The organism is Vreelandella sp. DA03-1M (assembly GCF_055725665.1).
The window spans coordinates 1-56,017 of the sequence record NZ_JBTHGQ010000002.1 but is presented as its reverse complement, the minus strand read 5'-3'; the positions used below and the strand labels follow the sequence as shown (position 1 = coordinate 56,017).

61 protein-coding genes, 3 pseudogenes and 1 other annotated feature are annotated in these 56,017 nt (G+C 54.5%); of the genes and pseudogenes, 13 read left to right on the top strand and 51 right to left on the bottom strand.

The window, feature by feature from the left end; all coding sequences use genetic code 11:
• Positions 1-769 precede the first annotated feature (769 nt).
• Entirely contained in the window at positions 770-1,801 is a 1,032-nt protein-coding gene (locus tag ACXUPB_RS22285) for a hypothetical protein (protein ID WP_035561720.1), read from the bottom strand.
• 33 nt (positions 1,802-1,834) lie between these two features.
• On the bottom strand, positions 1,835-2,191 hold the full coding sequence (locus ACXUPB_RS22280; protein ID WP_035561723.1) for a histone-like nucleoid-structuring protein, MvaT/MvaU family: 357 nt from the start codon (positions 2,189-2,191) through the stop codon (positions 1,835-1,837).
• 601 nt (positions 2,192-2,792) lie between these two features.
• On the opposite strand from ACXUPB_RS22280, the gene ACXUPB_RS22275 reads away from it, so the two are divergent.
• The 4 genes from ACXUPB_RS22275 to ACXUPB_RS22260 are packed head-to-tail and all read left to right on the top strand — an operon-like array spanning position 2,793 to position 5,147.
• The gene (locus ACXUPB_RS22275) at positions 2,793-3,116 is read left to right on the top strand and encodes a hypothetical protein (RefSeq protein WP_113270569.1); all 324 of its coding nucleotides are present in this window, start codon (positions 2,793-2,795) and stop codon (positions 3,114-3,116) included.
• Positions 3,109-4,065, top strand: a complete 957-nt coding sequence (locus tag ACXUPB_RS22270) for a tyrosine-type recombinase/integrase (RefSeq protein ID WP_113270570.1) — start codon at positions 3,109-3,111, stop codon at positions 4,063-4,065. Before ACXUPB_RS22275 ends, ACXUPB_RS22270 begins: the two co-directional genes overlap by 8 nt.
• Positions 4,066-4,077: 12 nt before the next feature.
• Positions 4,078-4,419, top strand: coding sequence for a hypothetical protein (locus ACXUPB_RS22265; protein ID WP_113270571.1), 342 nt, complete (start codon positions 4,078-4,080; stop codon positions 4,417-4,419).
• Entirely contained in the window at positions 4,416-5,147 is a 732-nt protein-coding gene (locus tag ACXUPB_RS22260) for a hypothetical protein (protein ID WP_113270572.1), read from the top strand. The genes ACXUPB_RS22265 and ACXUPB_RS22260 overlap by 4 nt, the downstream gene beginning before the upstream one ends.
• Before the next feature lie 51 nt (positions 5,148-5,198).
• Here ACXUPB_RS22260 and ACXUPB_RS22255 read toward each other — a convergent pair whose 3' ends face one another.
• From ACXUPB_RS22255 to ACXUPB_RS22160, 20 genes and pseudogenes are all read right to left on the bottom strand, one after another.
• On the bottom strand, positions 5,199-6,260 hold the full coding sequence (locus ACXUPB_RS22255) for a YaaC family protein (RefSeq protein WP_113270573.1): 1,062 nt from the start codon (positions 6,258-6,260) through the stop codon (positions 5,199-5,201).
• 188 nt (positions 6,261-6,448) lie between these two features.
• Positions 6,449-7,665, bottom strand: a protein-coding gene (locus ACXUPB_RS22250) for an IS3 family transposase (RefSeq protein WP_159340751.1) whose coding sequence is annotated in 2 segments (ribosomal slippage) — positions 6,449-7,380 and positions 7,380-7,665 — 1,218 coding nt in all. Because the reading frame shifts where the segments join, the coding sequence is not laid out codon by codon here.
• Positions 7,274-7,390, bottom strand: a sequence feature (AL1L pseudoknot). Its footprint overlaps the gene before it by 117 nt.
• 12 nt (positions 7,666-7,677) lie before the next feature.
• Positions 7,678-8,691, bottom strand: a complete 1,014-nt coding sequence (locus ACXUPB_RS22245) for a hypothetical protein (RefSeq protein ID WP_472956787.1) — start codon at positions 8,689-8,691, stop codon at positions 7,678-7,680.
• Positions 8,692-8,779: 88 nt separating this feature from the next.
• Positions 8,780-9,061, bottom strand: a complete 282-nt coding sequence (locus tag ACXUPB_RS22240) for a helix-turn-helix domain-containing protein (protein ID WP_008958302.1) — start codon at positions 9,059-9,061, stop codon at positions 8,780-8,782.
• Between the two features lie 5 nt (positions 9,062-9,066).
• Positions 9,067-10,236, bottom strand: coding sequence for a ParB/RepB/Spo0J family partition protein (locus ACXUPB_RS22235; RefSeq protein WP_113270575.1), 1,170 nt, complete (start codon positions 10,234-10,236; stop codon positions 9,067-9,069).
• 1 nt (position 10,237) lies between these two features.
• Complete coding sequence (locus ACXUPB_RS22230) at positions 10,238-11,014, bottom strand: ParA family protein (protein ID WP_113270641.1); 777 nt, start codon at positions 11,012-11,014, stop codon at positions 10,238-10,240.
• Positions 11,015-11,209: 195 nt separating this feature from the next.
• Positions 11,210-11,917 (bottom strand): recombination-associated protein RdgC, encoded by a 708-nt coding sequence (locus ACXUPB_RS22225; protein WP_274542011.1) that lies wholly within the window; start codon positions 11,915-11,917, stop codon positions 11,210-11,212.
• Between the two features lie 981 nt (positions 11,918-12,898).
• Positions 12,899-13,393 (bottom strand): hypothetical protein, encoded by a 495-nt coding sequence (locus ACXUPB_RS22220; protein ID WP_290697980.1) that lies wholly within the window; start codon positions 13,391-13,393, stop codon positions 12,899-12,901.
• Positions 13,394-13,843: 450 nt separating this feature from the next.
• Positions 13,844-14,659, bottom strand: coding sequence for a DsbC family protein (locus ACXUPB_RS22215; RefSeq protein ID WP_035557923.1), 816 nt, complete (start codon positions 14,657-14,659; stop codon positions 13,844-13,846).
• Positions 14,660-14,753: 94 nt separating this feature from the next.
• The gene (locus ACXUPB_RS22210; protein ID WP_035557920.1) at positions 14,754-15,317 is read right to left on the bottom strand and encodes a hypothetical protein; all 564 of its coding nucleotides are present in this window, start codon (positions 15,315-15,317) and stop codon (positions 14,754-14,756) included.
• Between the two features lie 64 nt (positions 15,318-15,381).
• Positions 15,382-15,723 (bottom strand): single-stranded DNA-binding protein, encoded by a 342-nt coding sequence (locus ACXUPB_RS22205; RefSeq protein WP_179916740.1) that lies wholly within the window; start codon positions 15,721-15,723, stop codon positions 15,382-15,384.
• Positions 15,724-15,876: 153 nt separating this feature from the next.
• Positions 15,877-16,338 carry a hypothetical protein gene (locus tag ACXUPB_RS22200; RefSeq protein ID WP_035557913.1) on the bottom strand — a complete coding sequence of 154 codons (462 nt, stop codon included), beginning with the start codon at positions 16,336-16,338 and terminating at the stop codon, positions 15,877-15,879.
• Positions 16,339-16,510: 172 nt separating this feature from the next.
• A pseudogene (locus ACXUPB_RS22195) lies at positions 16,511-17,686 on the bottom strand (ISL3 family transposase).
• 190 nt (positions 17,687-17,876) lie between these two features.
• Positions 17,877-19,223: a dihydrolipoyl dehydrogenase family protein gene (locus ACXUPB_RS22190; RefSeq protein ID WP_035557901.1), complete on the bottom strand. Its 1,347-nt coding sequence runs from the start codon at positions 19,221-19,223 to the stop codon at positions 17,877-17,879.
• A 138-nt stretch (positions 19,224-19,361) separates the two neighbouring features.
• Entirely contained in the window at positions 19,362-19,619 is a 258-nt protein-coding gene (locus ACXUPB_RS22185; RefSeq protein WP_127059529.1) for a hypothetical protein, read from the bottom strand.
• Positions 19,620-19,946 (bottom strand): hypothetical protein, encoded by a 327-nt coding sequence (locus ACXUPB_RS22180; protein ID WP_127059530.1) that lies wholly within the window; start codon positions 19,944-19,946, stop codon positions 19,620-19,622.
• 431 nt (positions 19,947-20,377) lie between these two features.
• A complete protein-coding gene (locus tag ACXUPB_RS22175; protein WP_052703852.1) occupies positions 20,378-20,821 on the bottom strand; it encodes a glycoside hydrolase family 15 protein in 444 nt (147 codons plus the stop codon).
• 219 nt (positions 20,822-21,040) lie between these two features.
• Positions 21,041-22,675 carry a mercury(II) reductase gene (gene merA, locus ACXUPB_RS22170; RefSeq protein WP_035557898.1) on the bottom strand — a complete coding sequence of 545 codons (1,635 nt, stop codon included), beginning with the start codon at positions 22,673-22,675 and terminating at the stop codon, positions 21,041-21,043.
• 63 nt (positions 22,676-22,738) lie between these two features.
• A complete protein-coding gene (merP, locus tag ACXUPB_RS22165; protein ID WP_035557896.1) occupies positions 22,739-23,044 on the bottom strand; it encodes a mercury resistance system periplasmic binding protein MerP in 306 nt (101 codons plus the stop codon).
• A gap of 33 nt (positions 23,045-23,077) precedes the next feature.
• On the bottom strand, positions 23,078-23,497 hold the full coding sequence (locus ACXUPB_RS22160) for a mercuric transporter MerT family protein (protein WP_035557893.1): 420 nt from the start codon (positions 23,495-23,497) through the stop codon (positions 23,078-23,080).
• Positions 23,498-23,575: 78 nt separating this feature from the next.
• Between ACXUPB_RS22160 and ACXUPB_RS22155 the strand changes: the two genes are divergently transcribed.
• Entirely contained in the window at positions 23,576-23,974 is a 399-nt protein-coding gene (locus ACXUPB_RS22155; protein WP_035557890.1) for a MerR family transcriptional regulator, read from the top strand.
• 605 nt (positions 23,975-24,579) lie between these two features.
• Here the strand turns inward: ACXUPB_RS22155 and ACXUPB_RS22150 are convergent.
• The 5 genes from ACXUPB_RS22150 to ACXUPB_RS22130 form a co-directional block, all read right to left on the bottom strand.
• On the bottom strand, positions 24,580-25,362 hold the full coding sequence (locus tag ACXUPB_RS22150) for a hypothetical protein (protein WP_035557885.1): 783 nt from the start codon (positions 25,360-25,362) through the stop codon (positions 24,580-24,582).
• A 125-nt stretch (positions 25,363-25,487) separates the two neighbouring features.
• The gene (locus ACXUPB_RS22145; RefSeq protein ID WP_035557883.1) at positions 25,488-26,066 is read right to left on the bottom strand and encodes a hypothetical protein; all 579 of its coding nucleotides are present in this window, start codon (positions 26,064-26,066) and stop codon (positions 25,488-25,490) included.
• A 195-nt stretch (positions 26,067-26,261) separates the two neighbouring features.
• Positions 26,262-26,852, bottom strand: coding sequence for a DUF6927 domain-containing protein (locus tag ACXUPB_RS22140; RefSeq protein WP_052703853.1), 591 nt, complete (start codon positions 26,850-26,852; stop codon positions 26,262-26,264).
• 236 nt (positions 26,853-27,088) lie between these two features.
• Positions 27,089-27,499 (bottom strand): DUF6573 family protein, encoded by a 411-nt coding sequence (locus ACXUPB_RS22135; RefSeq protein ID WP_035557880.1) that lies wholly within the window; start codon positions 27,497-27,499, stop codon positions 27,089-27,091.
• Positions 27,492-27,848 carry a hypothetical protein gene (locus ACXUPB_RS22130; protein ID WP_035557876.1) on the bottom strand — a complete coding sequence of 119 codons (357 nt, stop codon included), beginning with the start codon at positions 27,846-27,848 and terminating at the stop codon, positions 27,492-27,494. The genes ACXUPB_RS22135 and ACXUPB_RS22130 overlap by 8 nt, the downstream gene beginning before the upstream one ends.
• 141 nt (positions 27,849-27,989) lie before the next feature.
• Here ACXUPB_RS22130 and ACXUPB_RS22125 point away from each other — a divergent pair, with 141 nt between their 5' ends.
• On the top strand, positions 27,990-28,832 hold the full coding sequence (locus ACXUPB_RS22125; protein WP_083024693.1) for a hypothetical protein: 843 nt from the start codon (positions 27,990-27,992) through the stop codon (positions 28,830-28,832).
• 243 nt (positions 28,833-29,075) lie between these two features.
• Here ACXUPB_RS22125 and ACXUPB_RS22120 read toward each other — a convergent pair whose 3' ends face one another.
• From ACXUPB_RS22120 to ACXUPB_RS22110, 3 genes are all read right to left on the bottom strand, one after another.
• Positions 29,076-29,351, bottom strand: a complete 276-nt coding sequence (locus tag ACXUPB_RS22120; RefSeq protein ID WP_035557873.1) for a hypothetical protein — start codon at positions 29,349-29,351, stop codon at positions 29,076-29,078.
• 192 nt (positions 29,352-29,543) lie between these two features.
• A complete protein-coding gene (locus ACXUPB_RS22115; protein WP_035557869.1) occupies positions 29,544-29,738 on the bottom strand; it encodes a hypothetical protein in 195 nt (64 codons plus the stop codon).
• 415 nt (positions 29,739-30,153) lie between these two features.
• On the bottom strand, positions 30,154-30,780 hold the full coding sequence (locus tag ACXUPB_RS22110) for a class I SAM-dependent methyltransferase (RefSeq protein ID WP_035557867.1): 627 nt from the start codon (positions 30,778-30,780) through the stop codon (positions 30,154-30,156).
• A 705-nt stretch (positions 30,781-31,485) separates the two neighbouring features.
• On the opposite strand from ACXUPB_RS22110, the gene ACXUPB_RS22105 reads away from it, so the two are divergent.
• From ACXUPB_RS22105 to ACXUPB_RS22080, 6 genes and pseudogenes are all read left to right on the top strand, one after another.
• Positions 31,486-31,758 carry a hypothetical protein gene (locus ACXUPB_RS22105; protein ID WP_035557864.1) on the top strand — a complete coding sequence of 91 codons (273 nt, stop codon included), beginning with the start codon at positions 31,486-31,488 and terminating at the stop codon, positions 31,756-31,758.
• A 716-nt stretch (positions 31,759-32,474) separates the two neighbouring features.
• On the top strand, positions 32,475-32,621 hold the full coding sequence (locus ACXUPB_RS22100; RefSeq protein ID WP_157826461.1) for a hypothetical protein: 147 nt from the start codon (positions 32,475-32,477) through the stop codon (positions 32,619-32,621).
• 287 nt (positions 32,622-32,908) lie between these two features.
• Positions 32,909-33,820: an MBL fold metallo-hydrolase gene (locus tag ACXUPB_RS22095; RefSeq protein ID WP_035558003.1), complete on the top strand. Its 912-nt coding sequence runs from the start codon at positions 32,909-32,911 to the stop codon at positions 33,818-33,820.
• 20 nt (positions 33,821-33,840) lie between these two features.
• A complete protein-coding gene (locus ACXUPB_RS22090; protein ID WP_035557861.1) occupies positions 33,841-34,269 on the top strand; it encodes a protein tyrosine phosphatase family protein in 429 nt (142 codons plus the stop codon).
• A 69-nt stretch (positions 34,270-34,338) separates the two neighbouring features.
• The gene (locus tag ACXUPB_RS22085; protein WP_176304696.1) at positions 34,339-34,512 is read left to right on the top strand and encodes a hypothetical protein; all 174 of its coding nucleotides are present in this window, start codon (positions 34,339-34,341) and stop codon (positions 34,510-34,512) included.
• 110 nt (positions 34,513-34,622) lie between these two features.
• Positions 34,623-34,988 (top strand): annotated as a pseudogene (locus ACXUPB_RS22080) (YeeE/YedE family protein); the annotation flags it as partial.
• Between the two features lie 612 nt (positions 34,989-35,600).
• Here ACXUPB_RS22080 and ACXUPB_RS22075 read toward each other — a convergent pair.
• Genes ACXUPB_RS22075 through ACXUPB_RS22065 form a run of 3 tightly spaced genes read right to left on the bottom strand, consistent with a single transcriptional unit; the run spans position 35,601 to position 37,925 of the window.
• A complete protein-coding gene (locus ACXUPB_RS22075) occupies positions 35,601-36,149 on the bottom strand; it encodes an EAL domain-containing protein (RefSeq protein WP_317507718.1) in 549 nt (182 codons plus the stop codon).
• A gap of 18 nt (positions 36,150-36,167) precedes the next feature.
• Positions 36,168-36,491, bottom strand: a complete 324-nt coding sequence (locus tag ACXUPB_RS22070) for an EAL domain-containing protein (RefSeq protein ID WP_101145389.1) — start codon at positions 36,489-36,491, stop codon at positions 36,168-36,170.
• 21 nt (positions 36,492-36,512) lie between these two features.
• Complete coding sequence (locus tag ACXUPB_RS22065) at positions 36,513-37,925, bottom strand: sensor domain-containing diguanylate cyclase (protein WP_101145388.1); 1,413 nt, start codon at positions 37,923-37,925, stop codon at positions 36,513-36,515.
• Positions 37,926-38,555: 630 nt separating this feature from the next.
• Between ACXUPB_RS22065 and ACXUPB_RS22060 the strand changes: the two are divergent.
• Positions 38,556-39,200: pseudogene (locus ACXUPB_RS22060) on the top strand (recombinase family protein).
• A gap of 445 nt (positions 39,201-39,645) precedes the next feature.
• Here the strand turns inward: ACXUPB_RS22060 and ACXUPB_RS22055 are convergent.
• The 18 genes from ACXUPB_RS22055 to ACXUPB_RS21970 form a co-directional block, all read right to left on the bottom strand.
• Positions 39,646-40,269, bottom strand: coding sequence for an RES family NAD+ phosphorylase (locus tag ACXUPB_RS22055; RefSeq protein WP_232774555.1), 624 nt, complete (start codon positions 40,267-40,269; stop codon positions 39,646-39,648).
• A 39-nt stretch (positions 40,270-40,308) separates the two neighbouring features.
• Positions 40,309-40,728 carry a hypothetical protein gene (locus ACXUPB_RS22050; RefSeq protein WP_035557849.1) on the bottom strand — a complete coding sequence of 140 codons (420 nt, stop codon included), beginning with the start codon at positions 40,726-40,728 and terminating at the stop codon, positions 40,309-40,311.
• 96 nt (positions 40,729-40,824) lie between these two features.
• Positions 40,825-43,806: a hypothetical protein gene (locus tag ACXUPB_RS22045; protein ID WP_035557846.1), complete on the bottom strand. Its 2,982-nt coding sequence runs from the start codon at positions 43,804-43,806 to the stop codon at positions 40,825-40,827.
• A complete protein-coding gene (locus tag ACXUPB_RS22040; protein ID WP_035557843.1) occupies positions 43,803-44,585 on the bottom strand; it encodes a M48 family metallopeptidase in 783 nt (260 codons plus the stop codon). The genes ACXUPB_RS22045 and ACXUPB_RS22040 overlap by 4 nt, the downstream gene beginning before the upstream one ends.
• 9 nt (positions 44,586-44,594) lie before the next feature.
• The gene (locus ACXUPB_RS22035; RefSeq protein WP_472956786.1) at positions 44,595-47,207 is read right to left on the bottom strand and encodes a TraG/VirB4 family ATPase; all 2,613 of its coding nucleotides are present in this window, start codon (positions 47,205-47,207) and stop codon (positions 44,595-44,597) included.
• Position 47,208: 1 nt separating this feature from the next.
• A complete protein-coding gene (locus ACXUPB_RS22030) occupies positions 47,209-47,706 on the bottom strand; it encodes a TraV family lipoprotein (RefSeq protein WP_035557838.1) in 498 nt (165 codons plus the stop codon).
• Positions 47,707-47,710: 4 nt separating this feature from the next.
• Positions 47,711-49,198 (bottom strand): TraB/TrbI/VirB10 family type IV secretion system protein, encoded by a 1,488-nt coding sequence (locus ACXUPB_RS22025; RefSeq protein WP_101145385.1) that lies wholly within the window; start codon positions 49,196-49,198, stop codon positions 47,711-47,713.
• Positions 49,191-49,883, bottom strand: a complete 693-nt coding sequence (locus ACXUPB_RS22020; protein ID WP_035557832.1) for a TraK domain-containing protein — start codon at positions 49,881-49,883, stop codon at positions 49,191-49,193. Before ACXUPB_RS22020 ends, ACXUPB_RS22025 begins: the two co-directional genes overlap by 8 nt.
• Positions 49,880-50,437 carry a TraE/TraK family type IV conjugative transfer system protein gene (locus ACXUPB_RS22015; RefSeq protein ID WP_035557829.1) on the bottom strand — a complete coding sequence of 186 codons (558 nt, stop codon included), beginning with the start codon at positions 50,435-50,437 and terminating at the stop codon, positions 49,880-49,882. The genes ACXUPB_RS22020 and ACXUPB_RS22015 overlap by 4 nt, the downstream gene beginning before the upstream one ends.
• The gene (traL, locus tag ACXUPB_RS22010; RefSeq protein WP_008958346.1) at positions 50,437-50,730 is read right to left on the bottom strand and encodes a type IV conjugative transfer system protein TraL; all 294 of its coding nucleotides are present in this window, start codon (positions 50,728-50,730) and stop codon (positions 50,437-50,439) included. The genes ACXUPB_RS22015 and traL overlap by 1 nt, the downstream gene beginning before the upstream one ends.
• Before the next feature lie 17 nt (positions 50,731-50,747).
• A complete protein-coding gene (locus tag ACXUPB_RS22005; RefSeq protein WP_035557825.1) occupies positions 50,748-51,110 on the bottom strand; it encodes a TrbC/VirB2 family protein in 363 nt (120 codons plus the stop codon).
• On the bottom strand, positions 51,107-51,520 hold the full coding sequence (locus ACXUPB_RS22000) for a lytic transglycosylase domain-containing protein (protein ID WP_045812323.1): 414 nt from the start codon (positions 51,518-51,520) through the stop codon (positions 51,107-51,109). The genes ACXUPB_RS22005 and ACXUPB_RS22000 overlap by 4 nt, the downstream gene beginning before the upstream one ends.
• Before the next feature lie 10 nt (positions 51,521-51,530).
• Complete coding sequence (locus ACXUPB_RS21995) at positions 51,531-52,310, bottom strand: hypothetical protein (RefSeq protein WP_035557823.1); 780 nt, start codon at positions 52,308-52,310, stop codon at positions 51,531-51,533.
• Positions 52,307-52,951 (bottom strand): OmpA family protein, encoded by a 645-nt coding sequence (locus ACXUPB_RS21990; RefSeq protein WP_052703858.1) that lies wholly within the window; start codon positions 52,949-52,951, stop codon positions 52,307-52,309. The genes ACXUPB_RS21995 and ACXUPB_RS21990 overlap by 4 nt, the downstream gene beginning before the upstream one ends.
• Positions 52,951-53,559 carry a thioredoxin domain-containing protein gene (locus ACXUPB_RS21985; protein ID WP_035557821.1) on the bottom strand — a complete coding sequence of 203 codons (609 nt, stop codon included), beginning with the start codon at positions 53,557-53,559 and terminating at the stop codon, positions 52,951-52,953. Before ACXUPB_RS21985 ends, ACXUPB_RS21990 begins: the two co-directional genes overlap by 1 nt.
• Positions 53,556-53,864, bottom strand: coding sequence for a hypothetical protein (locus ACXUPB_RS21980; RefSeq protein ID WP_035557818.1), 309 nt, complete (start codon positions 53,862-53,864; stop codon positions 53,556-53,558). The genes ACXUPB_RS21985 and ACXUPB_RS21980 overlap by 4 nt, the downstream gene beginning before the upstream one ends.
• 172 nt (positions 53,865-54,036) lie before the next feature.
• Complete coding sequence (locus tag ACXUPB_RS21975) at positions 54,037-54,255, bottom strand: hypothetical protein (RefSeq protein ID WP_035557817.1); 219 nt, start codon at positions 54,253-54,255, stop codon at positions 54,037-54,039.
• Between the two features lie 84 nt (positions 54,256-54,339).
• Positions 54,340-55,998: a DUF4942 domain-containing protein gene (locus tag ACXUPB_RS21970; RefSeq protein WP_035557814.1), complete on the bottom strand. Its 1,659-nt coding sequence runs from the start codon at positions 55,996-55,998 to the stop codon at positions 54,340-54,342.
• Positions 55,999-56,017: the final 19 nt, after the last annotated feature.

Genomic DNA, 56,017 nt, shown 5'->3' with positions numbered 1-56,017 from the left:
TGCAAGATTTAAGGCATGATAGGTTGACAGGATCGATTCGATTCGCTCTGCATCTCCTGTGCAATATACCCACCTACTATAGAGGGCTAAATTGCTGGTCAGAAAATAACCTGTGCAGTATCCCCACCGAAACGATGCAACATTCCCACCTATAAAACGCTACTTTTCCACAGGCTTACCCACAGTAAATGTGGATACGTTGATAGCTATCAGAGCACTTTTATACCGTTATCATTTGAAGCTGCTTAATATAGTGCCTTACCTTCTTTGTTGTCAAATTGTTACTGATCGACAATCCCCTGCCAGGGAGGAATGACACTTTTGAGCACGCTGGCCGTGCTTTAAAGACCTGTCGCGGGGGCTGATGGTGCAACGTTCCCACCTACGTTCTGTGAGCTACACTCTTGAATGCCTACTGTGATAGCAGTCTGCTTACAAGGGTGACTGGACGTTGGCTACGGTCATTGGCGCGGTGATTAAGGAGGTCTGGAAGCATCTATCTGTGCAACATTCCCCCTATTGAGCAAGGTGATCGAGAGGGTCTGGAATCGGCTATCTGTGCAACATTCCCCCCAATGATGGCACACGCTTGGACTGCAATGCGCGCCTCAATGGTTCCTGCAGCACAGCCCGTTAATTACGATCCTGGCTGGCTGGGGTTTGAAGGGCGACGAGTTGCCCGTGTGTACATTATCCCCCTAAGCAGTAAAGGCCATCTAAATGCATTCAATGATCCAGACTTCACAAAAGGAAATAAGATAATATTATTTTAAAGTGATGTTTCGCTAATAGTATGTAAGTCTTTCTTTAACCGTATTGAGTTACTTTTGTAATTTGCTCTTTTAACAGTTTTGACAAATTTATCTGTAGGAAAGATTGTGTAGTAAATATCAACAAGTTTTTTCCCTTCCGTTATTCTCTTCGCTTTATAACTAGCTATAACCTCATGCTCAACGAGTACGTCTAGGGCAATTTTCATAGCCCGAACATTACTGCCCATGCGATCAGAAAGCCCGCGAGGGCTACCTGACAGGTAAGGAATAAGACGAGGCGTATAGGGATCGTTGGCTGATGCCTGGCTCCAGTAGTGACTCATTCGCTTATGCATGTACCGGGCAAGAGGGCTCTTAATCGACATCGAAGTGCTATAGTCATATAAACGGAAAGTTTGTTTAAGAATGCTCTCAGTTACTAAAGGGTTAAACTGTACATAGCATTTAGTATCGCCTTCACGCATCTGAATATCTTTTCGCGTGGTTAGGCCGACCATAGGAAAAAAGCTTGAGGAAATAACAGTTTCATTATCATTGGTGACCGTTTCAAGCTGTGCGCCACGGCATACAAGTATCGCCTCCTTTATCTCGCTGAGTTTGAACTCATGTTTGTTCCGGCGTAACTCAGCACGCAACTCGTAGAAAGTAAAAAGAACACCAACTTTACCATCGATCATGACGCTTCCGCCATTAACAGCCAGTTTTCTTAAAGCGTCTTCTATAATCTCTTCACGCTCACCAGGATAAACTAGCTCATGTTTGCCTTTACTATTCTCGATAATAGCTGGCTTAACTTTAACCTTTATAACGCGGTCGCCTATACGGCACTCGCGCTCTCTTACCGCGCTGTTAAGGTCTGTGAATCGACGACGCTTCTCCAGAGAATATTTAGGCAATGCATCGTAAATGTCGATGCTATTACTATAATTTCTGTCCCGGCTATCGCTCAGGCTGAATAGGTCAAGCTGAGGCGGCTTATTAACCGCAACTGCTTGTATGTCCTTGTCTTTATTGCTATCGCTGGCCATATCTAACCTCTGTCAGCCTACAGTAATAACCTGCTATTTCTCTTCGACAAGCCAAGAATCAACGACCTCGGCACCGTACTGATCCTTCCAAGCCCTCAGGGTTTTATGATTGCCACCTCTTGTTTCGACAATCTCCCTTTCATAAGGATTGCGATATTCCTTTATCATTCGCTTCTTACGTATAGCCGGAGACTCGCTGACGCTTTTTTCAGTATTAACCAATTTAATAACGTCCAGGGCCGATTCATTATAATCAGCCATTAACGTTTTTAAGCGGTTAAAAAAAGCACTTTCACGCTTGAAATCTTCTCGATTCTCAAACGATATAAGTTGTTCTCGAAGAGACTTCGATTGCTCCTGCAGCTGTTGGTATTCACGCAATATAGGCATGTGTTTCCAGACAAGGCAATGTGAAAGTGTGCAAAGCACATTTTGTAGCTAACTCGGCTGTATGTCAACGATATGAGACCGTTGGCAGTGGTCTAAAAGCTAGCGCAAAAATATCTCTCCAAGGATGTGTTTTTCCATTAAAAAATACCCTTATTTCGCAAAATCTACGGGTGATGGCCCTGCCAAAAGCCTAGATTTTGCGTACAGGCTTTCAGGAAATGGCTTTTACCTTGAGAAATAGAATATAGAACAATAACTTAGGGTGATATTTTCCGTTTTTGAGTGATCCTGTGTACACAGTTAAAAAGGCCGTAGTGCTGGCGCTTAGGTTCTCTACTTATTAAAATAGTTATTTAAGAAAGTAGAGAAGGGCAGCGAACCCGAGTAGGCTGTATCAGAGTCACATGAATAAGGCTGTGCTGAATGACTTGGAAGGCAATCTACAAAATTGCGGTAGTTACTTCATATGCTCAGATGGTCGTCAATAGCATTGCAGCTGATTTAGGTGGTCTTCACATATTGGTGCCAGGACGCTGCCCAGTCTGAAGCCAGGCACTAACCCTGATCAGGGGGAAAATCACAACCAAAAGGGAGCAATTGGATGTTTGATCACTTGATTATGCCACCCCGCGCAGGATATGCGGTCATCACTACCAACGATTTCATGGTCATTGTCCGTGATACGGGCGATATTGTTAGTGTCCTAGAGGACGCCGATGCAGTTCTTGAGCACTTGAGCTTAACGATCCCGGGCGGGCTGCGTCGCAAGCGAGTCTATGTCGAGTCCGCACCAAGCGCATCAGATTTTTACGAGGTGATGCATGAAAGCGGGGATTTGCTCGATATTGTTATGTGCTCTGCAGACCAGGCTGATTATTTGCAGCAACACATTGCCAGCTTAGAGGGGGGCCCCGGAAATGGCTGATTCACTAGCGATGATTCCTTATAACGTCACTGGGGGCCTTGCTGAAGCATCGAATTCTTTGACAGAGGCCAAGGGAAACCCCGCGCTCTCTTACCTTATGGGGCTTGGCTCCCGCCGTAGCCGGGTCACGATGCGATCTCACCTCCAGCAAGTTGCCTACCTTAGCGGCGGTCATGACATTAAGAGTTGTCCGTGGCATATGATCCGGCGCGAACATGTGCGCTCAATCATCGAGATGATGAGTGAACTGGGCAAGGCTCCATCCACTATTAATACTGCATTGTCTGCTATGAAAGGTGTGGCGCGTGAGGCTTGGGTTGCGGGTCGCATGGATAGTGAGAGCCACCATCAGATCAGCGATCTCAAGTCTGTCAGGGGCTCAAGGTTGCCGAAGGGCGTACACCTTGATGATGTAGCTATCCAAGCCCTTTGTTCCGCATGCGAAACAGACGAGACCCCCAAAGGGGAGAGAGATGCCGTGTTACTCCACTTACTGGTCAACACGGGGCTGCGTCGATCGGAGAGTGTATCCATAGACATCGAGATGATTGACCGCGGCCGGCAGTCGATCAGGATTCTGGGCAAAGGTAACAAGGAACGCCTCGTCTTTCTGCCCAATGAAACGTTCCTGAAAGTCATGGCATGGCAATCCCGGTTGGGGCGGGATGTCGGGCCTCTTTTCCCTAGAGTGCGCCGACATGGTGTGATTACTGATCTTCGTATTACTGACCAAGCTGTGTACTTCATCATAAAAGAAAGGGCCGTTCAGGCGGGCATTAAGGAGTGCGCGCCTCACGATTTTCGCCGCACCTTCGCTACGAATATGCTAGATCGAGGTGTCGACGTTCTCACGGTGCAATACGCTCTAGGCCATACCAACCTAGTCACCACACAACGCTATGACCGAAGTGCGGAAAGGCGCCTGGAGGAGGCGATGAAAAGAATATGAAACAACAGAGCAGTGCTTCACCCCAAGCTATGGGTGTCATCTAACAGTGACATAACGTTCAACACCAGCCACGATGGCCTAGCTGGCAAGATAACCGTGACGCTAACGCCAGGTCAGCTCGAGGTGTTCTGGAGCGATCCGGCTGCAGCTTTTGCCAGTGTCTATGGTATTACCCGGGGAGACTGCCTCGCCTGGCAAGCAGCCGGGTACATGGCGCAGTGTGCCGAGCTGACCACGAAGGGGTGGCAATGCCGGAACCCAGTCCATGGTGGCCATCCTGTAGCAACCCCAGATCGATGGGTAGCCATGCGCGGCAAATACAGCCTAATTCATCAGGAAGGGGTCAGCAAATGACTGGTCAGCGAGAAGTAAACGGTTTATGGAGCATCGGACCTCTCTACTCCCGTCACCCTGCGACCGACCCTCGAGATGTTTTCGTTGGTGGGAAGAACCCCAGCCAAGCGGAAAGTGATTTTGAGAATGGCATCGCTCGCATGGGTGGGTTTTGGCGCCAGCCATCTTATGTGGGGGCCTATCTGACTGCAGCCTCTTTGCTCGTTGAGCAAGGGCAGGCACGTGGTAGCTTCGATGAGATAGGATTACCAGCTTTTTATCTTCAGCGTCACGCTGCGGAGTTGATTCTTAAAAGGCTACTGCAGTGGTGTTTTGAGATTATTGAATGTCGGAACCAGATCAAACCTGGGCAGGCTATTATGATTACAAATCGGCATCGCCGTTCTCTAAATAATGAGCATGACCTGCGGAAAATTCTGAATAGTCTGAAAAAGGCAGCCAAGCTAGCCGATGAGAAAATTCCTCCAGAGTGCTTGGCACAGCTAGTTGAAACCATCAGCTCTGTGGAGGCTTCACCGCACTGGTCCCGCTACCGAGTTGATTCTCGCAGCACACAGAAGAAGCTATGGGAAACCACGGAGATAGTTATTCCAGTTGCAAGCCTTCAGACCCAATTGGATCTTGTCGCCAGTGACGTGCTGGCGCGTAGCCTTGAGCAGGAATGTTATGAAAACGAGCTGTATAGTACCTGGGCTGGATTGACGTCAGCCTTAGAGGGATCACAGTAGCCAGCTCAGTCAATCGGCTTGTCGGCTATTCATATCGTACATTGACAGTTCTCACGGGGTTCGTATGGCTGGTCGCCAAAACTGAAACCCTGTAATTTCCGACGCCATCTGATCAATGAATTGATCTGCTGAATTTGTCATGAATTCCGTAATTAACCAGTTCGATGTGCCGTAGAGATGTCTCTCTAGGCCATTAGGATCGTAACGGGCTAATTCGCTCAGCCGATGCATCGCAGCAAATATAATGGTAAGACCGTGGCGCTCAGATGGTGGGTTGCTGCTCAGATTTCGTTTGATGTACCACAAGTCGCGATTCCCAGAGATAGGAACTATGATCCGACGAGTCTTGCTGTGATATGTGCCTAGCCGCTTTTGGGCCAAGAGTTTTTCAGCCTGTGGGGCTTTACCTCGCCACCAATTGAAGCGCTTTTTTCGGCGAATATATGTTCTACCGTCTTCAGTGAACCATTCAAAAGAGTGAGGGATATTTCTGAGCATCCGACCATCTGCATATCTGGGCGACACTTCAGCCTGGAACCAGCATTCACGAGCCTTGGGGTCTGGATGTTTTACGTAGCAAGCACTTTCTAACGGTATGAAGAGCTCTGGGGCCGACCTGAAGGTATGCAAGAATGCTCTATGCACAAAAGGTACATTCCAGAGTAAGTCTTTGAGGTTGTACTTTTCGGCGGTGTGCGTGACGGTGCTTTCGCCGAGATACGTACACAAAGCTGGCAAGATACCGCCAGACTTAAAAGTTATGGCCTCATTAGCCAAGCTAGCCTTGGCTTTTGCTGGCCTATCTCCGGTTACACCATGATTCTCTGCATGTGTGGCGCCTCGAACCACCAGAAGAGCTTTGGTTGCGTTCAAAAAAGAGTAATAAAGGGACAGTGGCGACGCTTCAACATCCATATACTTAGCGGCTTCATGGAACCTTCGTGCCTGTGACCAGAAGGATAGTGCCTCACTCTTATTCTGTCGCTTAAGCCAAAGCTCTACGAAGCTCCATGGATCTCTTGTGAGTACGCTCTCAGATGCGAAGTCAGGGTGGTTGATAGCTTTGTGCATCCATACCCGACGATTGCCAATTTTAATATTTTCTCCAAGCACTTTCGCTCCTTAAGAGGCTGTACTGCGGGATATTAGGCTAAAATCTGTAGTATGTTTGGTCGTCATCAGCCTTAGCGAGCCTTTTAAGGTAGTTTCGTTCTCATTCATTTATGATTTTAGCTTTCGCGGGCCTGTGAACCTCGTCAGTTTGAACCGCCCCGGTTATTCCGGAGACCGGTTTGTTTGAGTCAAGCAGCTTCACCCGACTCTTCCAGTTGACGATAATACGTCCTTTCTCGTTCTGCTGGTGGAACGTTTCCGATGGGTTCCAGCAGTCGGCGGTTGTTGAACCAGTCAACCCACTCCAGCGTGGCATACTCAACGGCATCCAGTCCCCTCCATGGGCCACGATGATGGATCACCTCCGTTTTGAACAAGCCGATGATGGTTTCAGCCAGCGCATTGTCGTAGGAGTCGCCGGTGGTGCCGACTGAGGCATTGATACCCTCGTCAGCCATACGCTCGGTGTAGCGGATCGAGAGATATTGGCTTCCCCTATCACTATGATGGATCAACCCTTGTCTGTGTTTTCGTGCCCACAGAGCTTGCTCCAGAGCGTCCAGCACCAGTGCCGTTCTCATCGACGTCGCTACACGCCAACCCACGATACAGCGTGCATAAACATCGATAACGAACGCAACGTAAACGAAGCCAGACCAGGTAGCGACATAGGTAAAATCGGCTACCCAAAGCTGATTAGGACGCATAGCCGTAAAGTCACGTTTCACTAAATCAGGTGCCCGTTTCTGGCCGGGATCACTGAGGGTCGTGAAGGGGCGTTGGCCTCGCACCACGCCGCGAATTCCTAGGCGGCGCATGAGCCGTTCTACAGTGCAACGAGCAACATTAACGCCTTCACGGCGGAGTTGCCGCCAGACCTTACGGGCACCGTAGACGCAGAAGTTTTCTTCCCACACGCGCTGAATCTCAGCGGTAAGAAACGCATCCTGTCGATACCGGTCTGCCCGCCGTTCAGGATCAGCTTCAAGTGCCTTGTGGTGGTAATACGTCGATGGGGCGATTGGCAGTTGACTACAAATCGACTCGACCCCGAACTGAGCACGATGCTCGTCGATAAATGACACCATCAATTGGGTTTGCGGTCGAGCTCCGCCTGGGCGAAAAAAGCAGCCGCCTTACGGAGAATTTCATTAGCGCGCTTCAATTCGACGTTTTCACGCTCTAGCTGCTTGAGTCGTTCATTTTCAGGCAGGTTAACCGAGCTGTTTTCCTGCGTGAGTTCTGTGCGTTTGCACCAGGCTCTCAAAGTCTCTGGTGTACAGCCGAACTTGCTGGCAATGGAGCAGATCGCCGCCCACTTGGACGGGTATTCGCCTTGCTGTTCAAGGACTAATCGAACAGCTCGCTCCCGGACTTCTGGGGAATATCGTTTTGGTGAGTTCATAACTCCATCCTCTCAAGATATGGAGTCTCCGGTAAAGCCGGGGCGGTTCAGTTTCTGGCTAAGCATCATGCCAGATGTTACACCCACCAAGCCAATCCCTGTTCTGATCGACCAGTCATGATCAAACTTTACTAGCAATAAACCTGTAAATAGCAGGAGGCACATCACTACAATATTGCGATTCCAGTCAAGACGATATGGGCCGAGATCATGACAATGAAAATACTGCTCCTGACTGTCCTTGGCCATTCGAGCGAGATGAGCCTGCAGATCAAGAGTCCTATCGATTTCCTTCCGTGTTCTGGCTGGTCGATGAAGCCGGCGCTCGTAAATCGCCAATCGCACCATCTTTTCATCTGGTAGATGATCTATATTCTGCCAGCTCGTTGTCTTTACGCCGTAAGCATCAAGTATTTTCCTTGCAATGTTCGGACGCCGCAGTACCTGAATGTAGCGACCATCGAGCATTGCTAACCATTCGTCACGTTCATCGCTGGGCTCAATTATCGTAATTCGAGATGGAGCTGGATAATCAGCTTCCTGAACCCACGCTGCTATAGCCGGTTGATCATGCGATCGCATAAAAGCGACCCTGTGTTTTCCCTCATGAGCAATGAATATCCCAAGTGGCTTGTACCAGACATATAAGGCGTTATCCCTTGAGCCAAAGTAGGTCGCGTAGCGCTCGATCCTATTCACCACCTCCTCTGGTGGCACGTTCTCAGGATGCCCTTTGATGCTTGCCCCAATAACATGTTTTGGATCTACAAAGGCTCGATAAGCCTGTCCATTCTGGTCTTCCCAGTTTAAAAAAGGTATCAGCACAGCTATTAATGAATCTGGGTGTAGTGCGCAGGTTCCTCGATCATTGTCCACTATGTCATTAAGCAACGGTTGCCCAATTGTCTTACGTGCGTATCTATCCAGCTCGACCTTAAAAGTAGCAAGCTCTTTAACTACGTCTTCATGACCAATTGAAACAGGTTGCTTGATGAGATTCAGTGGGGGATGGTCGGGTTCAGGCACTGCTGATGACTCCGTGTTGACTGGCTCAGAAAGGTGGGGCTGGTTTGACATAATTCGGGGAGCTATTTGCTCCCCGGGTGTCAGCTGGCTAGGAAGTGCTGTCTCCAAAATGCACTCGAAAGGAGTTTGGGTCCAAGATTCCCCAGCCTTCAAGTGCGTAATAGCCCATTGCACCTTCAGGTGAGCTAGGGTCACGAATAAAGAGGATTTTTACCTTAAACTCTTCCCGGATCGAAGTCAGCTGCCGTTTAACCGTGCCAGCCGGGATGCCCGTAGCTTCAGAGATGTCCTGAAGGCTTGGGCGATCCATGTGGTCAATAGCACGGATAATGTCGTATTTTCGCTGTGTGTCACGCGATAGGCTCGGCATAGAGGTCAGTCCTCACCCTCGACACCAAGTAGCTGAACGTCAGAGACTCTTACCCTCAGTGTGTCTTTTTCATCATTATCTAGTCGAACCCAGCAATAGCCAGGCTCATGATCGATACGATCAGTCTGTAGCATGCCACTACGTTGTGCGCCCTTCACGGTAACGCCTACCACGACCCGAGCCCGGGTGGGCTCCTTTGCCATTACTGGCGCTGGTGTATCAAGTTCGGCGCCAGCAGCCTTTTTAGGCTGGGGTTGCTCAGTATTAGTGGCCGATTTAGGTCTCGGTGGCTTTTCCTGTGCAACATCCCCCTTACCAAGAGAGGAGTCATCTTTCTCGTTAAACTGGGGCGGCATTGCGGGCTGGACATCATCAACAGTGTTCCCCATGCCAGAGTTTCCAGCGGAGGGGGATGAGTCGAATCCGCTCAGTGGTGGCTGGTCATCATTCGTCCCTAGAGCTGGCGCTGGAACCTGAGCCTCCATGGGAACTGTTTCAGGGTCTTCAGCCAGAGTGCCACCCTTTGCCTGTTTCAGCAGCTCACGGCAGGCTTTTCGGCTGATTCCGTCTACTAAGGCCTTTTCGCAAATGCGTTCAGCCTTCTCTGGCGCAATTTGATAAATCTGCCTGAGCGAATTCAGCGATTCGGGGTCAGCCGTGACATCTTCCTCGTATAGCTTCTGTACGCATTCGGGGAGCTTGAGCAGCGATAGGTGCTGCGAGATATAACCACGCGATTTACCTAGACGCTTAGCCACATCGACGGCCTTCCACTTAGCGTCAATGAATTTCTGAATCCCCTTGGCGATTTCCATCGGAGTCAGGTTTTCCCGCTGAATGTTTTCAATCAGCTCGCCGGCTGTTTCGTCCAGCTCCTCCTGGTCCTTTTTGTTGACGATCGCCTCAACCGGCACACCGGCCAGTTTACATGCACGCCAACGGCGCTCACCTTTCTGAATTCGATACTTACCGTTAGCATCCTTAGGAGATACGATGATCGGCTGTTCCTGGCCATGCGACTTAATTGAGTCGGCTAGCTCCTCAATACCGCCGAATTTCTCTCGGACTTGGCCATTTTTCGGCACCACTTCAGCTGTATCCAGCACCAATACTTCCTTGGCGCCTTTAGAGCGGCGTGAGAGGCTTTGCAGGTTGTCTAGTTGTCCTAATGCCATGTCAGCCCACCTTTTCCATGAGTTCTTCGATAACTGCACGGATCTCTTTGCCAGCCTCTCGTGCCGATGTCTTTTTTATGCTCCAAACGGGTACGCCATTGAGGTTGGCCACGTCGAGTTGCCCTCTAACGCCAATCTCAGATTTGTAGACCAGATCCGGCACCGCCTTGCGAAGCTCATCTCGCGTGATCATGTCCTCCTCGAAACCGCGTTTGAGGTTATTGATCACCATCCCGGTGTTTTCCAACTCGGGATTCAGCTCCTCCTGAACGCTTATGATCGTGTTCAGCAGACCCTCTACGCCATCCAGTGCGAAACCACTTACTTGCACCGGACAAATGACATGAGTGGACATAGTGAGTGCAGCTACTAGCTTACGGCCCAAACTAGGGGGGCAGTCGACAAGCACGTAATCGTAATTATCCAGTATGCCGCTAGCCTTCAGGTTTGTGATCGGGTTGACCACACAGTTGAGCGGTAGGGACTCAATCTCAGATAGCTCTGGATCGTTCTTGGTTGTCCAAATCAGATCCATTCCGCGCACGCACTTCATCGGCTGGATTTCATGCATGTTCTCATCGAACAACCGGACTGATGGTGTGCCTGTATAGGTTGCCTCATCGCTCTGGCTCAACCGGCTAGATGTGTTGCCCTGTGGGTCGAAATCAACTGCTAGTACGCGATAGCCCGCCTCCACGAGGTAGAAGACTGTTTGAAGGCAAATGGTCGATTTTCCGACCCCGCCTTTCTGATTGGAGAAACTGATTATTTTGGTCATGGAGTTCCCGGTAGCCGACCTGGAAAAAGACAGGTTGAGAATGTCCTTGTGCAAACGGCGGCGATCCTTGCCAAGTTACGCATGCGAAACATGATAATCCACATAAACTGATACGGCAAATAGTATAAACCGATCTATCTAGCGCATAAAAAAGGCCTGGACAGAGCCAAGCCAAAGACAGGATATGAGTAGGGTTCAGGCTGCTTTAGATGCCTGAACAGCATCCTCAGGGGTATCCTCTAGCGTAGGGACTGATTCACCCCCTAGTAGGGTTATCAGCTCCTCGACAACGGCCGCAAGAGCTGGGATGTGAATATGGGCATCCGCATCAAACCTTGATGCTTCATCATCACCCGAATCAGCATGCTCAAGCAGTGCATCATCGAATTTGATCTTCTTTAGGCCTAGATCATCCTGAAGCTGCATCGCCAGTTGACCTGTCCGAGCAATCGAAAGGGCTGAACAGATGCGGCCTCCATCAAGGTGCTGCTGTATCTCGTCACTATCGAGATCGACCTCCGAAACCTTAATCACACCATCATTGCCAGAAGGCGATTCGAGCTGGCAGAACTCTCCAAGAGCCCAGCCTTCAGCACGCTCAGTCGAGGCAGCCAACCAACGGGTCATCAAAGCTGTTGGACGATCGCTAGTTGCCATTGGCGTGACTTTGAGCGATCCCAGTGTAAGGCGCAACAGATCGAGTGCTTCTTCTGCTTTCTTACGACTGGCAGCGTCAATGAGTATCCATTTACGCCTGATGTCGATAGCCATCAGAAAATGCCCGGTTCGCTTCAGGGAGGTGGGCAGTAGCTCTTCGTATACCTGCTCTTTGAGCAATTGTTTCTCCGCACGGCGCAGGTGACTTCCTGAGGCCTTCTCCATTTCAGCCGCCCTCTCCTCCACCAGCTATTTGACCGCGGCTACTGGGAGCAAACGCTGCTACTGCCGAAAGCGAAGAATGAGATATTGAGACTGGAGTGTGTATGCCAATACTTCACCGCAAACAGCCGACCACCCTACCCTTCGAGCCTCTGTGGGCGCGCAGGCCCTGGAAAGTTTTTTTCGATGAGGCTGGTCATTTCGTCAGCCCCAAAGAATGAGCTATGTGCCCTATATGACAGTGCGTTGTCGAACACGATTAGGCCCTACGATCTTATTATTTTAGGCAAGGGAGCATGGTATTTAAATGGTGAAATAATAGATAACGGTATAACTCCCCCCCTCCCCTAGGCGCTATAGTAAACTGGCCAGTCATTTACCTCGGATAGTCAAGCGCTTCAACACCCAAGGCCTCTCGGAGAAAGGTGTTGGCTGCCCTCCTCCCAACGTTATCTCTTTGCGGATAGTCGCTGATTCAGCCGCATTGTTCCAACACAGCTGGTATGCCGCGAGGACGGGTTGGTAGTCGACCACTCCGCCCTCACGGAGGCAGCGGAGTATGAAGCGCTGATCTTCTTTGGTAAGGGGAAGCTCATTCAGCTGGTCCAGTCGGTTATCATTGCTATCCATATTATATCTATGCCAGACGACGAATTATATTAAATTCAAGCAGAATGAAACATTTAGTGTTTGCCACTTGACTAAGGGATGTACAACCGTTGCCCATTGCCACTATAGCTGGCGCTTATAGTCTCCCGAGCTGTATGGCCATAATCCACGACACCATGAACCGCCTCTTCCATCCGCCAGTGATTTCCATCCCGCGGGGCGAGGCTAACTCTCGCCAAGCCAGGGGGAAGCCTTACAGTGAAACAATGTAGATGGATGTCATCCAGGCCTTCAATCATCTTGAGATTGATCTCATCAATCTGATCCGTCTCGACCGCATACACTGTGTAGCTCCCATCCAGGCCAAGCTGTTCCTTGGCCACGGTGGTCAGCAATTCATCGAACTTCAGAGGGGCATCTGAAATGACCTTGGTATCCTTCACCTTGTCCCCACTGAGTGCCACCGTTCGGGCTGTTTATGCTATGGTCTGTCAGCAAGCATAGGCGCCGCCCATCGACCCATAGCTCTCGAAAAATACCCTCGTGGGTATACACACCTACAAGCACATCTAAAGGCTCTTCGTAGTACGTGGATGAAGGTGCCAGGGTGCTATCGTTGAATGGCTCTTGACGGACTTGTAACGCTACAGCAGTTTGCCTGGCCAGCGGCACGCTCTTGTTCTTCATGCCCCATTTCCATGAGACACGATCTTTAGGCTTGAAACGCTCGTGCGATTGCTCTTCGTTTAGGAGATCCAGTGCCAGGCTAATTGTCATCTTCGTGATAGCTGGGTCACTTGGATCAACTTGGTCAGCATCCATCGACTGCTTACGCAGGCCGGATATTACGCGCCCCAAAGAGGCGAGCCAACTTTTGTTGCCTTGCTTCATGCATCTATCCTCGGAGTCTTTCTATTCCGCCCGACAGCCACGGCCACACCTATTAATGTCCATGCAGCAAGTAGCGTAAAACCTAAGTGGAGGAATGCTCCGTAAGGCGGTCCCAATTTGACAGAGAGATAAAGAGACGCACCAAACGCGATGAGCCACCGGAACCAATAATCAACTGACCTACTTGCGACCCAGCGCGCCTGCTCAAGCGTCAGAGGACGGTGCAGCCAGCGAAAGGGGTAAAGGGTCTTCTCCCGTGTACCACGGCCTACCTTGAGTGGCTGACGTGGAAATAGACGGTTCACGGCGAACTGCGGAAACATTCCTTCGATTGCTCGCCGCATAATACTAACAGTGCGTTGGTCTTGTAGAGACATGGGGTGCCCTCTAGCTGGGCGCCCGGACTGCCGGAGAGGGAGCCAGGGCGCATTTCTTCAAGGTGCAATAAGGTTACAGGCTACGGATTTCAGCCGCACGAAGAGCACCACGCATGATATGAGCTTCACCGTTCTCATCCTTGTAGAGCGTATTCGGTGTAGACCGGATACCCAGCTGCTGGATCAGGTTGCTGTTCTCACTCACGATGTTCATAGCTTCGGCGCTCGGGGAGCCAGACACACTGCCGCCTCCCTCAAATGTGGCCAGCACTTCGGTAGGGTTCTCGGCGTCGACTATTTGTGCAGCCTGGTGGAGCGAGCCCTCGCCCATGAAGCCTACCGGAATCCAACGGATGGTGACTTCATCCAGAACCGCCCGGGACTCTTGATACATTTTCTGGCAGTAACCACATTGAGTATCAAAGACGACATACAGAACCTTGTCGCCGCTCCCCTCTTCAACGTAGAAGGCATTTTCCTCAACTTGCGCAAGCGCTGCGGCCTCATCCTCATCTGTAAATCCGTTGTCCTGAGAGGCAGCTCGCTTCGGCATGCTGGCCAGCGGGCTATTCTCCATGTGCTGCTCCATGTGAGCCTGCGTCAAGTTTTCGCCACCCTCGCCCAGAATCATCCCGATAAAGGCATGCGTACCATCCTCAGTGGTATAGATCACATTAGTGTCGTTCTCGACACTAATAACCCAGCCATTGATGCCATCTAGGCCGGTATCGAATGTTTTGTCGACCTTGGCTCCAGGGATGCCCAAATCGGACACGGCCTTGGGAAGCTCTAAGCTGGAGCCGGCATTGTCGTCATTGGCGACGGTAGTTCCCGCGAAAAGTGCGGAGGCGACTGCAACAGCGGAGGCGATCAGGGTAAGGTGTTTCATCAATAAGCTCCTTGAGCAAAGTTAAGCGCCAGTGGTGCTGGCGTAGTCTTCGCCATGCAGGGCATGGCCACATCAGGTTCTAATCATCTGCTGTTTATGGCAGCAGCTCTTCAATTCCCGCCTCGCGCTGCGAATCGGCACGCTCACGCGCTTGCTGGTTAGCACGACTGACCAGCTCTCGAGCCTCCTCATAAAGGTTCGATGCGCTGTAAGTGGTGTCTCCATGACGATCAAGACTTGTCTCGATCGTGGGGGCATCTGTTGGCAGGCCTAAACCAGCCAGTACGGTGTCAGTGATGTCAGGAATAGTGCCGTCCAAGACGGCTGCTTGACGGACGATGACCAAAGCGCCATCTGCTGCATCAACGATCGCTGGGCGAACGCCATTGTCGACGCGAGCCAATGTGGATACGGCTGAATCTCTTGCCTCACCGTCCCCTAGCAGCTCACTGGCTGCTGCACGGCGAGCATTAACGTATTTGGCCGTATCGAATGTCACCACGGCTGGTGATTCAGCGTTTGACGAGGCCCATGGGAGGTCTAAGGGAATGACGGTTATAGCGAACGCCATCGCACCCAGCACACCACCTGCCAAAGGCAATACCCTAGCCAAGGGGTGCTGAAATCGGGATCTGGTTTTTTGGTCTGTCTCGCTCATGTGCCTGCCTATCGTCTACGCATGAAAAAGCCCCAGGAATAAACCAGGGGCTGTGAATAGAACATCAAAAGGGAAATTCCACTCCTTCGTCTCCATCACCTGCAGCACCAGCGCTACGCGGATCACGGAGGATGCGGCAAGTGTCCACCATAAGGTTGGTATACACAGTGCCGTTATCAGCCTTACGGAAGGACAATTCGCCCTCGACAAAGACCAACTGACCGCGCTTCAAGCGATCCTTCATAACCTCGGCGAAGCGACCACCAAGGATGCAGTTAAGCCACATCGGATCATCACCCACTTTCTTGGCCATGTTGATACCGAACCGAACGTAAGTTTTGCCATTGCCGTTGGTCCGAACTTCTGGTTCGCCAATGTGACCAATCTGTAGAATCTGTCCCCACATGTTCAAATCTCCTCTCTCTCACATTCCCAACGTAATGGGTCTCGTTGGGGGATAGGGGCGCTACTGACACTAAGGAGCGAACCTGGGCGGTTTATTTTCCTAACGCATGAAAAAGCCCCCTGACTCAGATGAGTCGAGGAGGCTTTGAAGTGGTCACCTCGGGAGGTGACGAACGATTCTTGCCTTGGGCTGGAGATAACTCCAGTGCGCCAAGTTAAGGAGGAAGTTACCAAAAGCTCTCTTGGTGAAGCTCACAATGAATGTATCTTCGGCGCTCTCTATGGCCTGTAAAGTGCTTTCCCGATGCAATTTGCGATCAGGGCGACGCACCTGGATGACAGGTCCATCCTCGACAGAGAAAGCGAACCCCTCAAGCTCACCAAGCGAGAAGACCTCGAAGGCCACATTCACATCCGTTCCCAAGTCAGCCATTTGACGTGGCGTTGGCTGGCGCCAGCGGCGACCGGCCTCACGAGGCAGAATGAAAAGAGAGCCTTGCGCTGAGTCGATGGCAAACGCCACCTTATCAGCACGGAGGTCATCTAATTGCAGCCCGCCGAACTCACGACCAAAAGCTATGGCATCTTCTTGATTAATAATCAGCTCAATATTCATGTCGCTCTCTCCTCTCATTCCTGCGATGCAGGTCTCAAAAGGAGATAGGGCGGGGACTGCCATAAGTGGACAGCTAGAGCGCCTGTAAAATGTTTCGCATGCAGAACATCCCTAGGCTGTAGAGGTAGTTTTTTACGGGGTTAAGAAAGGGCAAGCGACAGAATAAAAAAGTTCATCGCATTTTGCCGGGATATGCGACTTTGATCTTCAGAAAGAAATACGCCGTGTCCCGGTAGCCGTAAGCCATTCGCTTGATGACTTTGATGTGATTGTTCATTCCTTCCAGGGCGCTGGTGTTGAGTCGATAAAGGGCACTGGCAACGATACCTTCTAGGTGCTTGGCGAAAGCAACCAGCGACTTGAGCCCACTGTCGATGGCCATTCCAAACTACGCTTTACAGCGTCGGCGGGCCTCGGCTTCACTAGGTGCGTACCATAGCTCTTTGAGTTAGCTCTTAAGCAGGTAGACCGTGGTCAGCGGCTCTTTGGCGGCTAGCAATACATCCAACTTGACGGCCTGCTCAGGGTCCAGGTTGGTGCGGTTGCGCAGGAGCAACCAGCGACTGCGCTTGATCACACGCCGGCCAGCATGGTTCTCGCGTAGCCGGTTTGCCTGATAGACCCGCACCCGGTCGATCACCTCGCGACCGAACTTGGCGACCACGTGAAACAGGTCGTAAACGACCCTGGCTTTTGGGCAGTGTTGCTTGGCTTCCATGTCCATTGCCGTATTCATGCCCATGGCGACCGCTTCTTTTTGCTGACAGGTATCCCTGTCCAGCCATTCGAAGGCAGCGCATGCGCATGAACGCCCCTCGCCGACCCACAGGACTTGCTGTGTGTCGGCGCAAATAGCCACCATGGCATAATGGTTCCCCTTGTGCAGGACAAACTGACGCCGCACCCGGGTCAGGTCTGCCTGGGCTGTCTCATGACTCAGGCGCCGATGATCCATAGTCTTGACCGTATACCATTGAAGCCCCACCAGCTCGGCCACATGCTTGATAGGTGAAAGTCGAACCAGGGTTTCGACCCAGCTCACCATGGCGCAGGTCAGTGGCTGACGTCCGGCTAGCCAGGCAATACGCTCTCATCGGGGGCCGCAGGCCGGACGACGTACTCGGCGCACAGGGATGTCTAGCCATACGCGATACTGGAACAGGTCGCGCTCACGCACACGGCGATAACTGACATCATGAATGAGCCAGGTGGATTGGCCACAGCGACTGCAGCAGGGCGGGTGTGAGGCGGTGAGTTTGAGCTTGATCAGCAGGCCATTGGCGCCGAGTGATTCATAGCAAACCAACTCGAAGTCTTCCCAGAACAAGGTAAGCAAACTAGCATCCATGGCACGGCGGTGGTCTGGTTGGGACATTTTTTTGGCTTAAACCTTTCTACCGCCGTCATTCTCGTTTACGGGTGCTATCCTGCAGTGAAACCTGAAAATGGTTTGGAACTCTTATCCTCAGTTGCCAAATAAAGATCTCAATGCTTAGGCATGAGGTCTAGCCATCTCAAGTTGCCGCTATCAGGCTCTCCTAGAGCATCGAGCCTATGTCTGAGGCCCCCGTTGGGTAGGCAAACATTGTCGTATTGAGGTCCGTGGTGGTGAGCCCATGACGAATGGCCAGCGCGAATACGTTGATGACTTCATCCACGTTGGGGCCGACGAGATGAGCGCCCAGTACCTTATCTGTCTCTTCTTCGATAAATATCTTGAAGCCATAGACCGGCTCGGCGGCCTGACGGGCGGTAAACCAGTTGTGTGTGTGTTGACTCGAGACGCGGAATTTCAGCCCTTGCTCACGGGCCTGCGCTTCGTCGAGACCGGCGGAGGCGATAGGCGGAATGGTGAAAGCGACACTCGGCACCCCTTTATAATTCGGTGTGCTACGTTTGCCATCGATCAGGTTGGCGGCCACCACCTTGGCATCGTGACTCGACACGGGGGTCAGGGGCGGCCCCACCTGGGCGGCATCGCCTGCGGCATAAACGGCGGGGTTCGAGGTACTTTGCAGATGCTCATTTAGCGATAACCGCCCCTTCTCGGTCTCGATACCGGCCGCTTCCAGGTTGAGGGCCTTGAGGGCTGGCTTTCTTCCGGCCGCGTGCACGACTAGGTCTACATCAACCGTGCCGGTCTCGCCATTCGAGGAGGTGCGAACACGATAGCCGGAGGCCGTCTTTTCGATGGCGTCCACGTTGGTCTGGGTTCGCACATCAATGCCCTGATCACGGAAGGATTCCATGAGCCAATCGACCAGGTCCGGATCGAAGGGCTTGAGCATCCGCTCGCCGTGCTGTAGGACGGTGACTTGAGCTCCAGCCCGGGCAGCCAGGTGAGAAAACTCTGCGGCAATATAGCCCCCGCCGACCAGGGCAATCCGCGGCGGCAAAGTAGCCAGTTCCAGAAATTGTTCGTTGTCTATGAGGTGTTCTTCGCCTGGAATACCCAGGGTGGCTGGCTCGGCTCCCGTGGCAATCAGGATATGCTGTGCTTCAAGTACCTGGTCCTCAACCTCTAGGCGGTTGGGGCCGGTAAAACGCGCCTGTCCATGGTAGGTATCGATGCCCTTGTCGCTGAACATGGCCTGGTGTTTTTCAGGCACAGGATCGGTAAACTCTCGCTTGAAGCGTAGCAGCTCGGCCCAGTCGATACGGACCTCTCCCTCCACGCCCTTGCCTTGCATGCGGTGAGCATGGTCCAGCGCCTTGGCCCCCTGGATCATCATCTTCTTGGGGTCGCAGCCGCGCAGGGCACAGGTGCCCCCAAAGGGGCGGGAGTCGATGATCGCAACACGCCAGTTGGCGGCTTGGGCACGCATGACGACTATTTTAGCGGCGGTGCCGGTACCGATAGCGACGAGATCGTAGGATGCTGCCATCTTGTTTACTCCTTTGCGTAGCGGCGACTTGGTAGCCGCTAGTCGCCGCGTTGAAGTCATCGCTGTCCAGGCTTCGTTCTACCGTGGCCCGAACAGCGATACCCTGGAAATGCGTTATTCCCCTCTGAACCGTGCCACTTATTCGGGGATCAGTGGCATGTCTTTCGGCTCCACGGTGGGCAAGGGGGCCATTAGCTTTTTCTCTACCGCGATTTCATGGAATGTGACATGCCAGCGGTTGGCCCGGTGATAGTTTCGAATGAAGGCGTCCCGAATATCCGTGCGCTGGCTCATGCTGGCGTAGTTGTGCCAGAGCGTCATGAACGCACGCGCCGCGAACCACTGGGCATTCACGATCATCCGGTCATTGGCGACACAGGTATCCTGATCGGGCACCTAGTCAGGGCTCATGGTTTCTTCAAGCGGCGCCGGCAGGGCGTAACCGCCAACTTCCAGAATCTTCTTCATCTCATGGATGTTGGGGTTGCATACATCCTCAAGGTAGGTCTTGATCGCTTCCTTGATTTGCGAGTCTTTCGTCGCGGCGAGGTACAAGTTGCACTGCCCCATGCAAACGACTTCACGCCGAAAGCCCTCGACGACGGCCACGTACTCGCTTGCGGAGAGGCTGTTTCTTCCCGCCCCCGCTTGAGCATAGTAGCGTTCGGCGTAGTCACTGTAGGACGTGCGGCCTTCGGGGCGGCCTATTTCCACTTCAGACATCGTCGTTGCCTCCTTTCATTGACATTGGAGAGCCTCTTGCTCCGATAAATCAACGGCCATCCTGCAGGTATTCATGGGAGCGAGCTGGCAGGGATAGGCCCTCCTCACTCGTTGGCGAATCTGAAAATCCTGACCTTGCTGACTTCAACGTAGACCTGTAGTTATTACAGGGACAAGGTGGTTGTTGTTTATGTCTGGTAACTGAAGAAGCCAGCCTGCCCAAGGTCGACTCGGTAGCCTTGTGGGCAGGGGCAGACTTTGTCTGGCTCGCCTCACTTGCCTGGCCAGGAGGTCGGGTGCAGTTCCAGAACTGTGTCACGAACCCCGGCCTCCTTGACCGAGGCAGCGCCGCCAAGGCGCATTGGTTGCGACCGAGGACAGGCTTGAAGCAGTACGCCGGACGCAATCCGCATGGGTGCCGTCACGCTACCTTATTCGTAGAGCTGTATATGCAGGGCACGGTTGATCAGCGCAAGATGGGTAAAAGCCTGCGGGAAGTTGCCAAGGAACAGGCCCGTCGTCGGATCGCTCTCCTCGGCATAGAGCCCCGCATCGTTGGCGTTGGCGTTGGCCAGTAACCGCTCGAACAGGGCGCGAGCCTCCTCGGCTCGACCAAGCATTAGAAGTATATCGACCAGCCAGAAACTACAGATCAGAAACGCATCTTCGCTGCCGGAAAGCCCATCCGAAGCCAGGTAGCGGTGTACGACATCGCCATGACATAGGTGCTCTTCCACTGCTGCAGCCGTCAGTTCAAGTACGGCCTTGTCGATAGGAATGCCCATCAATGGGATCAACAAAAGCGCGGCATCGAGATCGTCATGACCGAAGGCCTGCGTGAGGTAGCCGCCACTGAGCTTGATCCCCTGAGTCACGATGGCCTGAAATATGCCATCTCATGCCAGTTCCCAGGCGGGCTGAGGACCCAGCAGGCGCAGTGTGCGGTCGAGTGCGACCCAGGCCATGGTATTTGTAGACGTGATGACGCGGTTCCCCACGCATTTCCTAGATCCCTTGATCGGGTTCGTGCCAGTGGGCGGCGACATGATCGGCCATTTCTCGAACAAGGGTCGCCAACGTCACATCAAGGCTTGTCACCCCGCGCAGCAGGACAGTTGTTTGACGTCCTTGGTAAAGGTCTGGGCACAGAGCTTGAGCCCCTCGACCATAGTCAAGTAAGGAAAAAGCTCATCAGCGATGTCTTGTACCGTCATCCCGGCACGCAGGGCCATGACCGCCGTCTGAATGAGCTCGCCGGCTTCGCCGGCCACGGCCTGGACCCCGAGCAGGCGCCCGCTGTCGCGTTCGGCGACGATCTTGATGAAGCCGCCGGTCTCAAAGTTGACCAGCGCACGGGGCACGTTATCCAGGGTCAGGGTCCGGCTGTCGGTAGCGAATCCTTGAGCCTCGGCCTCGGCTTCGGACAAACCGACGGTTGCGATCTGCGGGTCGGTGAAGACCACCGCCGGCATGGCACTCAAGTCCAGGCGCGCCTCGCCCCCCGTCATATTGGTGGCGGCGCGGCTGCCGCCCGCAGCGGCGACATAGACGAACTGCGGCTGGTCGGTGCAATCCCCAGCGGCATAGATAGTGGGTACGGTGGTACGCAGAGAATCATCGACCAGAATCGCTCCGCGGGCAGTCTCTACGCCGATGGCGTCAAGGTTCAGCGTTTCGATATTAGGCGTGCGGCCCGTCGCGACCAGCAGCTTGTCGGCCTTGATGCCCCCCGTGTCCGTCGTGAGCACGAACTCATCATCGGTATGCACCACCTGGCTGATCTGGACGCCTCGTAATACATCAATGCCCTCGGCCTGGAAAGCGGCTTCCAGGGCCTCGCCAATGGCCGGGTCCTCGCGGGAGAACAGGCGGCTACGCGCCAGGATCGTCACTTTGCTGCCCAGCCGCGCGAAGGCCTGGGCCAACTCCACCGCGACCACCGATGCCCCGATCACCGCCAAACGCTCGGGAAGGGTGTCGCTGGCCAGGGCGTCGGTCGAGGTCCAATAGGGCGTGCCAGCCAGCCCCGATACCGGTGGAATGGCGGGACGCGCGCCGGTCCCGATGAAGACACGATCGAAAGCGACCTCGCGCTCGCTGCCATCGTTCTTGTCAACAATCAGGGTCTGGGCATCACGGAAGCGGGCCCTGCCGCGGATAACCGTAATGGCCGGGTTGCCTTCTAGGATGCTTTCGTATTTACCGTGACGTAACTCTTCCACACGGCTCTGCTGCTGGGCCAGTAAACGGCCACGATCAATGGTTGGTGCCGTTGCCGTGATGCCGTCATCGAACGGGCTTTCGCGGCGATGATGGGCAATATGCGCGGCACGGATCATGATCTTAGAGGGCACGCAGCCGATGTTGACGCAGGTACCCCCTATGGTACCTTGTTCGATCAGGGTGACACGGGCACCCCGCTCGACACTTTTCAACGCCGCTGCCATGGCAGACCCGCCACTGCCGATCACGGCAATATGTAGACCCTGTTCGCTGCCTCGGTCACTGCTGGCTCGCTCTGTGGCCTGCGTCAGATCGGCGCCGTAGCCCTTGGCACGGATCGTCTCAAGCAGACGCTCGGTACCCACCTCGCCCGGGCGCATTATTACCGCGCGGCCCTGGTCATAAGAGACCTCAGCCTCGACCCCGGGCAGTGCATTGAGCGCCGCCTGAGTCGAGTCGGCGCAACTCGTGCAGGTCATGCCGGTAACTGTAATCGTGGTTTGCATAAAAATTCCTCGGTAATCCTTTCGCACAACTCCCGCAGCCCTCGATGAACGTGGGCTAGGTGGTTACTGGGCTTGTTTAGTTTTCTCGGAGGCCAGGCGCGACGGATAGCCCGCATTGGTCGTAGCGGCGGTCAAGTCCGCCACGCTCGCCTCGGCATCTTCGAAGGTCACGGTGGCGCTTTTTTCCTCGTAGGAAACCGTGGCGTTCTCCACACCGAGCACTTGATTGAGCGCTTTCTTGACGGTGTAGGGACAGGTCGAACAGGTCATATTGTCAACAGCCAGGGTGACGGTCTGTTGAGCGGCGAAGGCCGTCCCGGCACTTGCCGCGGACAAAAAAAGCGTACCGATCAAGGTGCTAAATTTCATATAAGAAAGACTCCAGGAAAATTTGAAGGTGTATTAGCCAAGGAACAGCGGGGCGATATACGGCCAGGCAAGCACCAACACGACGAGTGCCGTCGCACCCCACAACGCTATCTTGATCACTCGCTCGGCAAGCGGCGTGCCGCAATAGCCATCCACATCACAAGCGTTGGCCCGGCAGGCGCTCTTGGGCTTGCGATAAACCTTATAAAAACCGATACCGAGCATTGCCAGGGTGAAGGCGAGAAAGAGCGGCTGGTAGGGCGCAAGCGCCGTGAGATTGCTCATCCAGGCCCCGCCGATGCCCAGTGAGAGAAATACCACCGGCAGAATGCAGCAGGCGGAGGCGAGTATCGCGCCAATGACACTACCGCTTGCCAGTAGGCCTTTGCGCCCTGATCGGCTCGTCGTGGTTTGCTCGCTTCGATCAAGCGTCTGGTCTTTACTGTCTTGCATAGTGATTCTCTTGCAATTTGGGTATTCATAGCTACTGTAGCCCCTGTAGCTACTACAGGATCAAGAGGAAAGTAGGCCATGCCATTACGCCGAGGGGAGCTAGCCAGACGAGCCGGTTGCAACATCGAGACGGTTCGGTACTACGAGCGCATTGGGCTTATGCCGAATCCGCCCCGAAGCGAGAACGGCTTTCGTAGCTATGAAGAGCGCCACCTCACACGGCTGACGTTTATCCGCCGAGCGCGCGAACTGGGATTTACGCTCGAAGAGGTGCAGGACCTTCTACGACTGGTTGATGGCGGGCATTACACCTGCGCTCAGGTACAGGAGCTTGCACTCAGGCATACCGACGATATCCAGCGCAAGATAAATGACCTGCATCGCATGCAACGCGCCTTAAAAGAAATGTCGGCCCAATGCAGCGGAGAGGAAGTTCCCAAATGTCCCATCATAGAAATTCTTTCTGAGACCTCTTAGCCGAATACCTATTACTGCGGTGTGGTTCATCTTTTACCTCTTCGCATCAGAGCGGCTTAAGGCAATCTCTGTGATTGACGTCCTCCTTCTCTTTCTCGCTGATCGGCGAAGAACCATAAAAAAGCCCCTGACCGAAAGGTTCAGGGGCTAGTGAATCATGTAGGTCTAATTGAGCAGCGTGTCACGACAGTCTGGGAAATCCCGCGGTACTCGCCGTGTTCCTTGACTCGCCCCTTCAGTACAACCTTACTCCCCTCAAGGGCCTTACCTGTTTTCCAGACAATGTACCGACCTTCGGGGTCGCAGAATATGTGCTTCCACATCAGCTCCCATCGCGTATCTGATGAAAAGGACCGCTTACGCACAACTTCCATCTCCAACTGATCGCCAGGACCTCCAGCATAGCCGAGAGCCATCATTGACTCGGTGTTAACAGCTGACTCCTCATGTCGATCGTAGGCAGTGACAGCCGCCGTCATAACGCCGACTCCGCGTTTAAGCTTAACCAAGTCGAAACGAGCATGATGAACAATCATCGTCTCGAAATCGTTATGCTCAGTCTGCAGAGGGATCACTTGCCGTGCCCAAGCTATTACCGCATCAGCCTACGCCACGTCCTCAGAGACACACGCCTTCATTCGCTTGCTGACCATCGGGACTGAACGAGCCATCTCACCCACAATTTCTGCTGTGGCCAGGTCGCCAGTTTCTTCTGCTCGAGCACGAGACACGAAGCCTCGCTCCCGAATCTGCCTTACTGCCGCGGCAACCAGCCATCGCAGCTCGACAACAGCATCTGGAGGGCGACCGCCGCATATGCCCACCTCATCGATCTCTTCCATCATATTGATAACAGAGACCAATAGTTGAGCACGGGCCATCATCGACTCAGCGCCTTGGTGGCCAAGATAGTCCTTGAGGCATGTCTTTCCGACCTCTAGGACAACGCCAATTGCCATCTCTTCCATCAGAAAGAGATAACGCCGCTCACGCCGTTTGTTGCAGTGGCTGCAGTCGCCCGTGGCGTCGCCCGATCTGTATGGCTCGGGCAATCGGCTATATGCCCACTCCAAGGGAGTGCCCCGTGCTGCCTGGTTCGCTGCCATGTCGATTCGCGCCAGCAAGCGATACCCGTCCAGCTTCGGAGGTTCGCCACTGACTGCGACTTTCACGGCAACGATCTGCTCCAGCTTAAAGTGCGACAGTCGATCTTCAAGATCCAACTTCTCACGAGCCCAGGGCTTTACAGCCTCTTCCAGCACGTTGATCTCGAAGGACGCCATGCCAAGTTTCTTTGCCTTGCGATCGAGCCGTTCTACCATTTCGCGCAGTGCGGGAAGTTGGCACTTCGGTATCCAGCAGGTGGTCTTGTCTGTCTGTGTCGTCATGATCCTTACTCCTCTCTCATTCCTGCGTAAATGCAGGACTCAAGATGAGGTAGGGGAGTAACTGACGAGCTAAGTGTTTCGCACGCGAAACAAAGAGGGTTCATAGTACTGTCGCTATGGCTGTGTCAGGCAGCGCATTTCGTCCTGTGACGAGAAAGGGTGAGCAACTGCTGTAGCCGAGAGGCCTGCCGATGCAGCCTTTGGGCTGTCGAAAAATTGTCCCATCCTGACTGAAAGCTACCCTCTCGATTCAGCTCCTCAATCTGAACTGCCGTTTCGGTCCATTGGCTAGGAGGCATTGTGTCCACGAGCCAGCCCCCTCGTTCGTAAAGGTCTATAACAACCCCACCACTATTGCAGATACGCATGATCAAAGGCCTAAACAATCCTTCATATACGTCTTCGGCTTCACTCGATGCCTGATAAAACTCAGCAAAACCAGCCTCAGCCAGCTCACGCAGTTTGTAATACTCAGTGTATGGAGGTACAGCCACAGAACGTGAGGTTTCCTTCTCAAAGAATGCGAGCCCTGGCGCGTGATCGTACATGTTCATCTTCACCTCACCCTCAATGGTGATCGAGGCGCCGGTTGCGGGCAGCACATTAGTGCCGAACGCTTGATCAAAATAGCCGGCCAAACTAGCAGCGATATTTTTCTGTAGCTCTCGAAGAAACAAGCGGTCTTCATGCGTTAAGTCAGTCATAACGGCTTCCATTTGGCTAAGGTGAGTTTCAGTATCGGGGGGGAGGGGAGGGTGATGCAAAGGGGCTTCATGAGGTGAACACGAACACGGCCAAAGCCTCAGGAAGTGATAGGGCTTGTGTGTCAGGTGGTATAGCGCGGCTGGCGCCAGCGTGAAAAAGCCCCATGCTGAGAACAGCAGAGAGGGCTTGAAATACTACGCGAGCACTACAGCATCATCCAGGTGGCGGGCCTGAAGCCTTACCAAGCTGGACGAGCCATCTGGCCTGAAAACATTGCGTTTGCGCGGCAAGTCCACCTTGGTGAATGTGTCGCACTCCAGGCCTCCAACGAACCGTACTGTGTACGGTAGTTTTATCCGATCGCCATTTTGCAGACGCACACGCTGCTTTTTCGATTCAGCATGCTTTAGGCATCTCTCACGCCATTCGCTGGCATACTTCAGTCCGACTCCCACTACTACCCCCAACTGCTCCAGCTCCTCAAGCGGAGATAGCAGTTTGAGAATCGATGCAGGGCACTGTGACAAGGCTGGCCCCATGGTTTCATCCATCGACTTGTAGCAAAACTCTCCCTGCGAACAGCTAGTTTTCACGACCGCCGCTATCGTGTACTCAATAGACGCATGATCCGTGGCCTCTCCCCTCCGCTGGACCTTAATCGCAGCGTAATAGGTAGAGCCCACGAAACTCGACTTCAGCACTTCGTTAGATCCATCCTGGTTGGTGTATTCCTTGTCCAGGTAGGCTTTACGGTCGGACGGCTTTGGTACGCATAAAGTACCCATAATCTTACTCCTCTCTCATTCCTGCGGTATTGCAGGTCTCAGGAGGGGATAGGGGTGAAACTGACAGAAAATGTTACGCATGCGAAACATAGCGTCTAGCTCCCATTGCAGTGCCATATAGGATCGAAGCCGCAAAATCATGATCCTGGCTCATGGGCATCATAAATAGAAAAACCCCCAGGCAGCACAAGGCTGACTAGGGGCTTAGAAAGAGGAGTGATAACTGCGCGATCGCGTCAGTCCTCCTCGGGTAGCATGATCGTTATCACAGGCTTAGGGGTATCCCCAGGACCTATAGTCATAACAACATGTTTTGGCACAACGATAGAGCCGGTTTCGGATTGCTCAATCACATCAACGATGAAGTCGATATATCTCTCGTTGCGCTCTCTCGCAGCAGCCTCAAGGGCGACAAGCAATACATCGCCTAACCGCTTATCCTCTTGCTGCTGCATCTCATGAGGGCTTCTACCGTCATGCCACGCCACCAAAGCCTCCCAGGCTGCAGCAGTCATGGCAACAGGCACCTTGAAACCCATCATGTTGCCGGCGGCGTGCTCAGCACGTTCGCTGACATCTACCAAATTGCCATCTTCGATGGCATCCGCACGGGAATAGCTATGGATCATGTCAGTTTCATCAAACATGAGCTGTAGCCCCCTGTTGGCGTGACGCCAAAAAAGCAGCCATTGGGATGGGTGTAACCTCAGGCCCAGTCGGCAACTTCCAGGCGCTCTCACGTCTAACAACGCGAGCCAGTCGATCAGCAGCAAAGCATAGCCCCCAGCGTTCATTAGAACGCTCAGACAAGCCGCTTGGTTCGTGCGTAACCTCCCACATCCAGTCAGAATCCACATCCACACATGAGCGGACTTTGAACACCTGCTCGCTTATTCGCACCCTCCGGCTCAGACCTTCAACGCCTAAGTATTCACCGAAGTTACCGCCGCGACGGCTGTAGATGATCGTTTCCAAACGCTCGCCAAATGTTTCCATTGGGATTCTCTCTCTTCTCTCTCTCACATTCCTGCAAAGCAGGTCTCAAGAAGAGATAGGGGCCTTGCTGACGTTGAAAAGTATGGTATTGGTAGCCCCCTACCTGTTTCGCATGCGAAACAATCAATTCAGGAGATGCCTATGGTCGGTAAAGCAACAGCCCAGGACAGCACTACTGAGGGAGCGCCCAGAGAGAATCTGCGTGTTATCCAGGTTCGCCACCGAGAGACACCCAACAGCGAGACCCCAGACGCGATTTTGATGATCCAGCGGATAGAACAAATTGTTGGCCAGGGCGCTCGACTCACGCTTAGAGTCAAACGGATCGATACCCAGCGGCCTCCTGAGGGAAATGAACTCGAATGGTCAGCTGCATATTCGCCTTCAAGCTCAACAGATAGGGAGCGGGTCAGACTCACTCACGGTGAATGCAGAGGTCCCGCAGATATTCAAATGATTCTTAACGGTTTACGCGGGTTTCGTATCGGCACCTACCTGATGGCAGAGATCGTCACTTGGGCCAGGCAGTGGCCGTTGGCAGAGGTAATGAAGATCGAGCTGTCGTGGCAAGATGAAAAGCCAGGCGCACACGATGGAAATAACAAGGTTAGGCGTGATCGGTTCTATGAGCAGTTCGGTATTGAATTCATCCCTAGTGAAACCGAATCGCAGATAACCGCTCGATCAAAATACATGCTTGCTGAAAACCTGACGACTGACGATGCCGAGCGTGCCTGGCGATTGAATATCCAAAAGGTGAATGCGAGTGACTGGCTAGTTGATCAGCAGCGAAAGCTGGAAGAACAGGAAGGGCAGATAGCGAAGCTCAAGCGAAAGGCTGCAAGCCTGCAGACCACGAAAGACCGCATTGAAGCCCATCCATACCGCTATGCAGTGTGTCGTTTTCTTACCAATCCTCTGGCGTTGGGCTGCCTTGCACTGGTGGCTGTGGCCTTTTCCCTCGCCAAGGAAGTGGTTAGCTGAACCATCCGCCAGCCTCTGGTAACCGGAAATAAAAAAGCTCTTCGCGAAGGAAGAGCTTGTTGAATGTGAGATCAATGTCTCTTGTTCTGACGAGAATGACAATCGCCAGAATTCAGCTAACTGCTGCTGCCGTCCTGATGGTGATGATGCTTGCTGCGTTCAATTTGAACGAACGTGAATAAACACACGGCCGCCATAAAGACTGCAAAAGCTGTAACTAACCATCCAAAAGGGCTCATAAATTCAATCCTTTTCTGCACTGTTGCGCTCAATTCTTACAAGAAACGCAATACCTGTTACCCAAATGATAGCACCTACGAAAAACATGGCAACTGATGCACCAAGAGTGATTTTCTCGCTAGGAGCGAAGAAACCCAGAACTCCGGCACCCATAGCGCCAAGACCGAGTTTTCGTACATCGTCTGTCAGTGCCTGCAGGCTGTCCGGCCCCAGCAGAGGCTGGCCATCCTGCATCCTTCGTCGTACCGTGGCGACCCATTGTTGAAACTTTACGCTCATGATCCTACTCCTCTCATTCCTGCTGGATTACAGGTCTCAAGAGGAGATAGGGGGGCAGGGTGACACTCAGGTTCGTAAATAGGGTGCACAGCGAATTTTCCGTGAACGATAGCTATCACGCGGGCGACTCGACTAGCGCGGTTCCGCCTGCCGATGCCAATGTCCGGCTCGTTGCGTCGTTCTTGACCAGCGTCAGGTGAGACTGGTCTGCGTCAGCAGTTCATCGAGCAGGCCGTTCAGAGTGCGCCGAAGGTAGATCAACAGACCCTTCTCCTTGGCCACCACCGTTACCTTGGCGAAGAGATTAGAGGCGGCGGGGAAAGGCGTTCGCACTACGGGGCCCATGACCAGTTTCACCCCCCCACAGCAGGCCGAGGCCGCACACATCGCCGATCCAGCGATAGCATAGACCTACCGTCCTTAACATGCAGAACGGCAGATGCAAAAGCAGTGGCCTAGCGAAAGACCACACTGGCGATTAGGGCAATGCCAATTAAGAAAAGCACCATAATGCCGATAGTTTGCCGGGTACTGGGCCTGTTGAGCCTCGTAAACCACTGTTGAACCCGAGACCTCATTACCTGGGCTCAAGATAAAAACCAGAATGTCACTCCGAGATAGAGCCGAGGGTGACCGTACCGAGACAGGGGTGGAGAGACATAACATGCTGGCGATCACGTTACTGGGCCGCTGGCTCCGCCATGCATGCTGGGCTACACCAGCAGCTATGTAGCATGTAATTGATTTTTTTCACATCTCGCGCCCCGGAGTTCGCCATCTACCGCCAGCGAACCCAGTTCACTCACCCGACAGCGGGAGGCTTGGCCGCGCCTTCATACATGAACGTCATGGTCTTGGGACGACCGAGATAGCCTGTAGCCAGATCCTGGAGTACAAAGCCGGCATTGAGAAGCAACACATCTGTCTGCCGATCCAGATGGCAGCCACCGGCGCAACGCTTCCAATACGGAGTCAGCCGTTGCTGCCAGCTGGCAACGCGGGTTTCTGGCGCGAGTCCATGCTCGACAAAAATCAATTGTCCCCCGGGCTTGAGCACCCTTCGCGCCTGGGCTAGAGCCGCTTCTATGTCCGGAATCGTGCAGAGTGTCCAAGTACTCAGGACCGTGTCTATGCTGTCATCAGGTAGTATTATCTGCTCTGCGCCCATTTGCAGCACTTCCACCTTGAAAGGGGCTTTGTTAATACGCTTTTGCGCAAGCTTTAAAAGGCCACCATCCGGCTCCACTGCATAGTACTTCTCTATAAGCTCAGGGTTGTAATAAGGTAGGTTAACTCCAGATCCAAATCCAAGTTCTAAGACACTCCCCCGAGCTTTGGCCACGGTACGTTGACGATATTTCTTAAGCATCCCCGCTCCCATCGTCAGGTTGATCAGATGCGGTAGTATGTGGCGGCTATAAAAACCCATGGCACTTCCTCCACATTCGATAGGGATAAAACTCATATCATTGTGTTGTAAGCCTATAGCACCCCCGCTAAGCCAGCTTGTGCCCTTTGTTGCCCTCCATCTCTGGGGCACTACAACGCGCTCTTTCCCGTCCTAGGTGTTGAACTTTCCGGCAATGTCTACTGCTACGACTATTGCGCCCAAGACCCATCGGGCAAGAAGAAGGAGTGATGCTCGTCATGTCTTTCTCCTTTTTGGCGCGGGCGTGACCGGGCCTATGGGCAAGGAGATGGTCGGTAAATCACTTCCCAGCTTGGTTAGGGATCCAGCTGCGCTGAGACCGTGCGGTGATCTGGAGTACCTCCTTCATGCGCAGCGTCGAGAATAGGCCCGAGGCGAACGTCAAAGCCACCACCACTCACAACGCCGCAGCCAGTCCCAGTGTATCCGCTACCACCCCTGCGATAATAGCGCCTAAGAAATAGCCAAGATCACGCCAGAGGCGATAGATGCCAACCGAGGATCACCACGCTGGATGCACGACATCACCGATGACGACGAACAGGGTAGGATAAACCATCGCTTTACCTATCCCAATAGGAACGCGCCCGTCGCAAATCCCGAAAACCCTACGGAGACAGCAAACACCACAATGACCACTGCTGGCAGACGATGAGCCCCTGACGCCCCACCCGGTCTGACCAGGCACCGGTAAAGAGCTTACCGATGCTCCAGACGGCGGGGTATATCGCTGTCAGAATACCAATCTTTTCTAAGGCGATAAGCCTGACCGAGGGCTATCCGCAGTGGAAAGCCGCCGGACATCCGGTGCAGATTGAAATGCAGGAGAAACCGACACTACAGGGAGAAGAACTGACGATGGGCGAAATGGTGGCTTGCGGCGGATTGATGATGTGGTGGGATGGACCTGCTCTGTCTGCTTGTAATCCTGCTCCTCGTGCTTGGGGTTGCCGCACTCGTATAGTACTTGTTCTTTAGCAACAGGCAATGAGTGGCTGCGGATGTCCCGCGCCTCAGTTGGAATAACATGGCACTCGTATATGCCGGCTATCTGCCCTTGTGTGAACTTGGGAAGCAAATGGTTGTACTCACTGAGAGCCCTCAGTATCCTCACCGCTTTTAAGGTCTCGCTTATTTTTTAAATAGATACTTAACGAGAGCCCCAATACCGAGCACAAGCAGTATTAGGACAAGAAGCCCTATCAGCCCCATCCCCCACATCATTGCATCACCGTTCATCATTCCATCCATCATTGTTTCTCTCCCTTTCTATCTCATTTACAGTAATGGTTACGTTAAGCACACCTCGCTTAGCTTTTCCTGCCGATAACGCCACGCCTTGAATTTCATCCTGACTTGGATTCGCTTTTTGTCGATTTGCACGAGCTATCTTCTTACCCTTTCCTCGTGGGCTGATTGTTACAAAGTCAGTACTTCAGTCCCTGTACAGCACCTATAGCGCATACTCCTCGAGCTCGTTGAGCCCGAATTCCACGCTGCAGAAGGGTAAATGGACAAAAATCACGCTAGATATCTAATGGTCACAGTTGGCAGAAGTCAGCACTGTTTCTCCTAGGAAGACCCCAGCCAATCTAAGCTTTGCGACGTTTGCTTCAGTGCATGCTCGATATCTCCTCCCGGTCCAGTTCGTTGGGCCGACGGAAACCTGCGTAGGAATGCTTAGGAAATCAGTCATGTTTAGTCGAGCCGCATACCCAGACTGGCGGTTGATTGTGTCAGCCGTGTTGGCTGCGATCCGTGAAGCCATGGATGGCAAAGTATTTGTCGAGCATGCCCTTGTAGCTACGCACGCACCCAAAGCCCGCCGTACACGGCCATGATCAGCTATAACAAGCCTCCTTACCAATGGGGATTTTTGCCATTGCAAGTATCGTCAGCTTGGCCCTGCATGATCTAGCACAGGTCGGCAAACTTCATCCTCATCAGGATTTCTATCGCATCATTATAGTCCACGAAGCCCTGAAATGGGTCAATCCAGCGAAACAGAGTAGGTGTTTCTCCTTGAAGGCTGCCGCGATAAATGATTTGTGCGGTTTGGTTGCTGATGCTAGACATTATGTTTTTTTGTTCTAACCTAGTAACGTTTTTACCAACAACCGAGGATGCCATGCAAACGTTTCGACACTCGCCAGGCAAGCCAGATGTTGTCGGCTTCTACGACATGCGGACCTCTAGCGTGCAGTACGTTGTTAGCGATCCTGTGACTCGGCGCTGCGCAATCATCGACCCAGTCCTAGATTTCGATGAAAAGTCCGGCGCTATCGCAACGCACCATGCGAATGAATTGCTGGGCTACGTTGCCAGCCAAGGGCTGAAGGTCGAATGGATTCTGGATACCCATCCGCACGCGGACCATTTTTCGGCAGCACAGTATCTAAAGGAAAAGACAGGAGCACCAACGGCTATAGGAGCTTACGTTACACAAGTGCAAGCGCTATGGAAGGATATATACAACTGGCCCGACTTTCCGGATGACGGCCGCCAGTGGGATCACCTTTTTGTAGAGGGCGATACTTTCCACGTGGGCGAGATAGAAGGCCGGATTATGTTCTCGCCCGGCCATACCAAGGCGTCGATCACCTACGTCATCGGCGATGCGGCGTTCGTGCACGACACGCTGTTTCAGCCGGATGGTGGTACGGCCCGTGCCGATTTCCCCGGGGGCAATGCTCACAAACTGTGGGATTCCATTCAGGCCATCCTGGCACTGCCGGACGACACTCGGCTCTTTACTGGTCACGACTACATGCCCGGCGATCGCGAGCCAGAGTGGGAAAGCACGGTGAGAGTCCAGCGCGAAACCAATATTCATCTCCGAGACAGCCCGACAGCGGACAGCTTCATCGCCTTGCGTAACGAGCGTGACGCCAAGCTGCCCATGCCTAAACTGATCCTGCACGCCTTGCAAGTCAATATCCGGGGCGGCGACCTGCCAGAGCCAGAGGATAATGGTCGTCGTTACCTAAAGATTCCCCTCGATGCTCTACCGGGGGCCGCCTGGGATGAGGCGCGCTCCTAAAGCGACCAAGGAGGTAACCTATGGATATCAAACCGCTCGATGATCGTCTTTATGTGACAGCACAACCTCGCCTCGACGAACTTGAACAGCTCGCCGAGCAAGGGTTCCGCACCATTATCTCCAATCGCCCGCGTGGGGAAAGTGATGACCAGCCGGATCCCGATGCTCTCAAGGCTAAGGCAGAATCACTGGGTATGGTCTGGCATGAAGTTCCCGTCAAGCCCGGCAAGTATTCCCAGCAGGACATTGCCGCCTTTGCCGATGCCCTGGAGTTATCGCCGACTCCCGTGATCGGTTTCTGCCGGACCGGCACACGGGTCGCTCATCTCTGGGCCTATTCACAGGTCTCGCATCGTCCGATTTCGGAACTCGTCGGTGCTGCCAAGTCGGCCGGCTATGACCTAGAGCCGCTTCGCGAGAGCCTCGAAAACCAGGCCAATGACAACTAATAGCGCTGACCGGCATGGCCAGTTTGCGCCGCTATTTCCCCATCGCTCAGTGGCTGCCAGGCCGTCAACTTGATCGATGCCTCGGCACTGGATAGTTTGCAGTCGATCAACCCGCGTTTGAGTGATGCGGGGTTACAACTGCACCTTTGCGAGGTCAAGGGGCCAGAGATGAACCGCCTGCTGAAGACAGCATTCCTACGCAATTTCAGCGGTAATGTCTTCCTGAACACGTTCGATGCTTGACATGCCTTGCACGCTCATTCTTCTGCAGAGCTGAGCGATCCCGACAATGACGATGCTTCGACACGGCTTGTCCGGCATATTTCAAATACCTGACATAGAGGAGACACAACGTGGACATAGCGGCAAGTCTTTCCGGTTTGATCGGCGGTGTGCTGATCGGCCTGGCAGCTGTATGGCTGATGGCAACGCTGGGTCGTATTTCCGGCGTCAGCGGAATCCTCTCCGGACTATTGCTGGAGCAACCCGCAGGAGATTCGGCTTGGCGCCTGGCCTTCCTACTGGGTCTGTTCAGCGGCCCACTCATCCTTATTTTACTGGGAGGTGGGCTAGGTAATGTCTCCGGCGCACCGGATGAGGTCATCGGTCAGCCGGCGGGAGATATCGGGCTGATGCTGCTGGCAGGTCTATTGGTCGGCGTCGGGACAAAAGTCGGCAGCGGCTGTACTAGTGGTCACGGCGTCAGCGGTCTGGCCCAGGGCATGGACCTGTCCGCCAGCGTCGCGCCCTTTATCCTGCGCGGCGTGCCCCTGGCGGGGATCGACAGCGTGATGCGCGCCTACGCGGATCGCGTCGAGTCCTGGCGGCGTCTGGGGCAGCTGCTGGTTCCCGAGCAGCTCGATGCTATCACCAGCTCCATCGCCCTCGACGACGCCATCGAGGCGGTCGATGATCTGCTCGCCGGCCGCATTCGCGGACGCGTAGTAGTGACCATGGCTCTATAAATCCGAATAATAGGTACGTTTTCTTTACGTAGAAAATTTAACGTAATTTATTTACGCAAAATTGCCCCTCCAGGAAGTCCTGGTGTCATTTTCAGAAGACGGCTGCACCAGCGCATCGAGCGGACCGCCCGGTGTGCAGTGGTCTTCTGAAAGAATTGTTTCAGCAATCGCCTTCACCAACCTCGACTATGCTCAGTCCTCCTAAGCACCATGGGCGGGTCGAGGCATGGCATCAGATACATCACCAATTGCAGAGCAAGGCGTGACCATCCTGTCCGACCTGAGCACAGGCCCAGTTCCGAACGTCCATCATCGGAGCCTTGGTGACACTTGAATTGGGGCATGAGGCCGCCGCACGCATCAAGGTCAGCAAGACGGCCCTCTACGCCGTTTTGAAGGCCAGCCAGCCCGACACGCCAGTGGGCCTTGGGCGGGGCAACGGGCAACGGGCAACGGGCAACGGGCAACTACAATGCTCGACCATGCACCACGATAGTGCATGGCCGGACACAGGGATGACTCCCTGGCGCCTGATGGGGCATGCCCCGAGACCGAGACGCTCTCGTTCCAGGACGCCGTTGGGGAAGGCGAGGGCGGGGCCATCAGGGCAATGATGTCGGCCACCGAGGTCGGACGGCTGAAGAGGAAGCCCTGGCCGTGGGTGCAGCCGGTATCGCGCACGAACGCTTCCTGCTCGGGGGTGTCGATCCCCTCGGCGATGGTCTTCATGCCACAGTGGTTGGCCATGAAGACGATGGTCTTGACCAGCGAGGCGTTCAGCGAGGAGGCTTTCGGGCCGGACACGAACGACTTGTCGATCTTGACCGTTTCCAGGGGATAGCGGCCCAGGTCGCCAAGGCCGTAATACCCCGTGCCGAAGTCATCCAGCACCAGGCGGTATCCTCGCTTCGCCAGGTCGAGCAGTACACGGTGCTAGTTGTCACTTTCCAAGATCAACAGGCTCTCGGTGATCTCGAGCTTGATGCTGGAAGACTCCACGCCGTGTTTTTCCAGCAGCTGTTTCAGTTTGAACGGAAACGTCAGGTCGCGCAGCTGCTTGGCCGAGATATTGATCGAGACCGTGATATTCCGGCCCGTTTCTTCCGCCACGGGAATGAATTCGGCCGGCAACACCTCCCCCAGTTCCTTGTGGCGCCACCGGAGCAGTGCTTCCATGCCGGTGATCTCACGGCTCACCAGAGAATAGATAGGCTGATAGCGCAGGTACAGCTCTTCATGGGTCAGGCAATGAGCCAACAGACCCTTCAGCCTTGCATGTTACTGCGAGCGCTCCTCCATCGTTGCATCATAGAAGCAGAACAGGTTTGTGCCCCTCGACTTGGCTTGGTACATGGCGATATCGGCATAGCGGAACACATCGGAGAGATCCTGAGTGTCGTCGGGAATCATCGCGATCCCGATACTCGCCCCGACCAGCATGTGCTTGCCGCCCACCTCAACGGGGCCCGCCAGCAGGGCATGAATCTTGTCGACGACCCGTGACACATCTTCCTCAGAGGCGACGTCGGTCAGCAACAGACAGAATTCATCACCACCGAAGCGTGCCACATCGTCCTCGGTGCGCACGAGCTTCGCCATGGATTTGGCCACCCAGCACAGCAGCTCATCGCCGGCGGTATGGCCCAGGGTGTCGTTGACGGCCTTGAAACCGTCCAGGTCAACGTAGAGGACTCCGGCCTTCAGCTTATGGCGGATGCAGCGCGCCAACTCGTGGTTCAGGTGCTCTATAAACAGCGACCGGTTCGCCAATCCGGTGAGAAAATCGTAGTTCGCCTGACGAAAAAGCAGTTCCCGACTGGTGCTCAATTCCATGAGGTGACCATGGGCCAGCCTGCCATAGGCTCGCAGCCGTCGATAGAAGAAGAGGCTGCCCGCGAGGATCAGTAGCACGCCTCCAATCACCCAGGGTAGGAGCTGTGTGAGGAGGCTCTGGCCAGGATGCTCCGGACGCCATTGAAGGGTGCCCAGCGGCTCGCCGCTCGGTGTTGCCAGGGGGAGGGACGCCAGTTGGCCTGTCTCCCGAGGGGGAGCTGCCGCTGCAGGCAGCAGACGCAGGGCCTCGATCTGAAAATCACGACGCCAAGCGCCCAGAATGGCCTCGTCGATGTAGTTGACCAGGATCAGATAGCCATGCGCCTGATTGGTGGCATACGGGGTCGGGTCGTAGGCCACATACGGCGACACGGCGACCAGGGCAGGCGCTCCCTGGATATCCAGGATGTCAGATGCGGGCTCGGGGTCGGCGAAATCGGTGTCGATGGCCTCGGCCATGAGCTGCTTGAACTCGGCGGTCAGCAGGCCCTCGGGCAGCGCCTCCAGTTCCGTACCCTTGTGTACGCCGTGGATCAGTGTCGCCTCGCGATCCAGACTCACTACCCAGTCGGTACCGTACTGGTTCTGCAGATAACCGCTGACGTTTTCCATGGCCCAGTCGGTGTCTCGCTGGTAGATTACCAGCTCGACGGCCTCGTTCCACCAGTTATAATCTCGGCTGCGGTTGGCCAGTTCTTCGAGCTCGAGATCGAGCAGTCGCTGCACCTGCTCCCGCGACTTCGCTTCGGCATAGCGATCGAGCGACTGCGACGACAGGATCCCCACCCCGAAGACCCCGGCCACGGCGATCAAGATCGTGACCAGGCTGATTAAGAGACCGCGCCCCAGGGCTCTCATAAGCCGTTCACTGGACTCGATGGAGGCCAATTCGTCCTGAGGGGCGCTATCCCCGCGTTCTTGTCCGGCGTGCACTTACACGTTGTCCATGTCGAAGCCTTAAGAAGAGTATCCGCGTGCTCTTTCGCCAAAGAGCCTTCGTCGCCCGTCGCTTGTCGCGCTTGTGCGAACAGACTGTGATATAGCTCATAACTTATCTGTAAGGAAGTTACACTGAAAGCGTATTTTATTCACCCGTAATCGGCCACCACTCCCTTTAACGCTGGATAGAGAAGCACTGCTGGAGGCACCGCGGCTGCCGGCAGTCAGGGCAGCGAGCGATGGTGACGGAACGATGAACCCGCCATATTCATCAGCGCGTCGAACGCGTGTGTTGAGCCCATTGATTGCCTGTCGTTGTCAGAAGGTGGTTGTACCCATACATTGGGCGGTTCGCCCGGTGTGCAGCGGACTTGTGAACGAGCCGTGTCAAACGATCCTCGAATTGGTTCAGCATGGCGGCGCACAATGCAGCCTGTCCGAGAAACGATCATTAGGCGGCCAATCCGGACATTGTCCGACAACAGCTTGTTTGATGTATTTTGGGACAATAAGATAAACGGACGGATTAGCGGACAAAAGGGGCAGTCAATGGCGCTGATTGGCTATGCGCGGGTCCCGACGGCAGAGCAGAACACCGCCTTGTAGACCGATGCGCTTCGCAAGGCGGAGTGCGAGCGAATCTTTGATGACACCGTCTCCGGGGCCAAGGAAGAACGACCCGGCCTAACAGCCGCGCTGGGGTTCCTGCGCGACGGGGATGTGCTGGTTGTGTGGCGACTGGATCGACTGGGACGCTCACTGCCGCATCTGATCGAAGTGGTCAGCACTCTGGACGCGCGTGGCGTCGGATTCCGGTCGCTGACCGAAAGCATCGATACCACCACGCCGGGTGGGCGGCTGATCTTCCACGTGTTCGGCGCCTTGGGGCAGTTCGAGCGTGATCTGATCCGTGATCGCACCAAGGCGGGGCTGGCCGCTGCCGCCGCCCGTGGGCGCAAAGGAGAATGCAAGCCCGTTGTCACCGACGACAAGCTGAAGCGGGCAAGGGAGCACCTCGCCAATGGGCTGAGCATCCGCGAGGCCGCCGCACGCATCAAGGTCAGCAAGACGGCCCTTTACGCCGCTTTGGAGGCCAGCCAGTCCGAAGCCCCAGACCACAGTGCAACCGACTTCAGACACGCAGTGCGATCGTCTTCTGAAAATAACACCTGGAGGGGCAAGCTTCATGTGTAAAGAAAACTGGACTGCTCTGTGTTCTCCGGACACTTCTAGCCTAATAGTGATGCTTTATATCGACTTTATGATCAAAGATGGCAGAAAATCAGCCGATATGTTTAAGCATAATAGTATTAAACTTGGAGCATTTAAGGATAGGCCAGTAAGAACTTGGACTGGCTGCAGTCCCCTGAACCCAATTGATACTGATTTTTAAGAAGGCACCACCGAGCTAGCAACTTATTCCACTTAGCGCTGTTCATAGCTTTTCTCATTATTCGAGCTTTCAAAAAGCATGACTGACCGGATGGATCAAGCGGTTTTGAAAATGCCTCCCTCAGCAGACAGCCTGGGGAAGCGTGAAATCAACAGTCTGGGCGAACTACAAGCCCGTATAACCCATGCTTAACGGGCAGGTTCTCCGTTTGCCATCAATTGATAGCCTTACTGTGGCAGAGTAGGATCAGTCCCAAGTAAGGAACCTTACCTGCGCTTTCTGCCGCTCGATCCCGAACTCCGCTGGCTCGACATCTGCAAAGGGCTGCCCCTCCATCGCTAGCCAGTAGCAACGTAGATCAGCATCGCCTCGGACAATCAGCACATCATCATGATTTTGCATCCTTCTCTTCTCATTCCCGTATGACAGGTCTCGAAGAGAGGTAGGGGCGGTGTGACGTGAAATGAAGGCGTCGGTGTAGACTACGAGGTTTACACCCCGTGGATTGGCCAACGACGGGAACAGTATGCCGCTAGCACCAGCCTCCAAGGCTAGGTCAGCGAGCAACCAGCTGGGCGGTTCAACGCGATCATTAAACAAAATTCTACGCCAGTCACAACCCATTTCCTGCCAGAGAGAGTCCCAGTCAGCCGTGTACCCATGGCTGAAGTCCACTACTGTGGCCAACGCTACCGTGTAGCTCACAATAAGACCGGGTGGCATCAGGGTCGAGAGCTGCCGGCACTCCTCAAGCGCGGTCAGCTCTTCCAGAGCAAGGTAGAGTGCGGGAACCCCGATACGATTGAGGCGACCGCCATGCTGGGCGGCGCCTGCGCCACTTGTGGGGGGCGATGGCCCAGCGGGGGACATGGACACGATAGGCTGGTTGATCTGCCAGGCTGGTAAGGATCATCCAGCCGCGCCTGCGTGAAGTGATTGAACATAGTTCAATAGATCCTCAGCTCGTCCCTCGCTGACCAACTGCTCTGGTGTCCTGAAATTGAATGCGCTGATCGGTTCATTACGAAACCAGAACGCGGCATCCTGAAAATTACCATTTATGTCAGCCGCTGCTCCCATGACTCGCACCGCATCCCGTAAGTAAGTCTGCAGCTTCTCAGCCCCCTGGGCGCGGTTTACAGTAACGCGGTGGACATGCGCCCGCGAGGCCAGCGTCTGTACATCCATGCCCAGGGCAAGGCAGAACATCCTCGGGCTGATGATTGGGCTCTTGGTTTGCCGTGCCCGAGCTTTCAAGTCAGCGAGGAATTGATTGAAAGTGTCGGGAGCAACGTAATCGGACGGCTCGATGATTGCTTCAACGCTCATAGCCTATTTTCCCTGCAAAAATGCAGCGATGTTGCTACATAAATGCATCATATAACTTCAGCGCTTCGAAGTCCATCTCCGCAAGGTGATGTTTGGTCAACTGAACAGCTTAGGCACTCCTTTTACTTCCGCCTTGGCACCGGCAGGCTTGGATGACCCTCTGCTCGCTTTCACTTGGCCTGTCTGTTCGCTTTTATCCGCTGGCGCTTCGTTGTTTAAAGCCTTTTGGCGACCAGCCGAGGTCCCACCTCGCTTCTTCAGGCGTCGCTGGATAGGTGAGGATGTCCGTACATCTTTCTGCCCAGACACAGCCGATTTCTGCTGTTCTGTAGCACCTTGCGTCGTTTTATCAACCATGACAGTAGGGACTGGCTGATGGCTCGGCTGTGTCACTGGGGACTCATGCTCAGCTGTGGCCAGCATTGCCTCCCCCAGGCCAAGTTGAATATGGGTATCATTCGGTGCGTTATCGGCCTCTGGGCTCCAGTCACCCAGCTCAGCCGAAACATCACTATGGTTATCTGCGTCAGCCCCTAGCGTCAGCTGACTAATCTCTGAAAAGTCATTCGTGGGTTCGGCTTGCTCAGCGATCAGTTCAACATCCCCCCCGCTTGTTGTGGGCGAAATTTGGTCATTGGTCGCTATCTGTGCAACGTTCCCACCGGCCGCCTCAACAATCTCATTTAGTAACCAAGCTCCCTCTGATTCTCTTTTAAATCCTGCTGGAGTCTTAGTATGAATGGAATTACTCATCCCATCCTGCTCATAATGTGCAATATCCCCACCGACACCGGGGACATCCTCTAGCAGCCAAGCGCCAACTATAGCCTTTTCGTCGCCTGTTTCAGCTTTGGCTGAGGCCTGCTGATTCTGGGCATCATTGCCTTTCTGTGCAGCATCCCCACCGCAAGGTATTGGCTGGCCCGTGCCTTCCTGTGTAGTGTTCTCACCTGCCGTATGAGAATCGTCCAGCAGCCAGGCACCATCTATAACTTTTTCTCCGCCTGTTTCAGCCATTGCGGAAGCCTGCTGGTTCTGGGTGCCATTGCCTTTCTGTGCAGCATCCCCACCGCAAGGGGTGGGCTGGCGCATCTCTTCCTGTGCAGTATTCCCACCTGCCGCATGGAGATCATCCATCAGCTTGGCACCGGCTATATCTTTTTCTTCGCCTGTTTCAACCATTGCGGAGGCCTGCTGGTTCTGGGTGTCATTGCCTTTCTGTGCAGCATCCCCACCGCAAGGGATGGGCTGGCGCGTCTCTTCCTGTGCAGTATCCCCACCTGCCGCATGGAGATCATCCATCGGCTTGGCACCGGCTATATCTTTTCCTTCGCCTGTTTCAACCATTGCGGAGGCCTGCTGGTTCTGGGTGCCATTGCCTTTCTGTGCAGCATCCCCACCGCAAGGGGTGGGCTGTCGCGTCTCTTCCTGTGCAGTATTCCCACCTGCCGCCTGGGAATCATCTAGCAGCCAGGCGGAAGCCACGTCGGTATTCGTGAGTGATTCATGGCTGAATGTAGAGGTTTTGCTCGCTGCCCCTAAACTCTTCTGTGCAGCATTCCCACTGGTTTTCGTTGCATCACCCGTACCCGTAGGCACTGAAGCAAACAGGCTGACATCACATACGTCTGACGCTGGAATACCTTTAGGCTTAGTCATGCGCTCTTCCCGCTTACCACTGTCTTTTGTTGGCGCAACGCCAGCGTTGCTACTGTGCTTGCCCTGGGGGCCGAGGACGGTTACCTCATAAGCGGTTTCTCGCGGGTATAGGCCTTGGTGTTCTACTGGCAGCTCCACCGCGATCATTCCCCTGAACTCGATTATGCCGGAACGTACCCGCCACAACGCTTGGTCAGATGGCAACGTCCAGGTCTTCGCCGCTTCGCTCCCCTCTGGCACTCCCTCGATTTCAGTGATGAGCCAGCCGCGATCGGCCAATGCTGCCAAAAGTACCTGTGTAAACTCCCCTGATTTACCTGGGGCTCGAAAGTCACCGCCAAAGGCCGCGGCAACGTCATCATCCAGCTTGGAAAGGGCTGTCTCCCGAACATGATGTTCGGAGAGGTAAAGCCGCTCACCAACGCGGAAGCCTGCCGCTTTGACACGCTTCGCTAAACCTTTCACCTGATAGGGTACTTGGGGAACCACTCGCAAGAACGTTTCGATCGCCAGCTCCTGGACGTTCAGATTCTCAAGCACCTTGCGTTTCTCGCCTCGTGTAGCGAGGCCGTCTATCTCTCGCAGCTGCTGGAGGAGAGTGACTGCGCGGCGCACCCCCTTGCTACTGAGGCCAGGGAAAGCCACTGGCATCAGGTTGGGAGAATGCTCGTATTTTACTGCCAGCAACAGTATGGCTCGCTCATCCTCAGGCAGCTCCCACCACGCGGGGAACTTTGCCAACAGACGCCCGCTCTGTTTATCGTGGTAGGACAGGCGGACCCACTGCCCGTCCTGTTTCGCATGCGAAACAGTCTTGCCAATATCATGTGCTGCCGCGGCAAGAGGGAGGAGGGGATCGGCACCTTCGTACTCGAAGGCCTCATCGATCACGCCTAGATGGTGCTCAAGCAGTGTCGTACTGTGGCCGTCACCGCAAAAAGCATCAGGGTGAGCCTGGAGGTAACCGAGCAACTGGTTAATTAGCGGCATGTGATGTGCCGGAACGTTACCCGACAGCTGCGCTTTCACTGGCTTGAAGTTAATCGGATCAGGATAAGGCATGTACGTAATTGAGAGATCCATGCCCCGGAACTCACCGCGAGATTTAGCGCGCTGTCGACGTGTTATTAATCCCATTCCCACTATGAGCAGAACGATCACAGAGCCAGCAGCCATTCCCCCGGCTAACCATGGCCAGACAACACGCAACCTTGCCAGGACGACCTCAGTGGCCGCTGATGCCGCGTTCGCGGGGTTTATCTCTTCGTCACCCTCTACCCAAAAGCCAGCGCCAGCTAGCCACTCCTGCAGCGTTTCCGGCCCCATGAAGTAAAAAGCAGTAGCCGCGGCGAGACTGTAGAAGATAGTTAGAGCAATAACGGATCTTAGCAGTGTCGAGCGATACCCCATCAAACTCATGTCATACGCTCCAGGCGCTTGATACGCCGATATGTCGGCGGATGTGTCGAGAAAAGCCCCCAGCTCGATTCAAGACCCGTAGAGAGCCTACTGAGAAGCCGGCAGCCTGCTATTGGAGAGGCAACACGCGCCGCGTCACGGTCGGCACGATATTCCATTAGATGCCCTAAGTGGCGGTCCAAGACTTTGAAAAGCCCTAATGCCAAGCGAATCCCCAAGCTCGCCACAGAAAAGTACAAGCCGCTCAACAGGCCAATCAGGGGAATGGGACGAAGAATTGTATAGATCAACCGCGCCAGCCAAAGCGCCACCCGCAAAATGCTGTGCTGCGTCCACCAGTATAGGCTCGCAGACGCATCGCCGCGGCGAAGGTGTGACCTCTCGTGCGCCAGCAGCCACTCAAGCTCATCAGGAGGCAGATTGAGGGCGCCCCGGGAAACGATTACAACGCCACCCGTAGGGCTCGGCATAGCATAGGCCTGAAGGGCAGGCGTCTCGTAAACCCAGACACGATCTGCAATCTCACGAGCCCTTGGGAATAGCCGGCCGATACGGTAACTGGCTGGCGCCAGCCTAAGCCCTAGCCAGGCGAGGGCAGTTAGCCACCCACCTGCGAGGTAGGTGGCCTTGGCCAGCCAAGTGACTGTCATAAGCTCACCAGGGGGACGTATGAACTCCAGGGGTAAGCCAACGAAGACCACCACCGGCAATACCACCATCACAGTATAACCAAGCGCCCCAGCGAAACAGGCCGACAAGGCAGACAGGAGCGCCAGCATAAGCCAATCCTACCCTTGCCCCTCGGCCAGCATGCGGATGGCCTCCTGCGTGTTGTAGCCCGCTGAAGTGAGCTTCATCAGGCGTGCCTGGTCCTTGGGATTGGTCGAATATAGGAAGTAGGAGTAAGGATCGACCACAAAGCGGAAAAGGCCACCCCCGCTCTCGTGCTTGACGAAGACCTCCGAATAGCCGGCACCGGGCTTCACACCGCGCAGCATATCGAATAGGAATTCGTCTTCGCCGCCCAGCTTTCCGTTTTTCTGTGCGTAGTCGAGCGAGGGACCCGACTGCTTGAGCACAAACGTCCAAGGTGCATTGTCGAAGGCAGCCTGAGCGGCCGGCGACAGGTCGGTATCCTTGAAGCCCTGTGTAATGAAACCGGCACTGCCGTAATACTTACGGATGCGCCGGAAGGCGGTTTCGATAAACTTCCCGCTTTTCGGGTCCGCGAGTAGATCCCATGCCTCATCGATCAGCATCATTTTCGGGATGTTGCGTGGGCGCAGATACATGTCCCGCGTCGTCCGAGCCATCAGGAGTGTCATGACCACATTCCGAAGCTCACGATCGACGTTTAGCTCTTCCAGCTCGAGTATGGTGAACTCATTGGAAAGATCCAGCTGGGGCTCACCGTTGAACCATGCGGCATGCCGACCTACGGCATACGGCTCCAACTGCAACGCAATACTCTTGGCCACCGGATCACTGTCTGCCCGGGACTCAAGCCACTGATAGACATGCTTGGTTTCCATGACCTCGCCATGTTTATCGTGCGCCTCAAGGATGCCTTTTTCGATCAACTGGTATTCGTAGTTGTCGGGCTCACCTAGGGGGAACGCCATCTGAGATATGGCATCCTTCAGCACCGGGATCATTTCTGCGATCTCGCTGCCACCTTCATCATCGTCGTAACGCTGCTTGCCTTTGATACCCCAGAATGGGTTAAGTGAGACCGGATGGTTAGGATCAAACCTCAGTTCCTGACCGCCCAGCAGTTCACACAGCTCCTTATAAGAGCCGCCCACGTCAATGATACGGACCACGCCATCACGACAGCGCATGTCGGTAACGAATTCGTTGGCAAGGAATGACTTACCCGCACCCGAGGTCGCGATCACCGAAAAATTGTATGAGGTGGCCGAATCAAAAATGTCGATACACGACATTTGACCGCGGCGAGAAACCAGCAACAGTCCGTTTGCGTAGAGGTAAGGGTTCCCCTGTGGGTCTTTGCGTACTACTGGCCCGTTACCGCCCCAATCGCCCTGGCAGATTGAGGCGCAAGCGCCGTTTAGGCTGGACACCATCTGTGCCCGCTGAAGGCCTGATGTAGGCTTGTCCATGCGTGGGTTGTAGCCCCATGGCAAAGACGACAACCAGATAGGCAGCGAGATATAGCGTTCACGCGAGGCTCTGAAGCCTGCTTTCCGCCACAACGAGGAAACATAGTCCGCGTCCGAAGCTGCTCGCTCGGGTTCGGTGATGATATTGATCCCCGACCACATGCGTACCGGGCAGTAGTTTGAGCGAGTATCGTTGAGCAGCTGCTGGGTATCTCTACGCCGCGTGAAGAGGTGCGGCATCATCCCCTTGTACCACTCGGAATCACTCATGCATTGCTTTGAGATCATGCCCATTCGCATGGTGATGTCATTACGAGCCTTTTCGGTGTTCGGCTTGTAGATGGTGGTATACATCCAGTAGGCCGGCGCGATCCGATCGGTCGCCGACTTCAACTCCCCAAGCATGTCACCTGTCATGTAGAGACGCAGGTAGTCCGGGTAGGTGTCGATGGTCAAAGGGACAACATCCACCTCCCTTTCATTGTCGCTAAACTGGACTGCACCCGAGGACTTCACTCGAATGCGTGTGCGCTTATCGAAAATGGAATCAATGAAGTGACCACCTTCCTCCTCCAGGCGTTGAAGCTCCCCTGGCACCATTTGTGGGTTGGCTATGCGGCGCAGCACACGTCGCGTACCCAATTCGTTCATCAGGGCAGGGGACAGGCCCATAGAGCTGAATGTCCCCATCACCGACTGCCGGAATTCGTCGCACATGTGCCGCCATGAACGAATCTCTTCAGCATGCTCTGGGTCACCGCCAAAGGTCATGGTGAAAAAGGCGAAGTAATGCACCTCCCGGGGATATAGACGCTCATTCGGTAGGAGGCTTTTGTTCCCGGCCGCGGCGTCAAGCATGTGCTTGCTACGGCGCTCTACCAGCTCTTGGAGCATAGGGTCTTTGCAGTAACGTAACCGCCGTGCCTGCCAGGTATTTATCCGGTCCTCAATGGCCGGCGAACTATGGGCGACGAACTGGATAACCGTGTCCGCTGGCGCTCGCGTAATCAGCGACTCGATTTGCTCCTCAATGTCCTTGCCAGCCACCATCAATGGCGCAAACTGGACGCCGAAGCCAAGCTGAGGATGTTTACCATCATCCCGGACACAGTAGTTATCTTCATAGTCGATGTAGGGGAGCAGGCTCGCGGGATCATCCCGCTCAGTCAGCGCCTCGGCTGCCTGGAGGGGGAGGGCGCGATCGCCATAATCGGGAGCGCCCTGCTGGATCATGCGGCGCACTTGGTGCCGCATACGAGTCATCGCGGTTATCTTCATATCAATTCTCCGGGACGATCTGCATTTGCGGCTGAATGCGATAAGGATTCACGCTGGCGTCTTGCCCTCTCGGCGCGATGTGTTGAACACCCGGAGAAGGTCCGATCATGCCTGCCCCAATGCCATCGTCACGCAGCTGGCCATAACTCCAGTCATCAGGCAGAGTCACATACAGGTATTCGCCCGATCGTAGAATGCCGTCATCACCGCGCCATGGCGCCACCCAGATACGCACCGGTTTACCTGGCTGGTAGACAGGCATATCGGTTAGGCCTCCCCCGCTATAGGGTCGCCATTGCTCGATCTTTTCTTCTTCAGCTTCTGAGCCATCCTTACGGCCCTCCATCACTGTTTCAGAGGAACCACTATTTGCCACCGCAGCTTCATAAACATCGCCGGTACCGACACACTCGCTTCCCAGCTCACAATCATGCTGGACAGTGGCACACCCACCGAGGAACAGCAGGGCGGTCAAGGGGATCATCAACTTTAAGCTCATCGTATTAGCCCTCGCTCGGCATCTTGTCGGCCAGCTCGTAGGCTTCCCACTCGAGCTTCTGGCCTTCCTGGATTACAACAGTGCCACGGCGCCCTGATGGAACCTCGATCACCGGGAACATGGATTCAGCCTCTTCGATGTAACGCTCTGCCAGTATCTCCATCGCGCGGCCTGCACCGCCGTACATGCCAACCTCGGCGACACTGTTCGGGTCGATGGTGGTGACAACGCCGCTGCCTGTGACAGCCGATTCAGCACCTTGAGCTGCTGTTGCAGCAATGCTGCTGGCGCCTTCTGCGAAGCCAGCAAGCATGGCCTTACCCAGCAGGGCGCCAGCACGTCGCTCAACTTTGCCGCGAAGCCCCAGACGGCCATCCGAGTCCACGATGTAGCCATTGATTGGAGACTCAAGCATCATTCCAGTCCGTGTATCGACACAGGAAATACGAGAGACGTTGATATGCGCTCGCTCGCTCGACAAATCACCGTAGCCACCGCCCATACCAAAGCAGTCAGCGAGGCGATACCGCGCACTGCCAGGTAGGAATGCATCGTTTTGAATGCGGAATAGCACCGGCTGAGGGTTGTTGCGGGTACGCTCGGCAGCGCCAAAGTCAGCGCCAGTCAACATTGCCACCTCAGAGAACGACCCCATAGGGAGGAACCCAGCTTTAGGTGGCCCCAGATCCTCTTCTTCGTCATCCTGCTGAGCCGCTTCATTACGTAAGATGCGAGCGCTGGACTCACCACTTGAGCCATTGAGTACGATCGGGTCAGCCGGTCCTTCTTCCTTCTGGAGCTGTGGAAACTGTGAAGGAATGACGCCGCCCTGTGTCGACGATTGTTGCCTCGGGGGTAAACCGGCACGGCCAGAGTCACCATCTCGACGCGCTACCGGGGGCGGAGGTACCGCGCTAGCGTCGTCGCCTCGGGGGGGGCGAAGATAGTCAGACGGGGCACGGTTGGCGTCGGTGCTTCTGTTTGAAGATGTGCCAATGCGAACCTCACTGGTGCCATCATCTCCGCTAGAAATATCGGCTAGTCGTGTGCGCAGCGACTCCATGGTTTCCCGCGTTTGCTCGCGTTCGGATTCCATGCCAGCCTGCATTTCTTCGAGCTGCGCCTGAAGTCGTGCATCCCTCTGCTCTTGACTCTCGCGCTGGTCTGCCAATTCTTCATGAGCCTCCCTTAACTGTTGTTGAAGTCGGGAAATAGTGACTTCCTCCCCATGCCGTGTATCCGGCGTGGTGTCCATAAATTCCGGGGGAGGGGGCGCTTTATTGCTACTGTTGTCTCGTGCGCTAATAGCGTTACTTGCCACAAGCCAGATGACTAGGCAGGCCCCACCACCATATAGAAGCCACTTTCTTCCCTGCGCTCGCTCCAACAGGCTCTGAGAGACTACCTTGGACTTAGCTCGGGCCTTGGCCACCCTAGAAGGCTTGTCCTGGCCCGATTCATTCGGCTGCTGGTTGTTCTGATCTTCAGCCACGGTCAACCTCCACGACGATCATTCGGGGCTGATCGCGCTCACTTACCGTGTCCCCTTCCAAGGAAACAGCAACGACGCCATCGCGGTAGAAGTCACGAGGCTCGACTTCAAGGGAGGTATCAGAAGACAGCCGGTAAATATTCACGACATGGCCGGAACCACGGTACTGGGTTTCCGCTGTGAGCTTGAGCGTGCCGCCATTAGGCATTTCAAGTCGGGCACTAGGCGGGGCGCCAGCCGGCTCAAACCCGCTAGGGCGAGCCCCCTGGAAAGCGGACAGGATAGTGTCAGCAATCCAACGATCCTTGGGCCGGCTTTCCCTTTCGGGCTCTGCGGATAGGTCAGGGGCGTTTCGATACCGGAACACCTGGGCATCGATGCCGCTTTCCGGCGCTAGCTTCACCGTGAAGGCCTCGCCGCTTCGCAGCTGGATGAAGATAGAGAACGGGTCGGCTTCGTCTGCAGGACGGATGAGGAGACCACGTTTGCCATCAGTCGGCACAGGGTTGTCACGCAACTCGGCCTCGGGGGGGATAACAATCGTAGAGTACGGCTCTGGGAATACCAGCCGGTTATAAGCATCGGTGGATACAACCACCTTCTGGACATCATCGCTGGCGCTGACAAAGGTGGCGACGGCAAGCGCCGCCACCATGACCAGCCCCTGCATCTTAGGCTTTTTCATTCGTCCTCCAAAGAGAAACCAGCGACATACGGAACGCCACCGCTGAAGGAATAGCGGACACGGTAAGCAATCGGTTCGTCTTCGATCTGTTCGGTGCCATGCCAAGCCCGCAAGCGCCCATAAACTCGCACTGTGCCGTCTAGGACTTGGGTCCCTTCAATGAACAAGGCCTGGGTACGCTCAGATTTCTCCAGGTCTGGAATCCGTGCTTGTAGATCATTGCCGACCTTGGCATAGAGGGCCGGCGTCATCCGGTTCTGGAACCGAGCGTATTGGCTTCTCACGTTCCTTGGGGTCCAAGAGCTGTGCAGCTGGGCATCCGCCATGGCTATCTCAGTGAGGTAGCTCGCATCGGTATAACCAGCGCTGGCGCCCACCTCGACCGGCCCATCCACGACGTGCAGGTTGTAGGGAACCAGCCGGGTTGGCATATTGGCGCTGAGCTGGACATAGCTCTGCAAGACATAGATCAGCAACCCAGTCAGGAGCAGGGTGCAGAACATCCAGCCCCTGGCAGCGACCCACTGATTTCGCAATGCATTGAGGTATTTCATCAGCGAATGTACTCCAATCGCATTGGTCTAGGTGCGTATTTGCCAAGCAGCGGGTCTAACTTGAGCCCCATCCGCCACAAGACATGCTGCACTTGTCCCCGCTTCTGGCCGGCACGCATCTTCTTAGCCATCATCATGAGAAAGATCCCCGCAAATAGGCCTGGGATAAAAAACCGCATGATGATGCCCACGCCGATCACCATGATGGCGACAACCACCTCGGTCATCTCCCAGGCGAAGATGGGGATAGGGGCATCAACATCCTGCGGTATCCGATAGGACTCGTTAGACATGACCCGCGACTCCTAACTCAGGTGCCTGAGAACCAGCTGAAGATTTCCTTGATCATGAAGGGGCCGACCGCAAAGGCACCGGCGATCCCTAGACCCAGGAACGCAGGGGCAGCAGATTGACGTCCAAGGCCCACCAGGCAACCGATGATCAGCGCCAGAATGGAAATGCCGATACCGAAGGGCCCATGCGCCAGCTCTTCAACCTTGTCAGCGAAGTCTTCAAAGTCTTCCTGTGCCCATGCTGGCATCGCCAGGAAAGCGGTAGTAGCAACCAACAGTGAGCGCTCTGCTGCTCGCTTCTTGTTCATGCGGAGGCATTCGACTAGATGAGCGAGCTTGCCCTGCTTGGTTGTGGCCTGGGTATCTACGGAAGTAGTCATTGGTACTGATCTCCTAATGTCGCGAGGACTTCGTTTGCGTATTGCTGGCCTGCCGGACTATTCGGCGACCCAGCGTTGTAAGCGGCCAATGCCGCCTCCCACTCGCCGTAGCGCGTGATGTTGTCGTAGAGAATCCACGTCCCTACAGCGAAATTCGTACACTCATTTTCCAACAACTCACGCTCGGTAATTCCCCATTGCTGGAGGTAATTCCGGTTGGTTTCCTGGTCGAGCCACCATGTATTGACTTGCATAGCGCCTAGGTCGTAAGTGCCATTCTTGTTCGGACCTATGCGACCCACTAATTGCCCTCGGCTGCCGCTCTCTTGAAGACGCACTGCCGCGACAATCTCGATGGGTACTTGGTAGTAATCAGCGATTTCAGGGACACAATCAGGTAGGGCAATCATTGACCACCTCCTAGCGCTGTTCTTCAGCCACTGCCGCGGATTCCCCAGCGCCAGCTTCGTCGTTGGTTTCTTCTGGGGTGTTCTGCGCTTCAGGCTTGGCCACATCAAACGGCGTCATCATCCGCTCAGCGACCATGGCAGTGGGGCTGACACGATCCATCACCAGCCCGACCTCCAGACTTTCCTCGAAGCCGCCTTCTGCTCCTGGTTTGGGGATCTTTCGCAATAGGCCGGTAACTCGTCCCTCAACATGAAGGGCGGTGCCGGCCTCGTACTCGACAAGTCGATCGACAACGCGCCCAAAAGCAGCCATGGACACCACGCCGGTATGCTGAAAGGAGCGCCCCAGGTCCGGTCGGTCAGGGCCGATCTGCAGGTACGCTGTGGAGGGTGGTCCCTCCTTCTCGGGAGTTTTCACCCCCCTCAGCAAGCCAATCGCAATGAAACGATTGAAAAGATGTTTTTCGATGTTGCCCTCGATCATCGGGGCAGCCGGCTGGATGTTGTTGGCCACCAACTCGGCACTCAGGTGCTGCTCACCCGTGTGGTGTGCACGGCGCACAATGCCGCCAACATGGCCGAAAATTTCAATGTAAGAATCAACATCCAGCTTGGCTGCGCGATCAGATAGATGATTCGGAATTCGGACAATGATCTGATTTACAGATTGGATTAGGGCTTCTGTGCTTCGCTTGTTCTTACCAACCTTGAGCACCATCAGGCCAGAACGACCGCGCTCCTTTGGCGTCTCTTTTCGTAGAATCTGGGCGTGGGCGATAAAGACGTTCATTGGTCTGCCTCCAGGTAAAAAATCTCGGCGCGACGGTTTGCCGCCCGCGCTTCATCAGTCGTGCCGTCAACCAACTTGGGATAGATGCCATGCCCTTCCGTCAGGAACCGGGCCTTTGGCCAAGCCAAATGGAGCTGTCCCGCGATCGCATCAGCGCGGCGCTGTGAGAGTGAAATGTTGTAGGACTCAGGGCCGATATGGTCGGTGTACCCAACAATGAGCACACGGCCAGCCAGGTCTTCTCCTTCCAGGAAGGAAGCCATTTCACGCTGAGAGGTAGGCGTCAGCGTTGTTGAGTCGAACTCGAAATGGAAGCGCGCCAGAGGCACAGACTCCATGGCGTCCTTGTAGTCATCCGGCATTGAGGCATGGCGCTGCTGCCAATAGGCCTCGTCGTAAACGGTGCCGCCGTAAGCGTAGCGATCAAGCCCCTGGCCAGCCCCGTAGTACCAGTTGGTGGTACGGGTCGCGTTGACCCCTTGAAGCGTATAGGCAGGGATCACCACATGCCGACTGGTCATCGTGTTATACGAATCAGGTAGCGTTGACGTGCGTGCGTGCTCCAGAGCCGGAGGATGTGCTGCACAGCCAGCAAGAACAGCTGTCAGCGAGACAGCAAGCACAGGGTTTCGCAGTGTCATCAAAGGTTCTCCAGGTACTTGATTACCGCCTCGGCCCTCTCGGCAACGTCTCCCGACAGGCTCAATAGCTTCACTTCAGAACGAGACACAGCGACAAAGGCAGGGTACTCACGAAGACCTGCCCGACCAGCAAGCCTCGCTGCTCGCTCAATCGCCTCGACAGAGCTGGGATCGCTGATATGGTCGTCCGCAAACTCGTTCCACCGAACTTGGGGAACATGCAATTGGAGGTGCGCCAGCACATCGTCATAGTCCTTGAGGGGAACCCCGGTTTCGCCAGCCGTGAGAAAGGCTTTCCGAACGTCATTGGCAACCCCTGGAATAGAGCGAGATGCGTAAAAGGCGCGTTCACGCCATGCGCGTTCAAGGCCGGTATGGGAAGGCAGGGGAGCGTAGCGGTACTCCAGGCCCGCCGCTTCGACGGCTGCCTGAATAGAAGAGTGGTGTTTGTCCATGGCCTGGCAGTGCGGGCAATCGAAGCTGGCAAACTCAACCAGCGCCAGAGGCTGATCATTTCCGGCATGAGCGCCAGCAGCGAGCCCCAAGGTGGCCACGGTGACACCGAGAATTCTACGGATGGGGTGTAGCAGGCGGGTAGGGGAAATCATTGGTCGCTCTCCCCCGACTGATCACTAGATTCGTTACCTTGGTGGCTTTCGATCCAGGCGTCTTCGTGCAGCAAGCGCCACACGGTAAAGCGACAAGCATAGTCAGCTGATTCAAACGCCTCATGCACCGATTCCTGTTGCTTAGGAAAGGTTAGCTGCGTCAGTGAAGTTGCCACATTGCCAAACCAAAGAACGGGCTGACAGGTTCGCTCAATTCGAGCTTCTGAATCGGTCGCCAGGACAATCCATGCGACCCAAACTAATATGGCCACGCCAATAAGCGTGCTGCCTCGCATCGCCATCATCTCAATTCCGCCTCCCAGCGGTGCTCTCTCATAGGTGCCCTTAATGGGCCTCGCAGGTAGATAGGGCAGCCACTGACACTTAACCGGGGGAAGTAGAGATTTTTTTGCGCGAGTCGCTTTGCTGTCGCATGCCAAGGCTTAGAGGGAGATGAAAACGACTATCGAGGGAGGCTTAGAACAGGGAGAGCTGGGTTTCTTTAGATCGAGGAGAGGGGGAGGCGCCGCTTTGCTCATTGTCGGCTTTTAAATACTCTCCAGAGGCATCATCAACACCAGCGAGCCACGCCATATCCTCAGGCGACCAAGGACGATAAGGAGAGGGCTGATAGTTGCCCAGCGTTTTGTGTATTTCATGAGACAGGAGGTAAGCCTCGTAGCACCCTTGATCCATTACCTTTCCGTTAGGATGTGTTTTCGGAATGCTAACCCAAATGCTAAAGCTGGCGCGATCGCATCGACCGCGCTAGCTTACTTCTTACTGGGCGGGCTTATCAGCCACCAGGATAGTCACGTTTACGCCAGTCCCAGCGAACTCACCCTGATAGCTAGCAGTCCATTCCACCTCCCAGCCCGGCAGTAGATCCTTGTCGAGCATGCTGCCGGGGAGGATAGCCACAAGGCGCCCGCCAGGAGCTAGACAACTCGCTGCGGCTTCAAGATGATGCAGGGCTCGACCTTTGCTGTACGGAGGGTTCATGACTATTTTGGTGTAGCTTCTGGCCGTATTTGCCCACTCCAGAAAGTCGGCTTGATGGCAGCGAAACCCCTTCGCCGCTAGCACCTTGCAATGCAGCGGTGCCAGCTCGACACAGGTAGTCCGATCTTTGGGAAGCATATCAGCAATATGGCCCTGGCCAGCACTTGGCTCCAGCACCGTATCCTGGTCGTTGATCTCGGCCAATTCTACGACCTCATACGCCAAGCGCTCCGGGGTAGGGTAATACTGGTGGCTCTTATGGTCAGGGATGCAACCACTGGCAACAATCTCATCCAAAATCGGCTTGGTGTGGTAGTCGAACTCGAACCACGACACTGCGCCGTTATCACTGAATACCTTAACCCCACCGATGGCCTTGAGCACCTGCTCAGCCTCAGCCAACGCTACCTTATCCTTCACTCCATAATCGAACTCAATCGCCCAAGGGTTTTCTGTCTTCGGCGACCGTGTTTCGAGATGTCGAAGGTGGCTAGGGCAGCGGGTAGGGACGCTGCGCATGGAACCGAGTAAATTGATGACCGCAAATTGAAGTGGGCGATCCATTAGCACAAAGTCTTTAGGCTTGCGCTTAGGCGGGGTGCGGAACTGGGAAGGAATTGCTGTCGGGTGCAAATGCGCCAGCACTTGGTTTAGGCGAAAAGCGATTTCGGGGTGTACCTCAAGATGCGCCGTGCCTTTTTTAAAGACCTTCAGGTACAGAGCGCCACCATCAACCATAAACCGCTTGCCTGGGGTGCGCCGTGCAATATCAATCAATCGGCTAGAGGCCTGCCAGTTTGGTTCATCCCGGCCCATAAATTTAGCAATGACTGAGCGAAGGTCATTGATATGGCCTGCCTGGTCATGATTCACCGTCTCATAGGAAGTGACGACATAATTGAGGATCATCCGTTTGTAGAAACCTTCAGGCCGATTGGTAACATGCTCACGGCTTAGGGCACGGAATATACCGTCGACACGCTCAGCTAGGAAGGTGCCGCGCATCATTAGCAGCTCGGTCAGGGTTGCCCTTACGGTTTCCTCAGTGAAGTCAGGGGTTTTCATCTCGTTAATCTGCTCCCACCACTCGCTACGGCGAGTCTGAGGCATGAAGTCGAGAACATCGGTCATCTTCAAGGCCCGGTCCCAATATTCAGCGTTCAGCGCTGCGATCGCGCCTTCTTCAATAAAAATATTCTCTGTGGACAGTGATGAGTAACGTGTGTTGTCGTGCTTGCGATTGCCCTGGATGAAGTAGTTGACGACACCTTTACGATCACCATCAAACAGTGCCGCCACTTCTTCCACACGCCTACGCATTGCGTTGTAGCGCCCCACCAGCCCATCGACCATATCTGTCGAGGCCGGGGCGAAGAACTCCCCCATATCTCCAAGATATTCTGTGCTGTCATAGCTATCAATGGCTTCGTGAATCATGGTCCCGTTCCCTATTTAG

Bases quoted from the DNA above. Each gene is read 5' to 3' on its own strand.
- ACXUPB_RS22285 (WP_035561720.1), bottom strand. From the start codon at position 1,801: ATGGCCAGCGATAGCAATAAAGACAAGGACATACAAGCAGTTGCGGTT.
- ACXUPB_RS22280 (WP_035561723.1), bottom strand. From the start codon at position 2,191: ATGCCTATATTGCGTGAATACCAACAGCTGCAGGAGCAATCGAAGTCT.
- ACXUPB_RS22275 (WP_113270569.1), top strand. From the start codon at position 2,793: ATGTTTGATCACTTGATTATGCCACCCCGCGCAGGATATGCGGTCATC.
- ACXUPB_RS22270 (WP_113270570.1), top strand. From the start codon at position 3,109: ATGGCTGATTCACTAGCGATGATTCCTTATAACGTCACTGGGGGCCTT.
- ACXUPB_RS22260 (WP_113270572.1), top strand. From the start codon at position 4,416: ATGACTGGTCAGCGAGAAGTAAACGGTTTATGGAGCATCGGACCTCTC.
- ACXUPB_RS22240 (WP_008958302.1), bottom strand. From the start codon at position 9,061: ATGCCGAGCCTATCGCGTGACACACAGCGAAAATACGACATTATCCGT.
- ACXUPB_RS22235 (WP_113270575.1), bottom strand. From the start codon at position 10,236: ATGGCATTAGGACAACTAGACAACCTGCAAAGCCTCTCACGCCGCTCT.
- ACXUPB_RS22230 (WP_113270641.1), bottom strand. From the start codon at position 11,014: ATGACCAAAATAATCAGTTTCTCCAATCAGAAAGGCGGGGTCGGAAAA.
- ACXUPB_RS22220 (WP_290697980.1), bottom strand. From the start codon at position 13,393: ATGAAGCAAGGCAACAAAAGTTGGCTCGCCTCTTTGGGGCGCGTAATA.
- ACXUPB_RS22215 (WP_035557923.1), bottom strand. From the start codon at position 14,659: ATGAAACACCTTACCCTGATCGCCTCCGCTGTTGCAGTCGCCTCCGCA.
- ACXUPB_RS22210 (WP_035557920.1), bottom strand. From the start codon at position 15,317: ATGAGCGAGACAGACCAAAAAACCAGATCCCGATTTCAGCACCCCTTG.
- ACXUPB_RS22205 (WP_179916740.1), bottom strand. From the start codon at position 15,723: ATGTGGGGACAGATTCTACAGATTGGTCACATTGGCGAACCAGAAGTT.
- ACXUPB_RS22200 (WP_035557913.1), bottom strand. From the start codon at position 16,338: ATGAATATTGAGCTGATTATTAATCAAGAAGATGCCATAGCTTTTGGT.
- ACXUPB_RS22190 (WP_035557901.1), bottom strand. From the start codon at position 19,223: ATGGCAGCATCCTACGATCTCGTCGCTATCGGTACCGGCACCGCCGCT.
- ACXUPB_RS22180 (WP_127059530.1), bottom strand. From the start codon at position 19,946: ATGTCTGAAGTGGAAATAGGCCGCCCCGAAGGCCGCACGTCCTACAGT.
- merA (WP_035557898.1), bottom strand. From the start codon at position 22,675: ATGCAAACCACGATTACAGTTACCGGCATGACCTGCACGAGTTGCGCC.
- merP (WP_035557896.1), bottom strand. From the start codon at position 23,044: ATGAAATTTAGCACCTTGATCGGTACGCTTTTTTTGTCCGCGGCAAGT.
- ACXUPB_RS22160 (WP_035557893.1), bottom strand. From the start codon at position 23,497: ATGCAAGACAGTAAAGACCAGACGCTTGATCGAAGCGAGCAAACCACG.
- ACXUPB_RS22155 (WP_035557890.1), top strand. From the start codon at position 23,576: ATGCCATTACGCCGAGGGGAGCTAGCCAGACGAGCCGGTTGCAACATC.
- ACXUPB_RS22150 (WP_035557885.1), bottom strand. From the start codon at position 25,362: ATGACGACACAGACAGACAAGACCACCTGCTGGATACCGAAGTGCCAA.
- ACXUPB_RS22145 (WP_035557883.1), bottom strand. From the start codon at position 26,066: ATGACTGACTTAACGCATGAAGACCGCTTGTTTCTTCGAGAGCTACAG.
- ACXUPB_RS22140 (WP_052703853.1), bottom strand. From the start codon at position 26,852: ATGGGTACTTTATGCGTACCAAAGCCGTCCGACCGTAAAGCCTACCTG.
- ACXUPB_RS22135 (WP_035557880.1), bottom strand. From the start codon at position 27,499: ATGTTTGATGAAACTGACATGATCCATAGCTATTCCCGTGCGGATGCC.
- ACXUPB_RS22130 (WP_035557876.1), bottom strand. From the start codon at position 27,848: ATGGAAACATTTGGCGAGCGTTTGGAAACGATCATCTACAGCCGTCGC.
- ACXUPB_RS22125 (WP_083024693.1), top strand. From the start codon at position 27,990: ATGGTCGGTAAAGCAACAGCCCAGGACAGCACTACTGAGGGAGCGCCC.
- ACXUPB_RS22120 (WP_035557873.1), bottom strand. From the start codon at position 29,351: ATGAGCGTAAAGTTTCAACAATGGGTCGCCACGGTACGACGAAGGATG.
- ACXUPB_RS22115 (WP_035557869.1), bottom strand. From the start codon at position 29,738: ATGTGTGCGGCCTCGGCCTGCTGTGGGGGGGTGAAACTGGTCATGGGC.
- ACXUPB_RS22110 (WP_035557867.1), bottom strand. From the start codon at position 30,780: ATGGGTTTTTATAGCCGCCACATACTACCGCATCTGATCAACCTGACG.
- ACXUPB_RS22105 (WP_035557864.1), top strand. From the start codon at position 31,486: ATGCTCCAGACGGCGGGGTATATCGCTGTCAGAATACCAATCTTTTCT.
- ACXUPB_RS22100 (WP_157826461.1), top strand. From the start codon at position 32,475: ATGTTTAGTCGAGCCGCATACCCAGACTGGCGGTTGATTGTGTCAGCC.
- ACXUPB_RS22095 (WP_035558003.1), top strand. From the start codon at position 32,909: ATGCAAACGTTTCGACACTCGCCAGGCAAGCCAGATGTTGTCGGCTTC.
- ACXUPB_RS22090 (WP_035557861.1), top strand. From the start codon at position 33,841: ATGGATATCAAACCGCTCGATGATCGTCTTTATGTGACAGCACAACCT.
- ACXUPB_RS22065 (WP_101145388.1), bottom strand. From the start codon at position 37,925: ATGAGAGCCCTGGGGCGCGGTCTCTTAATCAGCCTGGTCACGATCTTG.
- ACXUPB_RS22055 (WP_232774555.1), bottom strand. From the start codon at position 40,269: ATGTCCCCCGCTGGGCCATCGCCCCCCACAAGTGGCGCAGGCGCCGCC.
- ACXUPB_RS22050 (WP_035557849.1), bottom strand. From the start codon at position 40,728: ATGAGCGTTGAAGCAATCATCGAGCCGTCCGATTACGTTGCTCCCGAC.
- ACXUPB_RS22045 (WP_035557846.1), bottom strand. From the start codon at position 43,806: ATGAGTTTGATGGGGTATCGCTCGACACTGCTAAGATCCGTTATTGCT.
- ACXUPB_RS22040 (WP_035557843.1), bottom strand. From the start codon at position 44,585: ATGCTGGCGCTCCTGTCTGCCTTGTCGGCCTGTTTCGCTGGGGCGCTT.
- ACXUPB_RS22035 (WP_472956786.1), bottom strand. From the start codon at position 47,207: ATGAAGATAACCGCGATGACTCGTATGCGGCACCAAGTGCGCCGCATG.
- ACXUPB_RS22030 (WP_035557838.1), bottom strand. From the start codon at position 47,706: ATGAGCTTAAAGTTGATGATCCCCTTGACCGCCCTGCTGTTCCTCGGT.
- ACXUPB_RS22020 (WP_035557832.1), bottom strand. From the start codon at position 49,883: ATGAAAAAGCCTAAGATGCAGGGGCTGGTCATGGTGGCGGCGCTTGCC.
- ACXUPB_RS22015 (WP_035557829.1), bottom strand. From the start codon at position 50,437: ATGAAATACCTCAATGCATTGCGAAATCAGTGGGTCGCTGCCAGGGGC.
- traL (WP_008958346.1), bottom strand. From the start codon at position 50,730: ATGTCTAACGAGTCCTATCGGATACCGCAGGATGTTGATGCCCCTATC.
- ACXUPB_RS22005 (WP_035557825.1), bottom strand. From the start codon at position 51,110: ATGACTACTTCCGTAGATACCCAGGCCACAACCAAGCAGGGCAAGCTC.
- ACXUPB_RS22000 (WP_045812323.1), bottom strand. From the start codon at position 51,520: ATGATTGCCCTACCTGATTGTGTCCCTGAAATCGCTGATTACTACCAA.
- ACXUPB_RS21995 (WP_035557823.1), bottom strand. From the start codon at position 52,310: ATGAACGTCTTTATCGCCCACGCCCAGATTCTACGAAAAGAGACGCCA.
- ACXUPB_RS21990 (WP_052703858.1), bottom strand. From the start codon at position 52,951: ATGACACTGCGAAACCCTGTGCTTGCTGTCTCGCTGACAGCTGTTCTT.
- ACXUPB_RS21985 (WP_035557821.1), bottom strand. From the start codon at position 53,559: ATGATTTCCCCTACCCGCCTGCTACACCCCATCCGTAGAATTCTCGGT.
- ACXUPB_RS21980 (WP_035557818.1), bottom strand. From the start codon at position 53,864: ATGATGGCGATGCGAGGCAGCACGCTTATTGGCGTGGCCATATTAGTT.
- ACXUPB_RS21975 (WP_035557817.1), bottom strand. From the start codon at position 54,255: ATGGATCAAGGGTGCTACGAGGCTTACCTCCTGTCTCATGAAATACAC.
- ACXUPB_RS21970 (WP_035557814.1), bottom strand. From the start codon at position 55,998: ATGATTCACGAAGCCATTGATAGCTATGACAGCACAGAATATCTTGGA.